The sequence below is a fragment of the Gordoniibacillus kamchatkensis genome, from assembly GCF_000829455.1.
Lineage (GTDB): Bacteria > Bacillota > Bacilli > Paenibacillales > NBRC-103111 > Gordoniibacillus > Gordoniibacillus kamchatkensis.
The window spans coordinates 1-57671 of the sequence record NZ_JXAK01000042.1; the positions used below are offsets into that span (position 1 = coordinate 1).

General features: G+C 58.3%; 50 protein-coding genes and 7 pseudogenes (1 of these 57 running past the window's edge). 40 read left to right on the forward strand and 17 right to left on the reverse strand.

Annotated features, from left to right (window positions below; translation table 11 throughout):
* Positions 1–227: 227 nt before the first annotated feature.
* Positions 228–419 (reverse strand): hypothetical protein, encoded by a 192-nt coding sequence (locus SD70_RS21585; RefSeq protein WP_041049631.1) that lies wholly within the window; start codon positions 417–419, stop codon positions 228–230.
* 238 nt (positions 420–657) lie between these two features.
* Between SD70_RS21585 and SD70_RS21590 the strand changes: the two are divergent.
* The 9 genes and pseudogenes from SD70_RS21590 to SD70_RS21630 all read left to right on the forward strand — a co-directional run bounded on the left by SD70_RS21590 (position 658) and on the right by SD70_RS21630 (position 11515).
* Positions 658–2102 (forward strand): annotated as a pseudogene (locus tag SD70_RS21590) (nicotinate phosphoribosyltransferase).
* Positions 2103–2269: 167 nt separating this feature from the next.
* Entirely contained in the window at positions 2270–3664 is a 1395-nt protein-coding gene (locus SD70_RS21595; protein WP_041049632.1) for an extracellular solute-binding protein, read from the forward strand.
* Positions 3665–3729: 65 nt separating this feature from the next.
* The gene (locus SD70_RS21600) at positions 3730–4656 is read left to right on the forward strand and encodes a carbohydrate ABC transporter permease (RefSeq protein WP_052487727.1); all 927 of its coding nucleotides are present in this window, start codon (positions 3730–3732) and stop codon (positions 4654–4656) included.
* 19 nt (positions 4657–4675) lie between these two features.
* On the forward strand, positions 4676–5638 hold the full coding sequence (locus SD70_RS21605; RefSeq protein WP_052487728.1) for a carbohydrate ABC transporter permease: 963 nt from the start codon (positions 4676–4678) through the stop codon (positions 5636–5638).
* 6 nt (positions 5639–5644) lie between these two features.
* Positions 5645–6640 carry an N-acetylglucosamine kinase gene (locus SD70_RS21610; RefSeq protein WP_041049634.1) on the forward strand — a complete coding sequence of 332 codons (996 nt, stop codon included), beginning with the start codon at positions 5645–5647 and terminating at the stop codon, positions 6638–6640.
* On the forward strand, positions 6640–7956 hold the full coding sequence (locus SD70_RS21615) for a 6-phospho-beta-glucosidase (RefSeq protein WP_041049636.1): 1317 nt from the start codon (positions 6640–6642) through the stop codon (positions 7954–7956). The genes SD70_RS21610 and SD70_RS21615 overlap by 1 nt, the downstream gene beginning before the upstream one ends.
* A 42-nt stretch (positions 7957–7998) precedes the next feature.
* On the forward strand, positions 7999–8979 hold the full coding sequence (locus SD70_RS21620; RefSeq protein ID WP_041049637.1) for an ROK family protein: 981 nt from the start codon (positions 7999–8001) through the stop codon (positions 8977–8979).
* Between the two features lies 1 nt (position 8980).
* Positions 8981–10198, forward strand: a complete 1218-nt coding sequence (locus tag SD70_RS21625; RefSeq protein ID WP_041049639.1) for a GNAT family N-acetyltransferase — start codon at positions 8981–8983, stop codon at positions 10196–10198.
* A gap of 15 nt (positions 10199–10213) precedes the next feature.
* Positions 10214–11515 (forward strand): family 4 glycosyl hydrolase, encoded by a 1302-nt coding sequence (locus tag SD70_RS21630; RefSeq protein ID WP_041049641.1) that lies wholly within the window; start codon positions 10214–10216, stop codon positions 11513–11515.
* Between the two features lie 11 nt (positions 11516–11526).
* On the opposite strand, the gene SD70_RS21635 is transcribed toward SD70_RS21630, so the two are convergent.
* Complete coding sequence (locus SD70_RS21635; RefSeq protein WP_082053550.1) at positions 11527–12252, reverse strand: GntR family transcriptional regulator; 726 nt, start codon at positions 12250–12252, stop codon at positions 11527–11529.
* Between the two features lie 140 nt (positions 12253–12392).
* Between SD70_RS21635 and SD70_RS21640 the strand changes: the two genes are divergently transcribed.
* From SD70_RS21640 to SD70_RS21670, 7 genes and pseudogenes are all read left to right on the forward strand, one after another.
* A complete protein-coding gene (locus tag SD70_RS21640; protein WP_082053551.1) occupies positions 12393–13595 on the forward strand; it encodes an MFS transporter in 1203 nt (400 codons plus the stop codon).
* 206 nt (positions 13596–13801) lie between these two features.
* A complete protein-coding gene (locus SD70_RS21645) occupies positions 13802–14212 on the forward strand; it encodes a hypothetical protein (RefSeq protein WP_156158127.1) in 411 nt (136 codons plus the stop codon).
* Positions 14213–14559: 347 nt separating this feature from the next.
* Entirely contained in the window at positions 14560–15960 is a 1401-nt protein-coding gene (locus tag SD70_RS21650; RefSeq protein WP_041049646.1) for an MFS transporter, read from the forward strand.
* A 235-nt stretch (positions 15961–16195) separates the two neighbouring features.
* Positions 16196–16989: pseudogene (gene thyA, locus SD70_RS21655) on the forward strand (thymidylate synthase).
* Entirely contained in the window at positions 16986–17483 is a 498-nt protein-coding gene (locus SD70_RS21660) for a dihydrofolate reductase (RefSeq protein WP_041049647.1), read from the forward strand. Before thyA ends, SD70_RS21660 begins: the two are co-directional and overlap by 4 nt.
* A 63-nt stretch (positions 17484–17546) precedes the next feature.
* Positions 17547–17813, forward strand: a complete 267-nt coding sequence (locus SD70_RS21665) for a YciI family protein (protein WP_041049648.1) — start codon at positions 17547–17549, stop codon at positions 17811–17813.
* 246 nt (positions 17814–18059) lie between these two features.
* Positions 18060–18605 (forward strand): NADPH-dependent FMN reductase, encoded by a 546-nt coding sequence (locus tag SD70_RS21670; protein ID WP_041049649.1) that lies wholly within the window; start codon positions 18060–18062, stop codon positions 18603–18605.
* Positions 18606–18788: 183 nt separating this feature from the next.
* Here SD70_RS21670 and SD70_RS21675 read toward each other — a convergent pair whose 3' ends face one another.
* From SD70_RS21675 to SD70_RS37110, 3 genes are all read right to left on the reverse strand, one after another.
* Positions 18789–19421: a YcnI family copper-binding membrane protein gene (locus SD70_RS21675; RefSeq protein WP_041049650.1), complete on the reverse strand. Its 633-nt coding sequence runs from the start codon at positions 19419–19421 to the stop codon at positions 18789–18791.
* Positions 19422–19537: 116 nt separating this feature from the next.
* Entirely contained in the window at positions 19538–20212 is a 675-nt protein-coding gene (locus SD70_RS21680; protein WP_041049652.1) for a response regulator, read from the reverse strand.
* Positions 20213–20243: 31 nt separating this feature from the next.
* Positions 20244–21149: a sensor histidine kinase gene (locus SD70_RS37110; RefSeq protein WP_052487729.1), complete on the reverse strand. Its 906-nt coding sequence runs from the start codon at positions 21147–21149 to the stop codon at positions 20244–20246.
* Between the two features lie 247 nt (positions 21150–21396).
* Here SD70_RS37110 and SD70_RS21690 point away from each other — a divergent pair, with 247 nt between their 5' ends.
* Positions 21397–22437 carry a HoxN/HupN/NixA family nickel/cobalt transporter gene (locus SD70_RS21690; RefSeq protein ID WP_231571385.1) on the forward strand — a complete coding sequence of 347 codons (1041 nt, stop codon included), beginning with the start codon at positions 21397–21399 and terminating at the stop codon, positions 22435–22437.
* Between the two features lie 82 nt (positions 22438–22519).
* Here the strand turns inward: SD70_RS21690 and SD70_RS21695 are convergent, their stop codons facing one another.
* Positions 22520–23392, reverse strand: coding sequence for a methyl-accepting chemotaxis protein (locus tag SD70_RS21695; RefSeq protein ID WP_156158128.1), 873 nt, complete (start codon positions 23390–23392; stop codon positions 22520–22522).
* A gap of 50 nt (positions 23393–23442) precedes the next feature.
* Entirely contained in the window at positions 23443–24219 is a 777-nt protein-coding gene (locus tag SD70_RS21700; RefSeq protein WP_041049654.1) for an MCP four helix bundle domain-containing protein, read from the reverse strand.
* A gap of 511 nt (positions 24220–24730) precedes the next feature.
* Between SD70_RS21700 and phnC the strand changes: the two genes are divergently transcribed.
* From phnC to SD70_RS21770, 14 genes and pseudogenes are all read left to right on the forward strand, one after another.
* Complete coding sequence (phnC, locus tag SD70_RS21705) at positions 24731–25504, forward strand: phosphonate ABC transporter ATP-binding protein (protein ID WP_041049655.1); 774 nt, start codon at positions 24731–24733, stop codon at positions 25502–25504.
* Positions 25501–26265 (forward strand): annotated as a pseudogene (gene phnE, locus SD70_RS35175) (phosphonate ABC transporter, permease protein PhnE); the annotation flags it as partial. The gene phnC and the pseudogene phnE (SD70_RS35175), both read left to right, overlap by 4 nt.
* A 54-nt stretch (positions 26266–26319) precedes the next feature.
* Positions 26320–27078 (forward strand): phosphonate ABC transporter, permease protein PhnE, encoded by a 759-nt coding sequence (gene phnE / locus SD70_RS21710; RefSeq protein WP_052487741.1) that lies wholly within the window; start codon positions 26320–26322, stop codon positions 27076–27078.
* Between the two features lie 108 nt (positions 27079–27186).
* Positions 27187–30498, forward strand: a complete 3312-nt coding sequence (locus SD70_RS33770; protein WP_052487730.1) for an ATP-binding protein — start codon at positions 27187–27189, stop codon at positions 30496–30498.
* Positions 30491–30811: a response regulator transcription factor gene (locus SD70_RS21720; RefSeq protein WP_052487731.1), complete on the forward strand. Its 321-nt coding sequence runs from the start codon at positions 30491–30493 to the stop codon at positions 30809–30811. The genes SD70_RS33770 and SD70_RS21720 overlap by 8 nt, the downstream gene beginning before the upstream one ends.
* Positions 30812–30824: 13 nt before the next feature.
* Positions 30825–31124, forward strand: a complete 300-nt coding sequence (locus SD70_RS21725; protein WP_156158129.1) for a response regulator transcription factor — start codon at positions 30825–30827, stop codon at positions 31122–31124.
* 203 nt (positions 31125–31327) lie between these two features.
* Positions 31328–31876: a SiaB family protein kinase gene (locus SD70_RS21730; RefSeq protein WP_041049656.1), complete on the forward strand. Its 549-nt coding sequence runs from the start codon at positions 31328–31330 to the stop codon at positions 31874–31876.
* A gap of 2 nt (positions 31877–31878) precedes the next feature.
* Positions 31879–32277 carry a DUF1987 domain-containing protein gene (locus SD70_RS21735; protein ID WP_197081108.1) on the forward strand — a complete coding sequence of 133 codons (399 nt, stop codon included), beginning with the start codon at positions 31879–31881 and terminating at the stop codon, positions 32275–32277.
* A 37-nt stretch (positions 32278–32314) separates the two neighbouring features.
* The gene (locus SD70_RS33775) at positions 32315–34192 is read left to right on the forward strand and encodes a cache domain-containing protein (RefSeq protein ID WP_052487733.1); all 1878 of its coding nucleotides are present in this window, start codon (positions 32315–32317) and stop codon (positions 34190–34192) included.
* A gap of 12 nt (positions 34193–34204) precedes the next feature.
* Complete coding sequence (locus SD70_RS37115; RefSeq protein ID WP_041049657.1) at positions 34205–34927, forward strand: hypothetical protein; 723 nt, start codon at positions 34205–34207, stop codon at positions 34925–34927.
* Entirely contained in the window at positions 34881–35810 is a 930-nt protein-coding gene (locus SD70_RS21750) for an ATP-binding protein (RefSeq protein WP_041049658.1), read from the forward strand. Before SD70_RS37115 ends, SD70_RS21750 begins: the two co-directional genes overlap by 47 nt.
* 2 nt (positions 35811–35812) lie before the next feature.
* Positions 35813–36436 (forward strand): response regulator transcription factor, encoded by a 624-nt coding sequence (locus SD70_RS33780; protein ID WP_052487734.1) that lies wholly within the window; start codon positions 35813–35815, stop codon positions 36434–36436.
* Between the two features lie 316 nt (positions 36437–36752).
* Positions 36753–37367, forward strand: a pseudogene (locus SD70_RS21760) (ABC transporter substrate-binding protein); the annotation flags it as partial.
* Positions 37368–37378: 11 nt separating this feature from the next.
* Positions 37379–38655 (forward strand): annotated as a pseudogene (locus SD70_RS21770) (dicarboxylate/amino acid:cation symporter).
* Between the two features lie 157 nt (positions 38656–38812).
* Here the strand turns inward: SD70_RS21770 and SD70_RS21775 are convergent.
* Positions 38813–39777, reverse strand: a pseudogene (locus tag SD70_RS21775) (phosphate/phosphite/phosphonate ABC transporter substrate-binding protein).
* 143 nt (positions 39778–39920) lie between these two features.
* On the opposite strand from SD70_RS21775, the gene SD70_RS21780 reads away from it, so the two are divergent.
* The 5 genes from SD70_RS21780 to SD70_RS21800 all read left to right on the forward strand — a co-directional run bounded on the left by SD70_RS21780 (position 39921) and on the right by SD70_RS21800 (position 44603).
* The gene (locus SD70_RS21780; RefSeq protein WP_041049662.1) at positions 39921–41510 is read left to right on the forward strand and encodes a bifunctional metallophosphatase/5'-nucleotidase; all 1590 of its coding nucleotides are present in this window, start codon (positions 39921–39923) and stop codon (positions 41508–41510) included.
* A 30-nt stretch (positions 41511–41540) separates the two neighbouring features.
* Entirely contained in the window at positions 41541–42335 is a 795-nt protein-coding gene (locus tag SD70_RS21785) for an alpha/beta hydrolase (protein WP_041049663.1), read from the forward strand.
* Positions 42336–42942: 607 nt separating this feature from the next.
* On the forward strand, positions 42943–43083 hold the full coding sequence (locus SD70_RS36250; RefSeq protein ID WP_156158130.1) for a hypothetical protein: 141 nt from the start codon (positions 42943–42945) through the stop codon (positions 43081–43083).
* Positions 43046–43342: a CD3324 family protein gene (locus tag SD70_RS21790; RefSeq protein WP_041049665.1), complete on the forward strand. Its 297-nt coding sequence runs from the start codon at positions 43046–43048 to the stop codon at positions 43340–43342. Before SD70_RS36250 ends, SD70_RS21790 begins: the two co-directional genes overlap by 38 nt.
* Before the next feature lie 820 nt (positions 43343–44162).
* A complete protein-coding gene (locus SD70_RS21800; protein WP_052487737.1) occupies positions 44163–44603 on the forward strand; it encodes a gamma-glutamylcyclotransferase family protein in 441 nt (146 codons plus the stop codon).
* Between the two features lie 56 nt (positions 44604–44659).
* On the opposite strand, the gene SD70_RS21805 is transcribed toward SD70_RS21800, so the two are convergent.
* Positions 44660–45553, reverse strand: a complete 894-nt coding sequence (locus SD70_RS21805) for a PhzF family phenazine biosynthesis protein (RefSeq protein ID WP_041049715.1) — start codon at positions 45551–45553, stop codon at positions 44660–44662.
* Between the two features lie 204 nt (positions 45554–45757).
* Here SD70_RS21805 and SD70_RS21810 point away from each other — a divergent pair, with 204 nt between their 5' ends.
* From SD70_RS21810 to SD70_RS33795, 3 genes are all read left to right on the forward strand, one after another.
* Positions 45758–46180, forward strand: a complete 423-nt coding sequence (locus tag SD70_RS21810; RefSeq protein ID WP_041049667.1) for a DUF2203 domain-containing protein — start codon at positions 45758–45760, stop codon at positions 46178–46180.
* A 70-nt stretch (positions 46181–46250) separates the two neighbouring features.
* Positions 46251–47096, forward strand: a complete 846-nt coding sequence (locus SD70_RS33790; RefSeq protein WP_052487738.1) for a copper resistance CopC family protein — start codon at positions 46251–46253, stop codon at positions 47094–47096.
* An 11-nt stretch (positions 47097–47107) separates the two neighbouring features.
* Positions 47108–47905 carry a copper resistance D family protein gene (locus SD70_RS33795; RefSeq protein WP_197081109.1) on the forward strand — a complete coding sequence of 266 codons (798 nt, stop codon included), beginning with the start codon at positions 47108–47110 and terminating at the stop codon, positions 47903–47905.
* Between the two features lie 65 nt (positions 47906–47970).
* Here the strand turns inward: SD70_RS33795 and SD70_RS21820 are convergent, their stop codons facing one another.
* The 8 genes and pseudogenes from SD70_RS21820 to SD70_RS21855 all read right to left on the reverse strand — a co-directional run bounded on the left by SD70_RS21820 (position 47971) and on the right by SD70_RS21855 (position 56535).
* Positions 47971–49170, reverse strand: coding sequence for a hypothetical protein (locus tag SD70_RS21820; RefSeq protein WP_156158131.1), 1200 nt, complete (start codon positions 49168–49170; stop codon positions 47971–47973).
* 5 nt (positions 49171–49175) lie between these two features.
* Positions 49176–49694, reverse strand: a complete 519-nt coding sequence (locus SD70_RS21825) for an RNA polymerase sigma factor (protein WP_041049671.1) — start codon at positions 49692–49694, stop codon at positions 49176–49178.
* Between the two features lie 166 nt (positions 49695–49860).
* A complete protein-coding gene (locus SD70_RS21830; RefSeq protein ID WP_041049672.1) occupies positions 49861–51060 on the reverse strand; it encodes an ROK family protein in 1200 nt (399 codons plus the stop codon).
* Positions 51061–51312: 252 nt separating this feature from the next.
* Positions 51313–51966 (reverse strand): hypothetical protein, encoded by a 654-nt coding sequence (locus SD70_RS38370; RefSeq protein ID WP_231571387.1) that lies wholly within the window; start codon positions 51964–51966, stop codon positions 51313–51315.
* 59 nt (positions 51967–52025) lie between these two features.
* A pseudogene (locus tag SD70_RS40470) lies at positions 52026–52403 on the reverse strand (NAD-dependent epimerase/dehydratase family protein); the annotation flags it as partial.
* 534 nt (positions 52404–52937) lie between these two features.
* Positions 52938–53861, reverse strand: a complete 924-nt coding sequence (locus tag SD70_RS21845; protein WP_041049717.1) for an aldo/keto reductase — start codon at positions 53859–53861, stop codon at positions 52938–52940.
* A gap of 117 nt (positions 53862–53978) precedes the next feature.
* A complete protein-coding gene (locus SD70_RS21850) occupies positions 53979–55757 on the reverse strand; it encodes a sensor histidine kinase (protein ID WP_041049719.1) in 1779 nt (592 codons plus the stop codon).
* A gap of 13 nt (positions 55758–55770) precedes the next feature.
* Positions 55771–56535 (reverse strand): response regulator transcription factor, encoded by a 765-nt coding sequence (locus tag SD70_RS21855; protein WP_041049676.1) that lies wholly within the window; start codon positions 56533–56535, stop codon positions 55771–55773.
* A gap of 274 nt (positions 56536–56809) precedes the next feature.
* Here SD70_RS21855 and SD70_RS21860 point away from each other — a divergent pair, with 274 nt between their 5' ends.
* Positions 56810–57671 carry the 5' portion of a mannonate dehydratase gene (locus SD70_RS21860; protein WP_231571392.1) on the forward strand. 134 nt of this gene lie beyond the right edge of the window, so 862 of the gene's 996 nt are visible here — the first part of the coding sequence; its start codon is at positions 56810–56812; its stop codon lies off the right edge, out of view.

Sequence of the window (57671 nt, forward strand, 5' to 3'; positions counted from 1 at the left end):
GTAACTGCGTGAACTAAGGAACCGCCGTATACCGAACGGTACGTACGGTGGTGTGGGAGGTCGGCTACTCAACTAATGGGTAGCCTCCTACCCGATTAGAGATGCGGTCATAGCTTCAGGGCAAGCTGCAGCGTCCAAGTAACAAAATGCCTAAATAACGGACGCATATCGAAAAAAAAAGGCCCCGCCTTCCGGAGCGGATAGCGGAGCACTAGTAACTATTGGAATCAGCGTGTATGTAGAAGGTCTTCCTCTACAACGCCGCATTTTTTAGCCAGTGTAGGCCAGCTGACCAGGAACAGCCGCTCCCATTTCTCTTCGGGCAGACGTCCGAGCCATTCGGCAATCTGGTCGAGCTCCATGGCGCGCAGCTTGCTCATGGCCTCCTGCTTGTCGGCTTTGTGCGTCGTTGCGATCATACGTGAACCACCTCAATCTAAATTTTTCAACGAAACATATATATGCGGCTGCCGTATATTTTGTCACTGTTTTTTTTTTCGCTTTGTCAAGACGGCGCAAGCCGTTTATCGACACGCCGGCTTGGGGAAAATTTGAAAGAAGCGCTTGACGGCGGCGGACGGTATGCGCACAATGACAATATCCGCGGAAGCCAAGCTGGAACCGGGCGAAAATAGCGGCATAGAGAGGAGCTGGCGTATGACGGACGGAGCCGGATTGACGCTGCATATGGATAAATATGAGCTGAACATGGTATATGCGCACTGGGTGAACGGGACGCAGAACGAGCGGACGGCGTTCGAGGTGTCGTTCCGCAAGCTGCCGTTCGGCGGCGGCTACGCCGTTGCGGCGGGGCTCGAGCGCATCGTGCGCTATTTGGAGACGCTGCGCTTCGGCGACGAAGAGATCGCCTTTTTGCGGACGCAGGAGGAGAACTACCCTGAGGCGTTTCTCGAGGAGCTGCGGCGGTTTCGCTTCGAGGGCGACGTTTACGCCGTCCCGGAAGGCACGCTGGTGTTCGCGAACGAGCCGCTGCTGCGGGTGGAAGGCCGAGTGTTCGAAGCTCAGCTTGTGGAGACGGCGGTGCTGAACTTTTTGAACTACCAGACGCTCATCGCCACGAAAGCGTCGCGCGTCAAGCTGGCGGCGGGCGACGACGCCGTGCTCGAATTCGGCTCGCGCCGCGCGCAGGAGGCCGATGCGGCACTCTGGGGAGCCAGGGCGGCTTACATCGCCGGCTTCGCCGCGACGTCGAATTTGCTGGCAGGCATGCGGTTCGGCATCCCGGCAAGCGGCACGCACGCCCATTCGTGGGTACAGGCGCACGAGACGGAGGCGGAAGCGTTCGACCTGTACGCTCGGGCGCTGCCCGATCAGGTGACGCTGCTCGTCGATACGTACGATACGCTGCGCAGCGGCGTGCCGAACGCGATCCGCACGGCAAAACGGCTCGAAGCGATGGGGAAGCGGCTGAACGCGATCCGGCTCGACAGCGGCGATTTGTCGTACTTGTCGCAGCAGGCGCGGCGCATGCTCGACGAGGCGGGACTGCACTACGTCCGCATCGTCGCTTCGAACGACCTTGACGAAAACCTGATCGCCGATTTGAAAGCGCAGGGCGCGCGGATCGACGTATGGGGCGTCGGCACGCAGCTCATTACCGCCTTCGACCAGCCGGCGCTGGGCGGCGTGTACAAGCTGGTCGCTTTGGAGCGGGACGGCGCATGGGAGCCGGTTATCAAAATATCCGGCAATCCGGAGAAAGTAACGAATCCCGGCATCAAAGACGTGTACCGCATCGTCAGCCGCGAGACCTGCAAGGCGGTCGCCGACTACGTCGCCTTGCAGGAAGAGGACGACGTGAAACGCGGGGAGCCGCTCAAGCTGTTCGATCCCGTGCACCCGTATTTGTCGCAGACGATCCGCGACTATGACGCGCTGCCGCTGCTGCAGCCGGTCATCCGCGCGGGCAGACGGTGTACGAGCTGCCGTCGCTCGAAGCGGTGCGGGCTTATCACCAGGAGCAGCTGCAGCTGTTCTGGCCGCAATATTTGCGCCGCTTGAATCCGGAGACGTACCCGGTCGATCTGAGCGAGAGAGCGTGGCAGCTCAAGATGGAGATGATCCGGCGGCATCGGCTATAAAGGCAAATGCCTCTGTCACGGCGGTTGCCGCGGCGACAGAGGCATTTTACCGAACGAATATGAAAACGCAATCGTCATTAACAATTGTACGTATTGACAATTTGTAGTGATCAATAATACAATTCAAGTGTAATGTTACTACATTTCAGGCAAGGCGGAGGGATTGTATGCAAAGGAAATTTGGAAAGCTTTTTGTAACCGCTTTATTGGCGAGTGTGACGCTGGCCGGTTGCAGTCCGGCTCCGCAAAAACCGTCGCAGTCTACGCCTGCCGCCGGCGGCGCGGACGCCAAGAAAAACGATGCCGGGGGCGGCAGCAAGACCGACACGTCGGGAGGCGGCGCGAACGCGCTGGCATGGGACAAAACGGACGATCCTTCGTTAAAGTCGCAAACGCTTACAGCTCTCGTCGTCGACAATGACGGCACCATCACCAAAATGATGAAAAGGTTCACCGAAGATACCGGCATCCCCCTCAACGTAGTCGCCGTCGACTACAACTCCCTTTATACGAAAATTACGACGGCTGCTCTTTCGAATTCCTCCGACATCGACCTTGTCGAGATGGACACGATTTGGGCCGGACAATTCCTCAGCGGCAACATCGTCGAAGATTTGACGAACGTCGTGCCGCAAGATTACCAGAAGCAGTTTACGCAATCGTCTCTCAGCTCGGTCATGTACGGCGGCAAGCTGGCGGCAATGCCTTACTTCTCGAGCACGAAGCACTTCTATTGGAACAAAGACCTGCTCAAGAAGGCCGGCTACGACGCCCCTCCCAAGACGTGGACCGAATTCCGCGAAGTGTCCAAGAAGCTTACGCATGACGGCGTGTACGCGTCCGGCTGGTCGTGGAAGCAGGCGGAAGGCCTTAACTGCGACTTCGTCGGCATGGTGTACTCGTTCGGCGGCCAATTTTTCGACCAGAACAAAAACTTCAACGCCAATTCTCCGGGCGCGGTGAAAGCGCTTCAGTACATGTCCGATCTGATCAACGTCGACAAGACGGTCGATCCCGCCAGCCTGCAATGGACCGAAGACGACGTGAAGAACGCCTTCGAGGCCGGGAAAATCGCCATGATGTCCAACTGGGAAGGGATGTACCCGGAGCTGAACGATCCGTCCAAGTCCAAAGTCGTCGGCAAGACCGACGTAGGCCTCTTGCCGGGCGAAGGCAACGTCGTTTCCGCTTCGGTTACGGGCTCGGAAGGCATCTCGATCATGAAAACGAGCAAGCACAAACAGGCGGCGCTCGCTTTCCTGAAATGGATGAGCTCGGCCAAATTCCAGAAGCCGAACTTCACGGAAAGAGGCACGTACCCGGTTCTCCAGTCGCTATACAACGACGCGGACGTGAAGAAAGCCGACGAAACGAACACGATCGACAAAATTTTGGCGCAGTTCCAGTACGGCCAAAACCGCCCGAACGGACCCGGCTACGTCGAGTGGGCCGATATTTTGTCAGCCAAAGTGTTTGAGGCGATCGCCGGCCACCAGGCGCCGCAAGCCGCTCTTGACGAGGCGCAGAAAAAGATCGAGGAAGCGATCAAGAAGGCGAAATAAAACGAGTCGAGCGGTTAGCTGGCCCTAACCGCTCTTTCTTTCACACGCGTACAAGGAGGAGGCTTATGGGTAAACCGAGCAAAGCCGGGATCGTATCCTCCCTGCGGCTGAACCCAAGAGGCAGAAAAGATTTGCTGCTTGCCGTCATTTTGCTGCTGCCGACGGTCTATATATTGGCGAAGACGTTCATTTATCCGATCGTCCAGTCGCTAATCTGGAGCTTCTATAAATACAACCTGATGGACGGCTCGGATATCGAGTTCGTCGGCCTGCGCAATTACACGCAAATGTTCGGGCTGCACGAATTTTGGATTTCGATGCGGAATACGGCCTTCTTCACCGTATTCACCGTCGGCTTCGAGCTGCTGCTCGGCTTTTTCAGCGCGCTCCTGCTGAACCAGATGTTTCGCGGCAGACTGTTTTTCCGGGCGATCATTATCGTGCCGTGGGCGATGCTGACGCTCGTCAACGGCCTGATGTGGAATTGGATCTACCAGCCAGGCTACGGAGCGATGACGGTTGTGCTCCACAAGCTGCACTTGCTGCCGGCCGGCAGCAATCCGGTATGGCTGTCGAGCTCGCAAGGCATTATGTTTTTCGCCTCGATCGCCGACATTTGGAAAATGACGCCGTACATGACGCTGCTCTTGCTCGCCGGCCTGCAATCGCTTCCGGCATCGCTGTACGAGGCGGCGGTCATCGACGGTGCGGGCTTCTGGAAAAAAATATGGCATATCACCGTGCCACAGCTGATGCCGGCGATCATCGTAGCGATCGTGCTGCGCATCCTCGGCGCGTTCCGGGTATATGACATTTTGACCGTGTTTACGGGCGATCCGACGACATCGGTGTCCTATTTGACTTACAACTACGCGTTCCGTTATTTCTATTTGGGACGCGCGTCGGCCATGGCCTGGATCTCAACGATTTTCATCCTGATCCTGATCGTCATTTACATTCGCATGCTGAAGAAAAATTCGGAGCTCGAATAAAAAGGGGGCGGCAACAACGATGGCTAATCTGCTCCAGACGAATGCGCCTGCATCTTCCGCGGGGCGCAAAGCGCGCATGACCTCGAAATGGTTCAAGGCGGCGAGCCATGAGCTCATTCCTCCTTTTTATTTGTGGCTCGGGCTCATTCTATTGACCTTGTTTACGCTCGCTCCCGTCACGTATTTGCTGCTCTCCTCGCTCAGTCCGGCGAGCGAGCTGCTGAGCGGGCGCTTGATCCCGGCGACGCTCACCTTGATGAATTACGTCAGGCTGTTCCAAGGGCCGTCTGGTGCCGAATATGTGCATGCGCTGCGCAACAGCGTGGCCGTATCGGTATGGACGACGGTGTTTACGATCGGGATCGGGATATTTGCCGCCTACGCGCTGGCCAAAATCAAGTTTCCGCTGCGGACCACGTCGCTGTTCGCGATACTGGCGATGCAGCTGCTTCCATCGATCAGCATTATCGTGCCGATGTATATCATGATGCGGGAAGGCATTTCGATTTCGATTCCGTTCACCGGCATCGTCCTGTATCAATCGCCGCCGCTGCTCGATACGATCGCTGGTCTCGTTGTCGCTTACACGACATTTTCGCTGCCGTTTGCGGTGTGGCTCATGGCCGGCTATTTCCAGACGATTTCCAGGGAGCTGGAGGAAGCGGCTTATGTGGACGGCTGCGGGCGGATCGGCACGATGTTCCGCATCATTATTCCGCTTTCGCTGCCCGGCATCGCCGCTACCGCCATCTTCACCTTGCTGTCGGCCTGGGACGAATTTATTTTCGCCAGCGCGTTCACGCAGACGTTTGCCGCGAAGACGCTGCCGGTCGCGATCCGGGAGTTTATCGGACGGCACAGCATCGATTGGGGGCTCATGAATGCGGGCGGCTTCGTCGCTTCGCTGCCGCCGGTCATTTTGTCGCTGTTGTTATACCGTTATATCGTAGGCGGATTGTCAGCAGGAGGAGTAAAGGAGTAAAACGGGATGGCGTACATCATGGGGATGGATGGCGGCGGAAGCAAGACGTTCGCCGTCATAACGGATGAGGAAGGCCGCTTGCTGGGGCGCGGCGTTGCGGGGCCGGGCAACTATCAAGTATCCGGCCTTGTCGCCGTCGTAGCCAATTACCGCGCGGCCGCCGCCATGGCGCTGCAGCAAGCGGGGCTTCGGGCGGACGACATCGACTTTGTCCAATACGGTCTGGCAGGGGCCGACCGGCAGAAGGACTTCGGCATTTTGCTGCCGGCGCTCGCGCAGTTGCCGTTCCGGCATTGGGACTTGGTGTGCGATACGATGGAGGGCCTTCGCGCGGGCAGTCCGGATAACGTCGGCGTCGTCCTCGTTTGCGGATCCGGGACGAACGCGGCCGGCCGCAACCGCCAAGGGAAAGCGGTGCAAACGGGCGGCTTCGGCGAATTGTTCGGCGACCGCACCGGCGGCGGACATTTGGCCAAAGAAGCGTTCAGCTGCGCCGTGCGCTCGTGGGAGCTGCGCGAGATGCCTACGGCGCTTACGGATAAAATTCCGCAATATTTAGGGTACGCCAGCATGGAGGAGACGGTGAACCGCTTCCTCGACAACGATATTTACGAAGTCCCGCGGGATTTGGCCATTGTGCTTCACGAAGCGGCGGCGGAAGGCGACGAACTGTCCATCCGCCTGCTGCGGGAAGCGGGTAGAGAGCTGGGGCTGGCTGCCGTCTCCGTCATTCGCCGTCTCGGCGGCACAGGAACCATCGACGGCTTCGGGGACGAAACGATTCCGGTCGTGCTGATCGGGAGCGTCGTCCAGGAAGGGCGCAGCCCGCACCTGCTCGGCGCTTTGAGCGATACGATCGCAGCGGCATGCGACCGCTTCGAGCTCGTCATTCCGCGGGTCGCCCCGGTATACGGCGCGGTCATGCTGGCTATGGATCGCCTGAAGCTGCCCGTTACCGAGCAAATGATGGGCCGGTTCATCGAATATGGAGGTTATCGCTGATGAGAAAAAACAGCTTGAAAGTAGCCGTAATCGGCGGGGGATCGTCCTATACGCCCGAGCTGATCGAAGGGTTTATTCGCCATCACGGGACTTTCCCGGTGCAGGACTTGTATCTTGCCGATATCGAAGGGGGGCGGCACAAGCTCGACATCGTCGGGGCGCTTGCCCGGCGGATGATCGAAAAGGCTGGTGTGCCGATCCGCCTGCATACGACGCTCGACCGGCGCGAAGCGATCGGCGGGGCGGATTTCGTTCTGACGCAAATGCGGGTCGGCTTCCTGGAGGCGCGCAGCCGCGACGAGAAAATTCCGCTGAAGTACGGCTTGATCGGACAGGAGACGACCGGTGCCGGCGGCTTCGCCAAAGCGCTGCGCACGATCCCGGTCATTTTGGACATATGCCGGGACATCGAGGAGCTTGCGCCGGAAGCGTTCCTGATCAACTTTACGAACCCGGCCGGCCTCGTGACCGAAGCGGTGCTGAAGCATTCCCGCGTCAAAACGATGGGGCTGTGCAATTTGCCGATCGGCACGCGGATGCAAATCGCCGGGCTGTGCGGCGTCGACGTGTCCGAGATCGATATCGAAATGGCGGGCATCAACCATTTGACCTGGACGACCCGCATCGCCGTGGGCGGCACGGACATTACGGCGGAAGTGCTGAACAAGGCGGCCGGAGCCAAAGGGCTGACGATGAAAAATATTCCCGATTTCGGCTGGGACCCGGAATTTTTGCAATCCGTCGGGGCGCTCCCGTGCTCGTATCACAAATATTATTACATGAAGGAAAAAATGCTGGAGGACATGCTCGGTATGTTTCGCGACAAAGGCACGACCCGCGCCGACGACGTCAAGCAGGTCGAGGCCGAGCTGTTCGAGCTGTACAAAGACCCCGATCTGGCGATCAAGCCGCCGCAGCTGGAAAAACGGGGAGGCGCTTATTACTCCGAAGCGGCGGTGAACCTGATCAAATCGATCTACACCAATACGAGGGACATTCAAACCGTGAACGTGCGGAACAACGGGATCCTTCCGTTTCTGCCGGACGATGCGTCGGTCGAGGTCAATTGCGTCATCGATGCCGCAGGCGCGCATCCGCTGCAAATCATGGCGCCGATTCCGGCGCAAATCCGCGGCCTGCTGCAAATCGTCAAAGCGTATGAGGAGCTGACGGTGAAAGCCGCAGTCGCAGGGGATTATTCGGCCGGCCTGCAGGCGCTCACCTTGCACCCGCTAGTCGGCAGCTCGCAAGTGGCGAAACAATTGCTGGACGACATATTGGCCTCCAACCGGGACTATTTGCCGCAGTTTCAATGACGGTTTCAGCGGACGATTAACGGCAGGGCGGGAGGCGAGCGAATGGGCAAGCGTGCGGGAAGCGTAGCGGCCGGCATCGATATCGGCGGAACGAAGACGATGCTGATGCTCGCGGATGAAGACGGAATCATTCTCGATAAGCAAAAAGTTCCGACGCCGCAAGCGCCGGCGCCGGAACTTTTTTTCGCCGGTCTGATGGCCCGCCTCGACGAACGTTTGGCTGCGGTCGGCACGGACCGGACGGCGCTGGCCGCCGTCGGCATCGGGCTGCCGGGAGTGATCGACGTTCGCGCCGGCATCGCCGACAATTGCACGGCGCTCGGCTGGGGCCGGGTCGACGTGCAAGCGGAGATGCGCAAGCATGCCGCTTGTCCGGTCGTTGTCGAGAACGACGTGAACTTGGCAGCCCTCGGCGAAGGATGGCTGGGGGCGGCGAAGCAGGCCAGCGACTATTATTTGCTGTGCATCGGCACGGGGATCGGCAGCGCCATCGTCGCCGGCGGCGTTCTGCTGCGCGGCAGCCGGTTCGCCGCCGGCGAAGTCGGCTACTGGGTGCTGGACGATACGTATCCCGACGAATTCAGCCAAGACTACTCTTCTTTCGGCCGGCTGGAAAGCATTGCATCGGGACCGGGCATTGCCGCCAGAGCCCGGCAGGCGTTGGCTTCGTTTGCCGGGAGGACGGTGCTGCGGGAACGGTGCGGGGGCGCGGCGGAACGGCTGACCGCCGGCGACGTGCTCCAGGCTGCGGCGGAAGGAGACGCTTTGGCTGCGGACATCGTCCGGCAGCCGCTGCGGCAGCTCGCGATGGCTGCGGCTAACGCCGCTTCTTTGCTCAATCCGGAATTGATTGTGATCGGGGGAGGGGTTGCGGATTCCTCCCCTCATCTGTGCAGCGAGCTGCAGCGCCTGGCGGAGCCGCTTTCGCCCAATCCGGTGCGGATCGTTCCGGCCGAGATGGGGAACGAAGCCGGCGCGGCCGGGGCCCTGTATGCGGCGCTGCGTTACAGAAAGGAGCGATAGCATGGAAACGATCGACATTCGGCCCGCCGCGACGCTGGGCGAATTGGAGCAAGCGTACGACCTTTGGGCTTCCGTATTTCCGGAAAACCGTTCATTTTTCCAGCTGCGGCTGGATCACGATTCCGCCTATCGTCTGGAGACGACCTGGATCGCTATGGTGGACGGCACGATTGCCAGCAGCGTGCAAATTTTTCCGTATGAGATGCGTTGGGGGACGGTAGCGCTCAAGGTGGGCGGCATCGGCAACGTGGCCACTTTGCCGGAGTATCGGAGCCGCGGACTGGCGCAGCGGCTGCTGCGCCGGCAGAGCGAGTATATGGCTTCGCAAGGGTACGATTTGTCGCTTTTGTTTACCGATAAGTATTCGTTCTACGAGCAGATTGGCTGGCGTTCGATCGCTGACTCGCTTTTGGCAACGGACGCCTCGTCCCTGAAGGGGGATGGGGTCGCAGCGCAGCAGGAAACATACCGGATTCGCCGCTACGAGGAAACGTCGGATTTGGCGCAGGTGAGCCGGATGTACGAGCAATTTGCCGACGGCATGACGGGGCCGATGCTGCGCACGTTGGATTATTGGCGGGGGCAGTCGGCGTGGCGGGCCGTTCCTCCGGAAAAGTTTCTGGTCGCGGAAAGCGGGGGCGAACTCGCCGCCTATTTGCGCTATAAGCTTACGAAAACAGGCGATTTGCACATCGCGGATTGCTGCTATTTGCCGGGCCGCGGAGAGGCGGCCGGCTTGCTCCTGCAGGCTGCGCTTCAGGCGGAGAGCGAAGCGGCGAAAGTCACGGCGCACTTGCCTGAAGGCCACTTCCTGCATGACGGCTTGCTGCGCAGGGGAGCGAGCGTCGAAACGGACATGAGTAAAATGTGGAAGCCGTTTCGTCTGGCGGATACGCTCGGCAAAATGGCGCCGGAGCTGGCGCGCCGCATCCGGAGCGCCGGTGCGGCGGGCGGCAGCCCGCAGCTGCCGGTGCAGCTGCTGCTTACCGTCGGGAATGAGGAGGCGGTCGTCTGCATCCGCGAAGACGGAGCCGAGGTGCTGCCTGCGGCGCAATCGGTCCGTTACAACGTCGCCATAACGTTAAGCGACAGCGAATGGGTGACGCTGCTGCTCAAAGGCTGCGATGCACTCAAGCGGCAGCTCCCCGCCGGCAGCGAATACGTTCGGGCGCTTTTTCCCCGCCAGACTTACGTGTTTTGGCCAGTCGACCATTTTTAAGCGGAGGGATACCAGGTGAAACCTGTAAAAATTGTCATTATCGGCGCAGGCAGCGTCAGCTTCGGCACAGGCGCGCTGCGCGATGCGGTCCAATGCCGGGACCTTAGAGGCTCCAAGCTCGTGCTGGTCGACATTCACCCCGGCAACCTGGAGCTGATTACGAAGCTGGCGAAGCGTATGAATGAGGAAGCGGGAGCGGGGCTCGTCATCGAGAGCACGACCGACCGGCTCGAGGCGCTGCCGGAAGCGGATTTCGTCATCACTTCGATAGCCGTAAGGCGCGATGAACTGTGGCAGAAAGATTGGCAAATTCCGCGCTCGTACGGCATCAAGCAAGTGCTCGGCGAGAACGGCGGCCCCGGCGGCTTGTCGCATGCACTGCGCAACATCCCGATCATTTTGGACGTATGCCGCGACATGGAGAAGCTGTGCCCGAATGCGTGGCTTATCAATTTCAGCAATCCGGAAAGCCGGATCATTATGGCCGTCAGCAAGTACACGAGCGTCAAAGCGGTCGGCTTGTGCCACGGCGTGCCGATGGGGCGCAACCGGGTCGCGCAAATGATCGGGCGAAAAGGGGCGGAGCTCGACGTCAAGGCGGCGGGGGTCAATCATCTCGTTTGGCTCATGGATGTGCGCGATGCGGCGACGGGGGAAGATTTGTATCCGCTCATCAGGCAGAAGGAGGCCGAGCTGCCTGCGGACGACGTCGGCTTGTACGGCCACGATCCGCTGTCGCGGGCGATGTTCCGGCACTTCGGCTATTGGCCGTGCCCGACCGACGACCATATCGGCGAATATTTGCCGTATGCCGGCGAAGTTGTCGGTTATGAGGGGTATGACTTCGAGGCCGCCGACCGGCACCGCGAAAAGACGTGGGTGCGCATCCGGCAGCTCGCCGCCGGGGAAGGGGAGCTCGGCGATTTACTGACGGAGCCTTCCGGCGAATGCGCTTTTCAGATTATCGCAGCCATTGCCGGCAATAAAAACGAATACGTCCTCGCCGTCAATATCCCGAACCGGGGATGCATTACCAACCTGGCAGCGGATGCGATCGTGGAAGTGCCTGCGCTCGTGAGCGGCTACGGCATTCAAGGGCTGACGATGGGCGAGCTGCCTGACGGAATTGCCGCGCTATGCTCGATGCAGGTCAACATCCAGCGTTTGTGCGTAGAGGCCGCCGTCCGCGGCGACCGAAACAGTGCGCTGCAAGCGCTGCTCGTCGATCCTGTCGTCGACAGCCTGGACGGGGCCGTTCGTATGCTGGATGAATTGCTAACTGTCCACAAACCGGTGCTGCCGCTGTTTCATAAATAACGATGTGACGTTTAGTAGGTGCGTTCGATCGTGAAATTTTGCAAATCGCCGCGGAATACCGCATAGTTGTATTCGACAAGAGTATTGTCCTGCAAATAGGTGAAGGTGCGCATTTGCATGCAAGGCGCACCTTCCTTGATGTTTAACAACCGGCTGGCGGTTTTGTCGGCAAGGATTGGCTTGAGCTGTTCTACCGTGCGGTGCACCTTCATGTTATATTTGAGCTCCAGCAGCTTGAACAAGGAGCCTTCGTTGTCGTTATATTCGTTGGCAAGCCCCGGAGCGAGGCTCCAGGGAATAAAGGACCGCTCGTACAGCAGCGGCTCGTTGTCGGCATAGCGGACCCGCAGCAAATGGGTGACGGGCGATTTCAACGGAATTTGCAAAATCTCGTCGAGCGGCGATTCGATCGGGATGACGCTCGATTCGATCAGCTTCGTCTTCGGCTCCTGTCCGGCATGCAGCACGACGTCGGCATAGCTGTGCGGCTGCGTGACCCAGTGCTGGACTTCCTTTCTTTTGACGAACGTGCCCCGGCCCTGGATTCTTTCCAGCATTCCCTCGAGCTCAAGCTCGTGCAGGGCGAGCCGAATCGTCGTCCGGCTTACTTTATATTGCGCGCACAGCTCGTTTTCGGTCGGGATTTTTTCGCCGATCGGATACGTTCCCGCTTGAATTTGCTTCAGCAAATTTTCTTTGATGATAAAATACATGGAGTTCTGCGATCTTTTTGTCACTACAAAGTTCCTCCTGTACAGGCTCCTCTGCAAACATTATATCATCGAATTTACATAGATAGAATAATAAATATTGAACTGATGCCGCGATAAATGTTACGTTAGTAATCGATCCGTGATGGCGGAATTTGTAATAACAAATGCAGGAGCGCGTCCTAGCCGCGGATGGGGAGGGCTTCTACAGTGAAAAGTATGAGTGCCTTTTATTTTTTGTACTACCTTGCTCTTTCTTCTTTTTTTCCCTACTTCAGCATGTATTTGAGCGACAAAGGCATGAGCCCGACGGCGCTTGGCTCATTTTATCGCTGTTCTCGTTCGTAGGCGTCGTCGCCCAGCCGGTGATGGGCATGCTGAACGACCGGCAGCGCGATCGGCGGAGCATGCTGCTCGTATGCGCCGTCGTGGCGCCGATCGTTGCGCTTGGGTATAACTTCGGCAGCGGCTATGCTGTTATCATCGTTTTGACCGTGCTGCTGTCGTGGTTCCAATCGTCGTCGGGGTCGCTGGCCGATGCTTTTGCGATCGAGATTGCGAATAAGGAAGGGTTTTCGTTCGGCAGCGTCCGGCTGTGGGGGGCGTTAAGCTTTTCGCTGGGGACGTTCGTTACCGGATTCGCGTACGAAAAGTTCGGTTACGACAAAAGCATGTACGCGTATTTCGCACTAAGCGTGTTCGTTGTCGTGACGATGCTGTTGTTCCCAAAGATGAAGCCCGGCGGCCACAAGTTTTCCCTGTTCCATCAGACGAAGCGGGTGCTGCTGCACCGGCGGTTTATGCTGTTCGTGGGCATCAGCTTCCTGCTCACGTTCGCTTCGGCCGTCAATTTTTATTTCCTTCCGATTTATTTCAAGGAAATGGCCTTCGACAAAAGCTGGATCGGCACCGCGTATACGATCGCCGCACTCATCGAGGTTCCGATGTTTTGGCTCTCGGCGCGGCTGAACCGGCGGATCGGCAGAACGTACATGCTGGCAGTCTCCGCGCTTGCCTTCGCGCTCAAATGCCTGGTGCTGGCCTTCAGCCATCACGTGTACATCGTACTGGCCGTACAGCTGCTCGACGGCATTTCGTACGCTTTCTTCGCCGGAGCGGCGGTGGAAACGGTCGATGCGCTTTCCGACGAAGCGGCGAAAGCGACGTTCCAGACCGTGTACGCTGCCGTTACATCCGGGCTCGGCGGCATTATCGGCACGGCTGCGGGGGGAGTGATCGTCGATCTGTTGGGAGCGGCTACGCTTTACTTATTCCTGTTCGTGCTGTGCCTGCTATCGGCGGTCGGGTTCGTTGCCGCAAGAGGAGAGTTCCGCAGTCCGGGCTCGCCGCATAGCGGCGTACCGTTATGACAGCCGGACACGTGCAAGTTCTATCGCTGTACTGCCGTGCAGTGAGGCTAAGGTATCGTCCTCTGGCCTGGGAGTGCGAAACTTTTTTTCGTATGGCGGGTATAATTGTATGAACGTTCACAAAATTTGCTAATAGAACCATGCTGCAATGCCGATATCATATATGTAACCGCTGCATTATTCGGACATTAGGGGATGAGGTACTTATGCTAAAGAGAATATGGAGAGCTTTGACCGATAAAGAGCAGCCTCATAAAGAGAAGGAACCGAAAGAATACCGCAAGCTCGAAATCGAAGCGACGATCAAGTGCTACGTATCCGACATCGACCGTCCGTTTCGCCTGCATATGAAAGTGCTGGACAAAGGGTCGTTTTTCACCAAAGATATTTTCATCAAGAACGCCGACGAGCGGGCCCGCTACGAGCTGTTCTACAACTATTCGACGCTTGGCATGGGCATGGAGGAGCTGGAGCGGTACGGCGCGACCGACGACGCCGAATACTGCTTCGCTACGCTGGAAGAGGCGAAGAAGGTGAAGGAAGCGACGGCGCAGTACATCCGCTTCCTCTCTCGCGAGCACCAGGAGTCGGTGAAGAGCAAGCAAAAAATATCGTAATCCGCGCGAATGAAGACGCCGCCCCGAGTGCCGGGGACGGCGTTTTTTTGTATGCGTCAGAGCCTGTATGAAATAATGATAAATTGCAGCCAACGAAAGCGAAACGAAGAGGTGAACAGCCGTCTGATCAAATAAAGGCCAAAAAGTATGCTGGCTATAAGGATGGCGGTCAGCATAGGTATGTGTTTACAGTTAATCTGAGCATCGTTTGGATGATCTGGTCGCCTCGGAACTTGTCTTTATAATCAAACTTTCTTTTGCTGTAAGCGGAACCAGCATGGTAAGATGTTGGCCGATAGAGAAAAAAAAGGAAGCCCTGTTAGGGGCTGAAGGAGGGAGAAAGCCGAATGCAATCCAATTCCGCATCCGCTGCACCGCTGGAGGGCGCCTTTAGCGAAACGCAGACCGTGTCGTTCGACTTGAAAAAAACGGTGCCCTGGATTTTGTTCGTTATTTTTTTCGGAGTGCTGAACGAGACGGTGTTCAACGTCTCTACGCCCAAAATTGCCGAACAATACGCGCTGCAGCCGTCGGGAGTGAGCTGGGTTGTGACCAGCTTCATCCTTACTTTCGGCATCGGCTCTGTCATTTACGGCAAGCTGTCCGACATGATCAGCTTGAAGAAGCTGATCACGATCGGAATGCTCATCTATAATGTCGCTTCGCTGCTCGGGTTCGCGCTGCAAGCGTCGTACCCGCTCGTCATTGCCGCCCGAGCGCTGCAAGGCGCCGGAGCAGCCGCCATTCCGGCGCTGATTATGGTCATCATCGTCCGCTATTTCCGCGTGGAGGACCGCGGCAAAGTGTTCGGCATGCTGAATTCGACCGCCGCCTTCAGCGTCGGCGTCGGGCCGGTCATCGGCGGCTTCATCTCGAGCCGGCTGCACTGGTCGCTCTTGTTCCTGCTGCCGCTGTTCACCCTCATCGCCATCGCCTTTTTCCGCCGGGTGCTGCCGGACGAAGCGCCGAAGCCGGGCAAAGTCGACATTCCCGGAGCGGTGCTGCTGGCGCTCGGGCTCGGCCTCCTCATTTTGTATTTGACCGATACCCGCCCGTATTATCTTATCGTCAGCCTGGCGCTGCTGCTCTGGTTCGGGCTGCACATCCGCCGCGCCGAAGAGCCTTTCATCGACCCTTCGCTGTTCGCCAAGCGCAAATTCATCCGCGGCGTTCTGGCCGGCTTTATTTTGTTCTGCACCGTGATGGGCATCATGTTCGTCATTCCGCTCATGCTGAACGGCGTGCACGGCCTGTCGACCGGAGCGATCGGCTGGATCTTGTTCCCGGGCGCCATCAGCGCCGTCGTCTTCGGCACAGTGGGAGGCACTCTCGCCGACCGCCGCGGCAACCCGTTCGTCGTCTATGTCGGGCTCGGCCTCCTGACCGCCAGCCTTGTGCTGATGTCGGCACTCGCGGGACAGACGCCTTGGCTCACGTCGGGAGCGCTGCTTCTTACGTACGTCGGCTTCTCGTTCATTCAGACCGCACTCGCCAACAGCGTATCGCAGACGCTCGCGCCGGAGGAAACCGGCGTCGGCATGGGCCTGTTCAATCTCGTCGGCTTTCTATCCGGCGCAGTCGGCACGGCGCTAGTCGGCAAAGTGCTTGACAAGAGGCTGCTCGACTTCTCGCTGCTGCCGACCGTGACGCTGCCGTCGGCGTTTCTGTACAGCAATTTGCCGCTTGTGTTCGCCGTCGTCATTTTGCTGGGCGGAGCGGTCTACACATCGGCGTATCGGCGCGGTTAAGTTCCTGCGGCCGCTTATCCCGGCGGGTCTCGTGCTTGTATTCACCTATATGCTGACGAACGACAAGCTCGGGATTGAAGCAAGAAGAGGCATAACGGCCGCCAAGCCAAAAATGGAGCCAAGGACACGCTAGGTCCTTGGCTCCATTTTATATGAGCGAATTGCCTGCGTTCGGCGCGTACTGTTATAATCGAACTATTCTCGACTAGATTCGGGCTGGGAGGAGCTGAAATCGATGCGCCAGTATTTGGAGTTGCTGCAGGACATTTTGGATAACGGCGTGCGCAAGGAAGACCGGACCGGGACGGGGACGCTGTCGGTGTTCGGGCGGCAGATGCGGTTTGATCTGAGCGCCGGGTTCCCGCTCGTGACGACGAAGAAGCTGCACCTTCGCTCGATTATTCACGAGCTGCTCTGGTTTTTGAGCGGGGACACGAACATTCGCTATTTGAAGGAAAACAAAGTGTCGATTTGGGACGAGTGGGCTGACGAGAACGGCGATCTGGGGCCCGTGTACGGCTCGCAGTGGCGCTCGTGGCCGGCCCCGGACGGCAGGAAGATCGACCAGATTGCCGGCGTTATCGACCAGATCAAGCGCAATCCCGATTCGCGCCGGCTGCTTGTGACCGCTTGGAATCCCGCCGAAGTGGACAAAATGGCGCTGCCGCCGTGCCACTTCGCGTTTCAGTTTTACGTCGCGGGCGGCAAGCTCTCTTGCATGCTGACGATGCGATCGGTAGACACGTTCCTCGGGCTGCCGTTCAACATCGCCAGCTACGCGCTGCTCACGCATATGGTGGCGCAGCAGTGCGATCTTGGCGTCGGCGACTTCATCTGGTCCGGCGGCGACACGCACATTTACTCCAACCATCTGGAGCAGGTGAAGCTGCAGCTTACGCGCGAGCCGCATCCGCTGCCGCAGCTGGTTATCAAGCGCAAGCCGGGGACGATTTTTGACTATAAGTACGAAGATTCGAGATCGTCGGCTACGAGCATCATCCGGCGATCAAGGGCGAGGTGGCCGTATGACGATTTCGTTGCTGCTGGCGATGGATCGCAATCGCGGCATCGGCGTTGACAACAAGCTGCCTTGGCGGCTGCCGGCCGACCTCGCCTACTTCAAGCGACTGACCACGGGGCATACGGTGCTCATGGGCAGGCGTACCTACGAGTCGATCGGCAAGCCGCTGCCGAACCGCCACAACGTTGTCGTGACGCGCGACCGCAGCTACCGTGCGGAAGGATGCGAAATCGTTCACGATCTGGAGGAAGCGTTGCGGCGGTACGAGGGCAAGGGCGGGGACGAGCTGTTCGTCATCGGCGGCGGGGAAATTTTTAACGCGGCGCTGCCGGTCGCGGATAAGCTGTACATTACGTACATCGATCACGAGTTTGCCGCCGACACGTTTTTTCCGGCCGTGGACGAGAACGCGTGGCAGCTTGTGTCGCGGGAGCCGGGCGTGAAGGACGAGCGCAATCCTTACGACTACGAGTTCCGGGTATACGAGCGCAGGATCGACTGACTTGATTTCGGCGTCGGGGCGGGCGCATAATGGACAGGTCGATGATGAATGGGAGGGAATGGAATGAAATATTTTGCAGTGTTTTTGCCGATGCTGGACGTAGAGAAGAGCCAGACGTATCGTCCGGAGCATTTGGAGTATTTGGAGGCCAGAGCCAAGGAGGGCAAAATTTTTGCCCGCGGCAAGTTCGCCGACGGCTGGGGCGGGATGGTCATTTATCGGGCGAACTCGCTGGCGGAAGTGCAGGAGATGGTCGACGAGGACCCCTACATCGTGCAAAAGGCGAGAACGTACGAAATCCACGAGTGGGACATGCTGCTCAGCGAATAAACGGAATGGAAAGGGCCGCTTCGGCGTTTGTCGAGGGGGTTCTTTTTTTGTTGCGGAAAGTTGACAAAAGAAACATAAGTTAATATACTTTTGTTAGCTAGTTCGATTGCGAGTTCCATGAGTGAAGGATGGGGCTCCGTCAGCGAAGCACAAGCTTCGGCAATTGCATAAGTCGCGCCTTTATTTCCATGGAACGCGCAATTCGATTCAGACACTCATTTTATTCCATTGGAGGGCATCATCAAGATGAAAATCGTTGCAATCGTAGGAAGCATCCGCAAAGATTCGCTTAACCGCAAACTCGCGGAACATGTGAAAAATCGTTATCAAGACAAGTTCGAAATGGAAATTTTGACGCTGAACGAGCTTCCGATGTACAACCAGGACATTGAGAACGATCCGCCGGAAGCGGTCAGAACGTTTAAAAACAAAGTAAAAGAAGCGGACGCGGTGCTCTGGGTAACGCCCGAATACAATGCGACGATTCCGGGCGTATTGGCAAATGCGATCGACTGGCTGTCTCGCGTGGACAAAGTCATGATCGGAAAGCCGTCGTGGATTATGGGCGCTTCGATGGGGCAGCTCGGCACGGTGAAGGCTCAGGCTGTTTTGCGCACGGTCCTGTTCGCGATGGGACTATCCTCTCCGCTTCTGCCGGGCAATGAAGTGTATGTCGGTGCCGCGCATGAAAAATTCGACGCTTCGGGCCGCCTGATCCACGAACCGACGATTACATTTTTGGACGGAGTCGTGGACAACTTTATCGCATGGTATCGCAAGTACCACGGCTAAGCCGCGGCAAGCGGTGAAATCAAATAAACGCAAAAAAGCCGTACTTTCCGCATAGCGCGGAAAAGTACGGCTTTTTTTGCTGTTGCCGAAGGGAAGGAAGCGGCTACGGTGCTGGTGCGGACCTTTGGCAAGCTGACTCGGCGTCAGCCGCAATCCGGAGGCGTTCCGAGCCGGTCCCCCACGTTACGCCCGCCGCCGGCGCAGCAGCGCCACGATAAGCGCCAGCGCGCCAAGAATGACGCCGACGATCGATAGCGCCAGCGGCAGCGTGGAGCCGGCCGTTCCGGCCGCGGCTGCAGCGGCGTTTTGCCCGGTGTCGTGACCGCCGTGCGCGTCGGCACCGGCCGGCTTGGCGGCTACTTTAGTGACGGACGCCGGTTTGTCCGAGCCTGCTGCGCCGACCCATTCTGCGACAGAGCCGTCCTTGTACGTCTGGTAAGCTTTCCATGTAATCGCGGTCGCCTTGTCGCTTACTTTCCCCTGCATGTTGAATTCGGCGAACTCCGTCGGCGAAAGCCCATCGCCCTGCGCCGTCCAGACGACGCTCGTAATGGCGCCCGTCGCGTCCTTGGTCGTCTGATACGTCCAGCCGGGCTTAGGCTCGAAGCGGCTGATCGTCACTTCGGCAGGGTTGAATCGAACCTCCACCTTGACGGTGCTGGAGTTTTGGCTTTCCGACGGCACCCGCACGGTAAATTTTTCGTACGAGCCCTGCGTCGTTTGCTGCGGATATACGACGACGTGGGCGCTGGCCACCCCGGCCCACAGCAGCAAGCCGCACAAACATAGCGCGGTTAACCATCCTGTTTTTCTCATCGACTTCAAGCTCCTTTTCCTGCAGGCGAAGCCGCACCGCAGGCGCGATGCTCCGCTCGATAGTTCCGTTACTCATCCTACCCGAAAATAGGTGCCGGCAACATGGCTCGGCCGGGCTATTTTGTCCCGGAATGTTGTCCGAACTGTGTCCAGCCTTGGCGGATGGCGTAAGCGGTCAGCTGCACGCGGTTGTGCAGCCCGAGCTTGTCGAGAATGTTCTTCATATGATTTTTGACCGTGTTCTCGGAAATAAAGAGGCGCTCGGCGATTTCGCGGTTGCCGAGCCCGGCGGCGACAAGCGCGGCGAGCTCCTGCTCGCGGGGAGTGAGCGGCGCCCGCGGGCTGTCCGTCTCCGCCGCCTCGCCGGTTGTTTTGAACCGCTGGAACAGCTTGTCCGCCAGCTGCCTCGGCACTTCGGCGTTGTCGTCGAGAAGGGCGAGCAAGTAGGCCGACCATTCGTCCGGGTTCATATTTTTCAGCAAGTAGCCTTGGGCCCCGTATTGGATCGCAGTGAACAGATCGGCTACGGCGTCGGATACCGTCAGCATCACGACCCGGACGTGCGGGTAGCGCTGTTTCACCAGACGGGTCGCCTCCAAGCCGTTCAGCTCCGGCATGTTCAGGTCCATCAGCACGACGTCGGGCTGCAGCTCGCCGCACAGGCGCACCGCTTCCGCACCGCCCTCCGCTTCGCCGACGACGGAGAAGGCCGGTTCGGCGTCCAGCACGGTGCGTACCGCGCGCCGCGCGAGCGGGTGGTCGTCGGCGATGAGAATGCGATACCTGTTCATCTGCGTTCCCCCTTCCGGCTTTTGCGCAGCGTCAGCTTCGTGCCCGCGCCGTCCGCTTGCAGCGGCGCCAGCTCGAACGAGGCGCCGAGCTCCTGCGCGCGCTTGCGCATGAGCTCCAGCCCATAGCGATCCTTTGCCGCCGCAACGGGTGCTGGGTTGCCGCCGGCACCGTCATCCGCTCCGGCCCCTTCGCCGTCTGCTCTGGCTTCGCTGCCCGCCCTGACACTTCCGTCCGTTCCGGCCTCTCCAACTTTCCCGGCGCCGCTGACGCCGGCGAGCCCGATCCCGTCGTCCGCAATTTCCAGCTGCCACGCCGCCGGCGCCGCGCGGCGTGCAGCGAGAGCCGGGCCGCCGACGCATGCGAATGCTTGCGAATGTTCGTGAACGCCTCTTGCACGACGGCGAACAGCTGCAGCTCTTCATCGCGCCGCAACGCTCCGTCCGCCACCGCGATGTCTGTCTTCGCTTCAATGCCGCTGAGCGCGCTCCAGTCGCGCACCCAGGCGGCAAGACGAGCTGCGAAGCCGATCGGCTCGTCAGGCGGCGTGCGCAAGTTAAAGATCGCCTGCCTGACGTGCTGATCGGCGTCGGCCACGGCGGCGCGGGCATCCTCCAGCTTGCCTTGCTTCAGCATCACTTGGGCGAAAAACAGCGTCTGCGCGATCGTATCGTGAAGCTCGCGGGCAAGCCGCTCCCGGTCTTCGTACACGGCGCGCTTCGCTTCTTCCTCGGCGAGCAGGCGGTTAATATACTCGATGCGGCGGAACACCCAAGCGGCGAACATATATGCCAGCAGCAAAGTGAGCAGCGTCATGTACAAGTTGCCGGTTTCCATGGACAAGTAATGCTCGAACCAATCGTGGCGGGCGTATTCGAAGCCGCCGATCAGCAGCGTCGGCAAGGCGACGGTAAGCAGCTTCAGCTGGCGCAAAGACATGGCGGTCACGCACCTCGGTCGTTTTTTTTCTGCGTCGGAAGCGGCGGCCGGGCCTATACCCGGCCGGCTCCGCTGCGGCAAGCGCGCTTGTCCGCAAGGACGGCGCAAGCCGCTTCCTCTCGGCCATTGTAGCATAAAACGCGGGTTCCGGTCTTCTCCCGAACCCCGCAAGTATGGTAAAGTAAAATAGTTGATTTTCCAGACATAACCGGACCGACCGGAACGGATCGGGGAGGGAGGAACCATTTTGTTCAAACAGCTGCTCGCTCGCCAAAAGCACTGGGCGGGCTATGCCGCCGTCGTGCTGCTTCTTCACATAGTCGGCCTCGGGCTTCTCATCCAGGTCGCCCGAACGCACCCAAGCTTGTGGGGGATCGGCGTTCTGGCCTATACGCTGGGGTTGCGGCACGCGTTCGACGTCGACCATATCGCCGCCATCGACAATACGGTACGAAAGCTCGTGCAGCAAGGAAAAAGCGGTCACGGCATCGGCTTCTATTTCTCGCTCGGACATTCGACTGTCGTGTTTTTGCTCGCCGTCGCCATGGCGCTGTCCGTCAAATGGGTGGAAAAGGAGCTGCCGCAATTCCAAAGCATCGGCGGCATCGTCGGCGCTTCGGTGTCGGGAACGTTCCTGCTCGTGATCGGCGTGCTCAATTTGCTCATCCTGTTCAATCTGATCAAGCTGTTTCTCGAATACCGCCGCGGCCGCCATCCGGCTGACGAGTTCGAGAAGCTGCTCGACTCGCGCGGCTTTTTCGCCCGTCTGATCAAGCCGCTGTACCGGTTCATCCAGCGCAGCTGGCACGTGTACCCGCTCGGCTTTTTGTTCGGGCTCGGCTTCGATACTGCCAGCGAGATCGCTGTGCTCGCCATCTCGGCCGGCGCGGCTAAAGATGCGATCCCGTTTGCCGGCATCGTTTCGTTTCCGATATTGTTCGCCGCCGGGATGAGCCTCATGGATACGGCCGACGGCATATTTATGACGACCGCGTACCGCTGGGCGTTCGCCACGCCGCTGCGCAAGCTTTACTACAACTTGACCGTAACTGCGCTTGCCGTCGTGGCCGCGCTGCTCATCGGACTGACCGAGCTGGCGCAAGTCGTTTCCGAGCAGTTCGGCATGGAAGGCCGCTTCTGGAGCTGGCTGCAAGACATCAGCTTCGATCTGCTCGGCTACATGCTGGTAGCCGCCTTTGTCCTGGCGTGGGCGATTTCCTACGGCGTATGGAAGTGGCTCCGCATCGAGGAGCGCAGCCATTCGCCGAAACCGAACGTGGAAGCTTGATAGAACTGCCGCAACGTGAAAAACGGGTCCGCTGCCGTGGCTGGCAGCGGACCCGTTTTTGCCCTCGCATCGTGCGTCTGCGCTACACACGAAACGACTGAACGACTTTATGCAGCTCGTCCGCCAGTCCGTTCAGCGCAGCGGAGGAGGCGCCGATCTGATCGAGCGCCGCGAGCGAATGTTGCGTGGCGGCGAATACTTGCTCCGCATGCTCCGAGCTGAGCTGCGCGATATGCAGCAGCTCCTGCGACGATGCCAGCACCTGCTGCGAGCCGGCCGACATTTGCTGGACGGTGGCGGACACCGACTCGATCTGGCCCATGACGGCCTCGATCTGTTCGCGGATGCCGGCGAATGCGGCCCCGGCTTCGTGCGCTGCCCGCGCGCCTTCGCTCGCCTTGCCGGCGTTGCTTGTCATATCCCGAACAAGACGCTGCGTGTCGTCCCGGATTTCGACGATGAGATCGGATACTTTCACGGCTGCGGCCGACGTTTGTTCGGCCAGCTTCTTCACTTCCGCCGCGACGACGCCGAATCCTTTGCCGTGCTCGCCGGCCCGCGCCGCCTCGATGGAAGCGTTCAAGGCGAGCAAATTGGTTTGCTGAGCGATAGTCGTAATGAGCTCGATGACGGAGTCGATCTCTTGCATTTTGTTTCCGAGCCGGGCGATGCCGGCAGCCGTCTCCTGCACGCCGGCCGACAGCCCTTCGATCGTTCCCACCGTGCGCGTAACGACAGCGACGCCGCTTTCCGCTTTGACCGCCGCTTCCGTCGATGCCGAGGACACCGCTTCGCTGCCGGAAGCGATTTGCTGAATGCCGGCCGTCATCTCTTCCATCGAACGCGTCGTCTCGTGAATGCTGCGCAGCTGTGTCCGGAATCCTTCCTGAATGCCTTGCATCGCTGCCGCCGTCGCCGATCCGGCGGTGCGGGCGTGCTCGGCTCCGCGGTTCATCGCCGAGGCGGAACCGGCCACGTGCTCGGACGACTGGCGAATTTCCCCGATCAGCCGCCGCAGGCGGCGACCATGTCGTTGACGGCGGCCCCCAGCTGGGATGCTTCGCCGCGCCCTTTGGCGGCAAGCGGTTCGACGAGCAAATCGCCTTCCGCCACGCGCCGCGCCGCATCGACCGCCTTGCGGATCGGGCCAACGATAAGCCGGGCCACGATGTAGCCGAGCGACAACGAGAGCAGCACGGCGGCGGCCGCGATCGCGATCAGGAACGAGACGGCCTGCTTCGCCGCCGCGCTGTTGTCGGCTTTCGTCTTCGCCGCCAGCGTGGTGTTCTGATCGGCCATGGCGCTCAAATCGTCGTTCAGCTGATTCAGAAACTTGCTGAACGTCCCGTACAGCGCAATGCCGTCCTGCTTGCGGCCATTCGTCAGCAAAAAGATGATTTTGGCCCGCTGTTCGTTGAATTTGTCCTTCTCCTCGCTCAGCTTCGTGAAGGCGCTTTCGGGGAGGAACGATTTCGCGTTCTCGAACAGCTGCTTGATCTGGACGTCGCGCTGCTCGATATCCCGCATCGTCGCTTCGTTCTGCGCCTTATCGTCCTGCACCATCAGCAGGGCGATGTCGGCCTCGATCGCGATGTTGTGCACGCGCAGCGCGTTCAGGTCGCGAATCGGCACGAGCCGCCCGTCGTACAAGCCGTCGACACGCTCGTTCGCAGCCGTTAAATACCGGTAGCCGGTGAAACCGACGGCTCCGATGCAAAGCGACATGAAGGCGACGAGAATGAGCAGCTTTTGTTTGATCGTAGCATGGTGCAAAATGGCCATAACGGAAATCCCCTTTACGATTGGAATATTTGACCAGCGATCAATAAATGCGTGCAAAACGGGCGGGAACAGGCTGTCTCCTTGCATGGGTCGTCCGATATAAGTAAAATGTGAAAAGCGCGCGCCATTGCCGGTTTTCCGGCAACTGCGGATGGGACCCGCCCGCCGGGGTGCGGGCGAACTGAACGGGATGCGGCGTGGTGCCAGCTTATGTATCGCGCGGCGCACTTCCTGTGAGCGGCCCGTTTGGTAGGGCCTGAGTATGTGCATCGAAAGTTGCATCTATGAAATGACCCTATTATACAGCATGGCGGTGCGGGGGCGGAAGAGGTTTCTCTGCATAATTTGCGTTGCGCGTGGGAGCCGAAGTAAGCGGTTTCAGGAAACGAAGTAAACAGGGCAATGTTAAATTTCGATGAACGGTTTTTCGTAAAGGATTATTGCCGATGCTTGTCGAATAGTTGTAAGGCGCTACCGCAAATTAATCTAAAGGGTGGAAAGTTGGTCCAGCATGATCCAGTTTCAGAACGTTTCCAAAGTGTATCCGAACGGTACGATCGGATTGAAAAACATCAATTTGACGATTAAGCCGGGCGAGTTCGTCGTCATCGTCGGCCTGTCGGGTGCGGGCAAATCGACGCTGCTCCGCTCCATCAACCGGCTGCACGAAATTACCGACGGCCACATCCTTATCGACGGCAAGTCGATTACTGCCGCGAAGGGCAAAGAGCTGCTGCGGATGCGTCGCGACATAGGCATGATTTTCCAAAGCTTCAATCTGGTCAAGCGCTCTTCCGTGCTCCGCAACGTATTGTCCGGCCGCGTCGGGTATCATTCCACTTTGCGCATGCTGCTCGGCATGTTTCCGCAGCACGACGTCGATCTCGCCCTTAAGGCGCTGGAACGGGTCAATATCCGGGAGAAAGCGTTCTCGCGCGCCGACGAATTGTCCGGCGGTCAGCAGCAGCGCGTATCGATTGCCCGGGCGCTTGCGCAAGAGGCGAAAATCATTCTCGCCGACGAGCCGGTCGCCTCGCTCGATCCGCTCACGACCCGCCAGGTCATGGACGACCTGAAGCGCATCAACCAGGAGCTAGGCATCACGACGATCGTGAACTTGCACTTTATCGACCTGGCCCGCGAATACGCCACCCGCATCATCGGCCTGCGCGCCGGCGAGCTCGTATATGACGGCCCTGTCGCCGAAGCGACGGACGAAGTGTTCGGCCAAATTTACGGCCGCGCGATCAAGCAGGACGAGCTGTTAGGAGGGGCAGGGCATTGAAATCGGCCACTGCGGCCGTACGGCCGCCCCGCACGAAGCTGTATGTCACCGTTCTGATCTTGCTCGCGTTCTTGATCGGAAGCGCCGTGCAGACGGATGCGACCGTTCCCGAGCTTATCCGGGGCATTCCGGAGATCGCCCGGTTTATCGCCGAGATGTTTCCGCCGGACTGGGCGTTTTTTCAAAAAATTTGGAAGCCGATGGCCGAGACGCTGCAAATGTCGATTCTCGGCACGCTTATCGGCGCGCTGTTTGCGTATCCGCTCGCGCTGCTTGCGGCCCGCAACGTAACGAAGACGCCGTGGCTGTCCGTACCGGCGCGGCTTATCATGAATTTGTGCCGCACGATTCCGGATTTGCTGTATGCGGCTCTGTTCGCCATCATCGTCGGCTTCGGGCCGACGGCCGGTACGCTGGCGCTCGTCTTTTTCACGTTCGGCATTTTGTCGAAGCTCGCTTACGAGTCGACGGAAGCGATCGACCCGGGTCCGCTCGAAGCGATGACGGCAGTCGGCGCGAACAAGCTGAAATGGATCCGCTTCGGCGTGCTGCCGCAAGTGGCGCCGACCTACTTGGCGCACCTGCTGTACACGTTCGAGATCAGCATCCGCGCTTCGTCGATACTCGGTCTCGTCGGCGCCGGCGGCATCGGCTTGCTGCTGAAAAACACGCTTGACCTGTTCCGCTACGATCAGGCGTGCAGCATCGTCATTTACACGCTCATCGTCGTCATTATCATCGAAACGGTCAGCACCCGTTTCCGTACTTATCTGCTAAAAGGCGGAAAAGGCCCGGCGTCGCCGGCGCGGAGCCGCATGTTTACTATTCTCGGCATTGCCGTAACGCTGGCGCTGCTCGTATGGTCGCTGCTCGGCCTCAAGCTGACCGGCTTTCAACCGACGTGGTGGCAGTTTACGAAAGCGATGTTCAAAGGTCTTTTCCATCCGGACTGGGGCTACGTCTACTTGCCGGAAGGAGAAGATTTGCTGCGCAACTTGCTGCTGACGCTGTCCATCTCGTATTTGGGCAATATCGTTTCGGCTATTGTATGTTTGCCGTTCGCCTTCTGGGCAGCGGCGAACATGAGCCGTTCGCGCCTCGTATCCGGGAGCGGAAAGCTGGCTTTGAGCCTGGTTCGCACGATCCCCGAGGTCATTATGGCGATCATCTTCATCAAAGCGGTCGGTCCCGGCCCGTACGCCGGGGTACTTGCGCTCGGCCTGCATTCGGTCGGGATGCTCGGCAAGCTGTATGCCGAGGCGATCGAGAACATGGACATGGGGCCGGTGGAGGCGATGACCGCCGTCGGCGCGAACCGCTGGAAAATACTCGCCTTCGCCGTCGTGCCGCAAGTCATTCCGGAGTTTCTCTCGTACGCGCTGTACCGCTTTGAGATCAACCTGCGTTCCGCCACGCTGCTCGGCATGATCGGTGCCGGCGGCATCGGCACGCCGCTTATTTTCGCCATCAACGGGCGTTCGTGGCCGCGCGTCGGCATCATACTGATCGGCATCGTCGTCACCGTCTCGCTGATCGACTACATCTCCGGCACTCTGCGCAAGAAGATCGTATAAGCGCAGCCGGTAAAAGGGCCTTCCCGCCAGCAACACCGTTGGCAGGGGGGCCTTGTTTGTACGTCTTGCGGGAATCCGCGACATTTCGCCAGGGGAGAAGGCATTCGTATGCTGGGGGATTTTGTTCGGAAATTCGGGATTTTGGCCGGGCTTATGCTGGCCGTAGGGGCGGTGTTCGTTTTATTCGGCTTCTCATTCGCGAACGCGGGTCCGAACCTTGATCTCAAATGGGACGCTTACAGCTGGGGGCAGTCGCAGCCTGACGAGTGGAAGCCTTTTGACAGCATTCATCTTGACAGGGCTGCGAACAAAACGGAGGAACAGGACCGGCACGACTTATGGCTGAAAGCGGAACTGCCGAAGGATGGCTTAGGCGATAGAACATATCTGTTCATTTACTGGTATTCGTTTGTCGACAAATTTCATGTGGACGTTTACGACGCCGAAAACAAGCTGATTTATGCTTCCGGCGACAGACGTATGCCCGTCGGCCTGAATGAATGGCACATGCTGCCGATCGGAACGGATTCCGCCGGGAAAACGTTATATTTTCACATGTCCGCAGCAAAACCGCTTACGCAACCGATCGAAGCGTTCGCCGGGCCGCCGCAGGATTTGATTGCGAACATGCTTCGGAAAGATTCGGTCCAAATCGTCTTCGGGATTCTCCACATTTTTTTAAGTGCGGCCGCCATTATGTTCTATTGGAAGCAACCGAACGAAAAGCTGTATTTGTATTTTTTCCTGTTTTCCAACAGCATGGCGGTTGATTTGCTCGTGTTCGGGGGAAGCTGGCAGCTGCTTGTGCCGCCTGGCCTTTTCCGCCTCGCCGGACTCATCGTTCATTTGATTTGGTATATGGGTTATGCGGGTTTTTTGTTATGCTTCGATGCCATATTCGGCTCCGGAAAGATCAAAGCCGTCCGGAGTATCGCGTATGCTTCGTTACTGTATGGAATCGCTGCCACCGTAGCGGGTCTGATCGCCGGCGATATGTGGCACGACCGGCTTTATTTGTTCTTTCACCGCTATCTTGTGTTTTTCATCATTGCCTCGATAACCTTGGCGCTGATCGTTGCGCTAAGAAAACGGCGGGATAAAGAAGCGAAGCTGTTTGTCTTCGGTTTCGCCGCCATTTTGACAACACAGGCTTACCATGAAATCTACCGGCAGTTGGCCCCTATGAACTTGCCGCAAACATCGCCCAAGCTGTACGGTGTTCTGAACATAGCCTGGGTCAACTTGGGGGCGATTTTGTTCGTGCTTTGCCTTGGCGCTATTTTGTCGGGACGATTTATGGAGGTTCACCGCAGATTAAAGCTTTACTCGGCGGAATTGGAAGAGAAAAATATGAAGCTGCAGCAAATGGACAAATTGAAGGACGAATTTCTCGCCAATACGTCGCATGAGCTGCGTACGCCGCTCAACGGCATTATTGGACTGACGGAATCGCTTATCGACGGAGCGGCCGGCGACATCGCGGCGCCGGTTGTTGCCAATTTGCGCATGGTGCTCGTCAGCGCCAAACGGCTGGCGAGCCTGCTCGGCGACATTCTTGATTTTTCCAGATTGAAGCATCGCGACATTCAAATACGCAAAGCGTCGGTGGACATTCACGTTTTGGCCGAAATGATCGTGACGTTATCCAGAGCGTTCGTTCGCGGCAAAAACATCGTGCTTGTAAACGCGATTGCGCCGCATACGTATGTAGAAGGAGACTCTGACCGAATCCAGCAAATTTTGCAAAACTTGATCGGGAACGCGGCGAAATTTACCCACAGCGGCTCCGTCGAAGTGTCGGCAAGCCGCTCCGAACGGTTCACGGGCATGCTTGAAATCAGCGTCGCCGATACCGGGATCGGCATTCCGGCGCATAAGCTGGAGAGCATCTTTGAACCGTTCGAGCAGGCGGACGGGGGGGTGGCGCGCGAATACGGCGGCACCGGACTCGGCCTGACGATTACGAGGCAGCTCGTCGAGCTGCACGGCGGGACGATTCGGGCCGAATCCGAGGCCGGCCATGGTTCGCGGTTTATATTCACGCTGCCGCTCGCTGCCGGGCAGCCGGCGGACAAGACGGAGGAGAAAAGACTGGCAAGAGTGAGCGTGCCGGAAGACGCGGCAGTCGAAGCCTCTGCAGCGAACGTTTTGCCCGCTGCGGCCGGAGTGGAGGATGACGGACTGGCGCCCGTCATTCTGATCGTCGACGACGATCCGATCAATTTGCAGGTGCTTGGCAATCATCTCAGGCTGCACAAGTATGCCGTAAAACAGGCGGAAAGCGGCAGCGAAGCGCTTGCCCTGATCGAGGCGGGGTTTAAGCCGGACATGATGGTGCTCGATGTGATGATGCCGAGGATGTCCGGCTACGAACTGTGCATGCGGCTGCGGGAATCGTATACGGCCGTCGAACTTCCGATCGTGCTGCTGACGGGGAAAAACCAGGTGAACGATCTGGTGGAAGGATTTAATGCCGGCGCTAACGACTATATCCTCAAGCCCGTGATCAAAGAGGAACTGTTGTCCCGTATCGGCCTGCATCTGAAGGTGGCCGAATGGCACGCGGTGCTGGAGCGAACGGTGCGGGAGCGTACGCTGGAACTGGCCGAAGCGAACGGCAGGCTGGAACGCGTGAATCTTGAACTGGAGCATGCTTACCGCGAATTGTCGGAAATGGAGCAGTCCCGCCGCATGCTGTTCACCAATATATCCCATGAGCTCGGCACTCCGTTAACGTCGATTCAAGGGTATATCAAAGGCATGCTGGACGGAATCGAGACGTTCCGGGATCGCAAATATATTCAGCGCATTTACGATAAAACGGTCTATTTGCACCGGATTATCAAAGACCTGTTCGAGCTTTCGAAGCTGGAGTCGAAGCAAATTCGCTTCGATTTTGGCTGGGAGGAGCTGCTGCCGTTCGTAAGGGCGCTTTACACTCGATACGCCTACGATGTGAAGGCCAAGGGACTCCGGTTCGTGTTTGTCGAGTCGGCTTCGGCATCCGGCGGTGCGGCAATGGTACGGATCGATCCGGTTCGAATCGAGCAGGTGGCCGCCAATTTCATTGTGAATGCGCTCAAATTCACGCCCGAAGGGGGAACGGTCCGGCTGGAAGTGAAGGTGGAACGGCGGTCCATGACGGAAGGACGGGCGACCGTCAGCGTCCGGGATACGGGGGTAGGTATGGACGAAGCAGATGCGCGTCACGTTTTCGATCGTTTTTACAGAGGAAAGGGAGCGTATCGGAGCAAGTCCGAAGGGGCCGGCTTAGGGCTTGCGATCAGCAAGGAAATTATCCGTCAGCATGACGGGGAGATTGGCGTGAGCAGCAAGCCGGGCGAGGGGAGCGAATTCTTCTTCACTTTGCCCGTTCAATTTATCGGCGATTCGCAATCGGGGGAGGATAGACATGAATGAGGCTGTAATTTTGCTCGTGGAAGATGAGGAAGATATCCGCGAAATGGTCGCTGTCTATTTGCAAAACGAAGGATATCGCGTTGCCGAAGCGGAATGCGGTCTGGCGGCGCTTGAGCTCGTGGAACGGGAGCAGCCCGACTTGATCGTGCTGGACGTGCTGCTTCCGGATATGAGCGGAATCGAAGTGTGCGAGGAAATTCGGAAACGGTTCGACATGCCGATTGTTTTTATGAGCTGCAAAGACGAATCGGGGGGACATTATTTCGGGGGCTCGAGGTGGGGAGGCGACGATTACGTTACGAAGCCGTTTTGATCCGCAGGTGCTGATGATGAGGGTGAAAGCGAGCTTGCGCCGGTCGCGGCGAATGGGCGGCCGTGCCGACAAGGGGAACACATGGAGCGTGCAATCCGAACTCGAACTCGGAACGCTAACGAGACGGGAAAAGGACATATTGGAAATGGTGGCGCGCGGCTCCTCGAACGAGGATATCGCACGGCAATTATCGCTGTCGGTAGGAACGGTCAAATGGTTCAACTCGCAAATTTTCGGCAAGCTGAACGTGAAAAACCGGGCGCAGGCGATCGCCAAACTGCATGAAATGCGGTTGTTTCAAAACAAGCTGTGAAGGCTTCGTTTGCAAAAACAGGGAGCAAACCTGATTTCGGTCAGGCAAGCTCCCTGTTTTTGTTGCGTCAGGCAACGTTTTTTTGGCGTTCCCCTAACTTTGGTCAGGTGTCCGCAGTCCTGCCATGGATTAAAATGAAATCGGGATTCGACAATAACAGATCATTAGGGCTACTCCAATTGATTTGAAGGAAGGGACGCAGATTGATCGATAACCATCTGCTGGAAGTTCAAGCGGCGCTTCGAAACAACGGCATTCTGATTAGCTTCTCCGGATGGCTCTCCCAGCAATTGATCGAGGAATACGGCCAAGCCATCAAAATGTATCTGGAGGCGGAAAACAGGCCGAAAAACGAAATTTATCATATTTTCTCGATTTTTATCGAACAGACGCAAAACATAAAAAATTACTGTTTGAGAAAGAGCGGTTCCCCCGCTTGCGACCGGATTGCCCAGTCCAGCATCGTGACGATTGGAAAAAACGCGAGTGGAAGCTATATTTGTTCCGGCAATTTGATCGAAAACGAAGATGCCGCCGGATTGATCGCCCGCATCGAATCCATCGTGAAGCTGGATAAAGACGAGCTGAGGCGGCTGTATAAAGAAAAGCTGAAGCTGGAGCTCCCGGATCATGCCGGCGGCGCCGGCCTCGGCTTCATCGATATGGCGCGGAAGGCGACGCAGCCGCTTGAATTTTCCGCCACGAAAGTCGACGAGCATCTTTCATTTTTTGCCTTAAAGGCGGTGGTCTAGCTATGAGGCGGATAGAGCCCATAAGCTTACAGAGTTCGCGCACGACGCCGGAGGTCCGGTTCGACCCGGAACGCGCCACGCTGAAGATTCGCGGCGAGTCCTATCCGGAGAACGCGTTCGAATTCTACGAACCGTTATTGCGATGGGCAGACGAATACTTGGCGCAGCTTTCCGCCGATTCGTTCGTCCGAACCGAGCTCGAGCTCCCTTATATCAACACGTCCAGCACGAAATGCTTCATGCTGCTGCTGGAGAAGTTGGAAGCGGCATATCAGAACGGCAAAACCATTGAGGTCTATTGGTACTATGACGAAGACAACGAAAGCGAGCTGGAATGCGCCGAAGAGTTGAAAGAAGACCTCACCCTTCCGTTTCACATCATTCCCAAGAGCGAGGGCTGAACGTTCGCCGGATCGTTGCCAGAAAGGTTTTATTGTCATGAAGTTTATCCTTCGTACGTTCAAATGGAATATTCGATCGGTAAAAAGCAGATTGATCTTATCCTATTCCATCATTTTGCTCATTCCGAGTTTGGCGATCGGCTGGAATTCCTACACGACGGCCAAAAACAAAGTGGACGACCAAATGAAGCAGGCCGCAGCTGCGGAGGTTGCGCTGCTCAATCAAACGATCGCGCAAATGATCGACGGAAAAATGAAGGATGTCGATTTGCTGTCGCAACAAGTATCGCTCGGCTCGATCGGTTCCATTCAGGGCGACGAAGATCCTAAAGTCAATGAAGCGATGGATACATTTAAACGGCTGCACCCGGAGCTGGAAAGCGTCATTGCCGGAACGGACCAGGGGGTGACCGTGCAATCGCCGAGAAGCTTGACGATCCCTGCCGATTACGATCCGAGGAATAAGCCTTGGTATACGCAAGCGATGGCGCATAAAGACAAGGTTATCGTAACGAATACGTACATATCGAACTTTTCCAATATGGCCATAGTGTCCATTGCCAAGGCGGTGAACGATGGACATGGCGTCATAGCGGCCAATCTCAACCTGAAAACGCTGGACGACATGGTTAAAGGAGTGAAAATCGGGGAGCGAGGGTACATTTATCTGCTTGACGCCAACCGCAAATATTTGATCCATCCGATAGCGAAAATAGGCGATACTTCGACGGCGCCGACGACGGATACGATGTTCAAATCCGAATCCGGCGAAATCGAATACGTCAATACGCTGGACGGAAAGCCGAAGAAAATGGTTTATGAAACGAATCCGTTAACAGGCTGGAAAATAGCGGGCACCTGGTATTCCGACGAAGTGAGGCAAGCCGCCGCTCCTATTTTCAGAAGAACGACGATGGTTATGGCGTTAGCCTTATTCGCCGGGGCCATTATCGTATTCGTCATCATCCGCTCCATTGCAATCCCGCTGCGCTCATTGACCGATACGTCGCGGGAAATCAGCGAAGGCGATTTGGAGCGGCGAGTGGAGGTCAAGGCGGGAGACGAATTGGGCCAGCTCGGACGATCCTTTAACGCGATGGTGGATTCGCTTCGTTCCGTTATGCTGGAGCTGGCGCGCCGCAACCGCGAGATGACGGACAGCATCGCCTATGCGAACCGTATCCAGCAATCGGTGCTTCCGTCCCCCGCCAGCCTGGAACAGGTGTTTGCCGAGCATTGGGTCGTGTGGAAGCCAAGGGATGTCGTCGGCGGGGACTTTTACTGGACGAGGCAGGTTGGCGAAGTCCGCTGGGTCGCCGTGGGCGATTGCACCGGACACGGCGTGCCGGGAGCGCTGATGACAATGCTTACGGTCGCGCTGCTTAACCGAATCGCCGATCAAGGGGGGAACGACGTTCCTTCGCAAGTTCTGCAAAAATTGAACGGTCTGCTCAAGCACATGCTTCGTCAAGAGCAACCGGAAGGTTTGTCCGACGACGGGCTCGATCTGGGACTTTGTTTCGCCCATGGAGCGGAAGTGACCTTCGCCGGAGCGGGCATGACGATCTACGTCGCGGATGCGGCCGGCGTGCGCATGGTGAAGGGAGACAAACACAAGATCGGCTACCGCAGCACGCCGCCGGATTGCGAATATACGAACCGTCTGCTGCGAGCGGATCCCGATGCTGCTTATTACATGGCTTCCGACGGAGTCACGGATCAGAACGGCGGGGACAAGAACGTTTCGTTGGGCAGAACGCGGCTCATGGCGTGGATCGATTCGTTCCGCATCTTATCTATGCCGGAGCAGAGAGGGGAGTTCGAACGGAAGCTTGCGGACTATATGGGCTCCGAGCCGCAACGCGACGATATCGCTATGCTTGCGTTCCGGGCGGCGCCAAAAAGGGCAAGTTAGGGGGGACTGACGGTGGATGGAATCGAACAAAATCAGGCGTCCGAGCTTCTCCTCAAGTACAAGGAGCTGTCCGCCCGGCACGAGAAGCTGATGCGGGAAATGACCAAGATCATGCGCATCAGCGACGCCCAAAGCCGGTCTCTGATCCGGGTCAAGACAGAGCTTAAAGCTCTGCTTGACAATGCCAGACAAGGGTTTCTGACGTTCGACAGCAGCTTGACGGTTCAGAAACAATACAGCGAGGAATGCAGAAGGTTATTCGGGCGCAAAATCGGCGGACTGCCGTTTATCGAGCTGATTTATCCCTTTGACATCGAACAGCAGGAATTGGCGGCGACGTTCCTGCGGCAAATTTTCGGGGAAGAGGACGAGTTTGTACGGGATAGTTGGATGGATTTGCTGCCTAACGAAATTTCGCTTCACGGCAAAATCGTGCAGTTGGAGTATAAGATGATCAGCCATCCGGGAGGAGATCCGTTCTGCATGGTGATCATGACCGACGTTACGCACGAGAAGGATCTCGAGACCGAGGTGGAGCGGGAGAGGCGCATACTCCGCATGGTGGTTAAAGCAGTGGCGTTCGGCAGCGATGTTGCCGAGGCCGTATCCGCCTACCGCAGCTTTGCGGCGTCGCCGATCGCCCGGGCGCCGGAGGGAGAAGGAAGGCAGCGAACCATTATTCGCGGAATTGTATCGCACCGTCCATACGCTGAAAGGAAACTTCGGGCAGCTTGACTTTGTCCATATCGTACCGCGGCTTCATGAGTTCGAAACGAAGCTGTCCGCTTGCAAGCGGGAGCTGCTGGAAGCGCCGCCGGAATCGCTTGCCGAGTTCGTCGCTTCGCACCGGTTGTCCGACTGGCTGGAGGAGGATTTGACGCTTCTGGAGCAAACATTGGGCGATGCGTTCCTTCGGACTTCCAACGTCTTGACGATCGAGGAGGAGAAGATAACCGGATTGGAACGCAAGATCGGCGAGCTGCTTCCTCCGCCGGCGGCCGACGAGCTTCTGGCCGAACTTCGGAAGCTCCGGTACCGCCCGTTCTCCGAGCTGCTCGCCAAATATTCCGATTGGGTGCGCAAAGCGGCTGCGAACCTCGGCAAGCCGATTTATCCGCTCGTCGTCGAACAAACCGAACCGATTCTCGTCGATCCCGAACGTTACCGGCCGTTTGTTCGTTCACTCGTTCACGTGTTCAACAATATGTTGGACCACGGTATTGAAGAAGCGGAAGAGCGGGCGCTGTCGGGCAAAGATCCGATCGGCCTCATCATCTGCGCGGTTTCGAGCGAACGGGATACCATCCGCTTGATCATAGCCAATGACGGAAAGGACATCGATGCCGGTCAAATCCGCGCCAGAGCCGTCGCCAAAGGCATTTACAGCGCGGAGACGGCGGCTAGGCTAACGGATGAAGAGCTGATGTCATGCATTTTTCTGGACGGGTTTTCGACCAAGGACGGGGAGACGGCATTGTCCGGCCGCGGCGTCGGGCTTGCCGCCGTGAAGCGGGAGACGGAACGGATCGGCGGCTCGGTCCGGGTCGAATCCGTCCGGGGAGCGGGAACGACGTTCGTCTTCCGGTTGCCTTTTCACGGAATGAAAGGGGGAGTCTGAATATGGGGCGGATCGTCATTGCCGACGATGCGGCGATCATGCGCAGCCAATTGAGCGCTATTTTTGAACGAAGAGGGGATACGGTGGTGGCGGAAGCGGAGAATGGCCAAGATGCTGTCGCCGCCTTCGAACGATATAAGCCGGATTTAATGACGATGGACATTAATATGCCCGTGTTAACGGGAATCGAGGCTGTCAGGAACATTAGAGAAAAGTTCCCGGTCGACAACATCGTTATGATCAGTACGGAGAACGAACGCAGCATGCTTATGCAGGCTTTCCGGAGCGGAGTCAAGTACTATATCCTGAAGCCGTTTGCAGAAGAAAAGGTGCTGAGCGTAGCCGAACAAATTTTGGGCAGCAATCCTGCCGCTGAACAAACAGGCGCAAGTCCGATGCCGCGCCCGGGGAGCAAAGCGAAACCTGTCCGGCAGCCCGTATGGGCACCAAAGGAAATGCCGAGCGAGCATACAACGTTCGTCAACGAATATTTGGTCGGGAAAACCGTAGGTGAAAATATATTCAATTCCGGAGGCAAGTTGTTGCTGAGAGAAGGCTATATAGTTACAGACGCCGTGGTCGATCTGCTGAAGAAGAACAACGTGCGTTATATCAAAATAAAGTGAACCTAGGCTAGGAGTGGAATCCCTTGAACTTGTTCAAACAACTCGGTATGCTGCTATGCCTTGCCGTGGCTTTATCCGCTTGCAGCCTGAACGCGGCAAGCCGGAGCAATATGCAAGGAGGCAGTCTCACTGCGGACAATCGGGTTAATCCCGGGTTCAAACCCCATTCCAACTCCGAAATCGGCAAACGCGTATTGAGCGATGCCGATTACAATTTGCTGCCGCAGGAGTTCAAACGCATTTACAAACGGGGAAAACTCGTTATCGCCATGTATAAAGGCGACCGGTATCCGTATTTTTTCCAGGACCCTCGGGAAATCCGGTTGGGAGCGACGTCGATTTGGCGTACGATATCGCCTCCAAGCTGGGCGTCGATGCAGAGTTTCTCCGCAGCGCGAACACGTTCGACGATGTGGCCGACCAGGTGGCCGCAGGACAGGCGGATTTGGCCGTTTCCAAGCTGAGCATCACGTTGCCCCGCGCGCAAAAAGTGCTGTTCTCGGATCCGTACCTTCTGCTGCATCAATCGCTGCTGGTCAATCGGCTGCAGTTTGCCGCGCTCAGTAAAAATCAAACCGACCCGCTGGACGTGATCAAACAGAAAAGCGTCAAAATCGGCGTCGTCAAAGGCACATCGTATGTAGGCTACGCGCATGAACTATCGGATAAGGCGGAGATCGTGGAGTATGACAATTTGTCCAAAATGATGGAAGGCGCCTATCGGGGCGAAGTTTTCGCGGCATTTTACGATGATGTGGAAATCAAATCCTATATCGACAACAATCCGGACAGAGCGATACGCCTGCAGGCGTTCGTGTTGAAAGACAGGGTGGATCCGATCGCCATTGCCGTCGCTCCGGACGATTCCCGCCTCCTGGCCTGGTTAAACCAGTTATTATTTATTAACAAAGCCAAATTAACGAACCAGTAAGGAGTCTGTCCATGAATAAACTGCTTTTCCTGAAAAACCCGTGGGTTGTGCTGCTCAGCATTGCACTCGGGGCGGCGATAGGTTTGTTCAACAAAGATCTGGCTCTTTTCATTGCTCCATTCAGCGATATTTACTTGTCCTTTCTCAAAATGTGCGTGCTGCCGATTATGGTCACGGCGGTTGTCTCCAGCATAGGAAAACTTTTGCTCGCGAAGGAATCGGGCATTTTTTTGAAGCGGATGGTCGTCGTTTTTTGCATCGGACTACTCGTCTCGTCGGCTTGATTGTCGGTCTGGCCGGCAGGCCGGGGGACGGGCTCGGCAAGGAAAAACAGAGCACGCTCGGCAAACTTCTCGTGGAAACCGAGAAACGATCCGACAGAACGGCAGAAGCCGACGGCTTCAATATGAAATCGTTTGTTTCCATGCTGATCCCGACCAACATTTTCGACGCTTTATATCATGAGAAAAACTTGCAGGTATTGTTTTTCTCGGTCGTATTCGGCATTGGCGTCGGCTTAATCCGATCGCCCGCCAGCGGTCACATTTTGGCGGCGGGGGAAACGATATTCAAAGCGTTCGAAAAAGCCATTTCCTGGTCCCTTTACGCTTTGCCGTTCGGTTTGATGAGCATCATGGCCGTCCAAATCGCTCAAACGGGCGTTACCGTCATGATCGCCATGGCCAAATTTATTATGCTTACTTACGCCGCCGCGATCATCCTGATTGCGATCAGTTCAGCGGCCATCTGGTATGCGACAGGGAAATCCGTCGTCAAGTCGTTTGCCGATCTTAAAGAACCGCTGCTTATCGCTTTCGGCACCCGCAGCAGCTACGCCGCAATGCCGTCCTTATTCCAGTCGCTGCGCGATGAATTTTCGCTTGAGCCGCAAGCGATTCACTTGATTGTGCCGCTGAATATCGTCATATGCCGATACAGCATGGTGCTCGTTTATACGCTGGGAACCGTGTTCGCAGCGCAATTGTACGGCGTTCCGTTCGGCATTTTCTCCTTCGTCCTGGCCTTGTTCGGGGCCGTCATCGCAGCGCTCGCCGGAGCCGGCTCTCCCGCCGTAGCGGCTTTGTCCATGATTTCGATCGTGCTTGGCATGTTCGGGCTTCCTTCGGGTACGGCCATTATTCTCATTCTGGCGATTATCACCATGATCGATCCGATTCTTACGGTGATCAACGTTCACCTTGCCTGCTCCTCCGCCTTGTTCATTACCAAACCGGCCGGTACGCCCAAAGATTCCGCTGATATGAGCGCTGTCGGCACAACGGTATAAGGTGCGCATCATCCCGATCATACCGATGACGAAAGCTTACGTTATGCATATTCAAGCTCCGCAATGCACCTTGGGCGGTTGAAAGCAACGCATACAAAAATACCGGACCGCCTCGAGCGAGAGCGGTCCGGTATTTTTTGCGACACCGTATGTGCGATTACTTCAAGCCCATCGACTTGTTGACTTCGCGGACGATATCGAATTTCTTGTCGTCGGAAACGACGTAGCCTTTGTGCGTGTATACGTCGGAAATGACCTTCAGGCCTTCCGGATCTTTGCCGATCGCGATGAACGCGTCCTGGATTTTCTTTTTCCAGGTCGGATCCATATCCGGACGGACGGCGATCGTGTCGTTCGGGATTTTGTCCGTGAACGCGAGGACGCGGGTGTCCTTCAGGGCGTTCGGATAATCTTTCAACATTTGCGCGCGGATGTCCTGGAATACGCCGATGGCGTCCACTTGGCCGTTCAGCAGGGCGATGACGGCTTTGTCGTGGCCTTGGAACTGCTGCGGCTGCACGTCCGTTTGCGGATCGATCCCGTTCTTTTTGAGCAGCGCGCCCGGGTAAATGTAACCGGCAGCGGACGTTACGCCTTGCCAGCGACTTTTTTGCCTTTCAGGTCGGCGATGCTCTTGATCGGGGAATCGGCTTTAACAACGATCATTGCTTTGTAGAAATCAACAAGGTCTTGCGTCGGTTGGCCCGTAGCGTCGTCTACACCGTTGCGCAGCGCCTGCAGCAGCAGGTCGGCCGCTTTGCGGCTGTCGTGAGCGACGACGTAGCTGGACGGCGGCAGGAAGCCGATGTCGACTTTCTTGGAAGCCATCGCTTCGATAACCGTGTTGTAATCGGTAGATACGGATACTTTGACCGGAATGCCGATGCGGTCGCCGAGCATTTTCTCGAGCGGCTTCGCTTTTGCTTCCAGCGTTTCGGCGTTTTGCGACGGAACGAACTGGACGGTTAGCGTTGTCGGCACGTATCCGGCGGATGCCGCTTGTTTGTTGTCTTGCGGCGCTGCTGCGTTACCCCCCGCGTTCGCGTCTTTCTTTCCGCAGCCGGCCAGAATGCCTGCAGCCAAAACGACGGAAAGGCTTACGGTTGCTACCTTTTTGAACATGTTTTGACCTCCGTATAATATTTGTTAACATGAAGCCAAGACAACTATATCATACATTGCCCCATATTTCAGTTAAAAAAATGTGAAGCATCCAAAATATTGTAGAGAGATGTAGTATGATAGGACGGGGGAGTGAAAGCGACATGTCGAAAAATCAGGACGAATGCGAAATTGTCATTGTGGAGACGAGCGATTTGCACGGCGCGCTGCTGCCGATCCGGTATGCGGACAACGGGCCGGCGGAGCTGGGACTCGCCAAAATCGCTACGCTCGTACGGGCCGAGCGGGCGCGGGGCGGCAACGTTATTTTCGTAGATAACGGAGATTTGATCCAGGGCACGCCGCTCGCTTATCATCATGCCCGGCTCGATCCGGAGCCGACCGATCCGATGGTGACGGCGCTTGGCGCGCTTGGCTGCGATGCGGCCGTCGTCGGCAACCATGAATTCAACTACGGCATGGGCGTGCTGCGCAAAGCGATGCGCGAGTCGCCGTTCCCGTGGCTGAGCGCCACGGTGGTCGATGCGGCGACGGGAGAGCCGGCGTTCGGCCGGCCGTATATCGTGAAGGAGACGGATGAAGGGGTAAAAGTAGGCATTCTCGGGCTGACGACGCCTTATATTCCGAATTGGGAGCAGCCGGAGCATATCGCGGGCCTTTCGTTCGTCGACGCGGTGGAAGCGGCCCGGCGCTGGGTGCCGGTGCTGCGCGAACGGGAAGGAGCCGATGTAGTCGTCATCTCGTACCACGGCGGCTTTGAACGCGATCTGGAGAGCGGGGAGCCGACCGAGCCGCTGACCGGTGAAAATCAAGGCTACCAGCTGTGCACGGAAGTGCCCGGCATCGATGTGCTGCTGACGGGCCATCAGCACAGGCAGATCGCCGGCGCCAGCGTCGGCGGCGTAACCGTCGTGCAGCCCGGCACCGCCGGCGCAGCGCTCGGCAAGGTGAGCCTGCGGCTCGTGCGCGAAGACGGCAAATGGCACATTGCCGAGAAGTCGTCGCAGCTCGTATCCGTAGAAGGGGCCGAGCCGGATCGCGAGCTGCTCGCTCTGGTCGAGCCTTACGAAGCGAAAACCCAGAAGTGGCTCGATACGCCGATGGGCCGGCTGCAGGGCGATATGCGGGTGACCGACCCGATGAAGGTGCGGCTCCGCGACAACGCCCTGATCGAGTTTATCAATCGCGTGCAAATGGAAGTTTCGGGTGCGGAGATCTCCAACACGGCGCTGTTCGACAACGTTTCGCCGGGATTCCCGCCGGACATTACGATGCGCCATATCGTCGCTAACTACATTTATCCGAACACGCTAAAGGTGATACGCATCACCGGGCAGGACATTCGCGATGCGCTGGAAAAGTCGGCGGAATATTTCGCTTTGGACGCGTCCGGGGAAATCGTCGTCAATCCGAGCTTCCTTGCGCCCAAGCCGCAGCATTATAATTACGATATGTGGGAAGGGATCGAGTACAAGCTTAACGTTTCCAGGCCGGCCGGGCAGCGGGTAGTGCAGCTGACGTTCCGCGGACAGCCGCTCGACCCGGCCGCCGAGTACGACGTAGTCATGAACAACTACCGCGCGGGCGGAGGCGGGAACTATTTTATGTTCCAAGGCAAGCAGGTCGTTCGCGACATTCCGACCGACGTGGCGGAGCTGATCGCCAATTACATTTTGGAAAAAGGTACGATAGAGGCGGCCGTCGACGGGAATTGGGAAGTCGTGACGGATTGAATTTGACGATTGCGGAGAGGCGGGATCGTGATGTGGCATGAGCTTTGGCAGCAAGCGGCGCCGCTTGCGGCGGGAACGACGGAAGAAGACTTGCCGGCGCTGGAGTGGTATCCGGCGGCAGGCGAAGGGCAGAAGGCAGCGGTCATCGTATGCCCTGGCGGCGGATACGGGAGAAGAGCGCCGCATGAAGGGGCTCCTATCGCCGAATGGCTCAATACGCTCGGCATTTCGGCGGCAGTGCTGCGCTACCGGGTCGCTCCCTACCGCCAGCCGGCGCCGCAGCTTGACGCGCTGCGGGCGGTGCGGTACGTGCGCCATCGGGCGGCGGCCTGGGGCGTCGATCCGGAGCGGATCGGCATACTCGGCTTTTCGGCCGGAGGCCACCTGGCGTCCAGCGTCAGCTATTTGGCCGATGACGGCGATCCGGCGGCGGCAGATCCCGTGGAGCGGATGAGCAGCCGCGTGCAGGCTTCGATTTTGTGCTACCCGGTCATTTCCATGAGCAGCGAATTCACTCACACCGGGTCCCGCGACAATTTGCTCGGGGATTCGCCGGAGGCCGGGGTTGGCGAGCGCTATTCGGGCGAAAAAATGGTGCACGAGCGGACGCCGCCGACATTCATGTGGCATACGGCCGACGACGCCGTCGTGCCGGTGGAAAACGTGCTCGAGCTGGCGACGGCGCTGCGCCGCCACGGCATTCCGCACGAGCTGCACGTATTCGAGAGCGGGCGGCACGGGCTTGGGCTGGCTGAGGATCACGAGGAAGCAAGGGCGTGGACCTTGCTGTGCGCGGCATGGCTGCACAAGCGCGGCTTTTGCTGAGCAGGCGGATGCGGCGTGAGGGACTATGCTGAAGGCGCGGTACTGGCATGCGTGGTTTCCGCACCTCGGCCCGGGGGTCGAAAATTGGAGCTGGCAAGCGGGAATGGCGTTTCCCGGCCCCGCTGTGGGCGGAGAAATCCGTTATAACGATTCTCGCCCTTGTTAGCCGTTTCCGGATCGGGCATGATAGTAGTGAGCCGGCTACGCTCTAAGGGAAGGAGAGTGATCGTTTTGATTACTGCACATGAGGTGGTCTTCGCGTAAGCGAGGACTCATGCAGGGAGGGGCCGCCCGGCCCCTTCATAAATTTTTGCCTTCAGGACTAGACAATGTGTTAACCGATGGTTTATAATGTCAATAATTACTCTAACGAAGCCAAGAAAGGAGACGGAGTTCCATGTCCAATGCACTTACGATTGTTGCCGCACATGTACAGATTGCCCAACCGCATAGCATCGCCCATGGAATATCCGCGACCTGATCTTCGTAGAGGTACATAACCGAACGAACAGGCACGATACCGGGTATCGTGTCTTTTTTGCGCTCATTTTCGGGGCTGCCTGATACGAATGAAGCGGATCATACTAAGTCAAAGGAGGGATGGGCGATGCAAATCGTCGTACGTACCGGCGCCGGCCGCAACGCAGCGGAACGCCAAAGCCAAAATCAACAACCAACTACTTTTTCCACCTTCAGGGAGGTTCATTTTGATGAGTTACAAAAACGGAAGGGATATTCTTCCCCCTAGTTTGTTAAAACAATTGCAAGATTACATTCAAGGCGAGATCGTTTATATACCGAAAAAAGAGCAAAAGCGCGCCGGCTGGGGCGAGAACAACGGCACCCGCCTCATCATCGAGCGCCGCAACAGGGAAATATACCGGATGTACACGTCGGGGACGACGATCGTCGAGCTCGTGCAGTCGTTCCATCTGTCGGAAGACAGCATCCGCAAAATCATTACGAAAATGCGGCTCCATATGGCCGCCGAAACGCAGCATGCGTAACGAACCAGGCTATCCCGAAAGTCATCGCCGATGACAACGGGAGAGCCTGTTTTCGTTGCGAACTGGTTAGCTTGTCCGGGGGCATGAGGCAGCGCAGGCTGGCGATGAGCAAATTAAGCCGGCGTGGATCCGGCGGGGAGAGGATTGGTTTGTTTAAAGAACAAATTCGCTATGCAGCGCCGCGCGGGGCGCTGTTAAGCGCCGATTTGACGGAAGGAAGGGGCAGGGACTGACTGTTCTCTACATAGCGACGAAAGTTCGCACGGTGCGACCTTCGAGGCGCTAAGGGTCGAATTTTCCATTTCAGTCCGAAATCAACGTCCATTAAGTCGCTATTCAGCGAACATGGACTTTATTGCACCATTCGGCTGTCTGTTCGGGACCGGGGGCTGGATTCGGGGCGCGTTTTCCGGGCTTCCGCCGATCCTTCCGACAAATCCGCCGCCGTCACGGATGCATCGTCAACAAAACCACTCCGCCAAAAGGAACGCGCAGGAGCCACGGGGCTTCACAGCCTGCAAGGGTCGACGTGGCTGCTGCATCCCGAGGAAGGAGCGCTTCGGACGGCATGGTGAGAGCGGGCTTGCTAATGCAGGTGCTATTTCAGCGTTTACGGCAGACGTGCAGCAGCCGCCAACATGCCGCTGCGGTTGCCTTTGGCGCGCTTATAGCGGCGTTCGCGGCACCAACCGCCGTCCCTGTCCCGCTAATCCGCACCAATATCCGCAAACGAGCCATTCTCGCGCCTTCCCATTGACAACGCGGCTTCGGCTCCGCATCATGGATGACATAACCCGTCTTTGCATCGGAGGTGTGCCGGATGCCCCACATTCCCCGCAAAACGCCGCCGCCCGGCATCCCCGTCTTTGTATACGGCACGCTGCTTCCCGGCGAGTGCAACCATCGTATCGTCGCGCCCCATCTTGCCGCTGCACCCAGTCCCGGCGCCGTGCGCGGGCGGCTGTACGATGCCGGCGAATATCCCGGGCTCGTTCCCGACGACAGCGCTACTCCGGTAGAAGGCGCATGGCTGTACGTCAGACGGGCAGGGCTTGCCGCTATGGACGAGCTGGAGGACTACTACGGCCCCGGCGGCGACAACGACTACGAGCGCATCCGCATCCGCGACGCGGACGGCGCGCGCGAAGGCTGGACGTACGTATGGCTCGACGGCAGAGGATACCCACTTATTGCCGGCGGGAGCTGGAGGAAGCACCGCGCCGGTATTGCCGCCGGGCAGCGTGCGCAGCCAGAGCCATAACGGCAAAATGGAGCGGATTCCCGCGAGGAAATCCGCTCCATTTTCAAACCAATTCGTTATAGCGGCCATTCGCCGTGCGCGACCGAGAACGCTTTGCCTCCGACTTCGACGCGCACGCCTTGCGGCGAGTCTTCCGCCCGCAAGTACAGCAGCGACGGGCGGCCGATGGCGTAGCCTTGCTCCATTTTGACGTCGATGCGGGAGGGGCCGAGGCAGCGGTAGCGGGCGAGGTAGCCGGCCAAATTGCCGGCGGCGCTGCCGGTAGCCGGATCTTCCGGAACGCCCAGCGAGTCGACGAATACCCGGGCGTGCAAATCGTGTCCCGGCTCCAGCGCTTCGGGAGCGAACACAAGCAGCGCGCGCGCCTCGAGCTTGCGTTCGAAAGCGGGCAGCAGCGCCCGGTTCGTGCGGCTGGCTTGCACGGCCGAGAGGGTTTTGAGCGGAACGATCAGCGAAGGCAGCCCGGTCGATACTTCCTGGATCGGGTACCGATCGTCGATGTCGGCCGCATCGAGGCCGAGCAGCTCCGCCACGTCAGCGGGCTCGAACGTCGCGCGGAAAGCGGGCGGCTGCTGCGTCATCCACATGAGCCCGCTGCCGTCCCGTTCCCAGCGCACCGGAATCGGGCCGACGCCCAGGTTGAGCGTCAGCTCCCCGACATCCTGCTGACGGCCGGCGATAATTTCCCGGCGGATGACGTGCGCTGTGCCGAGCGTCGGATGACCGGCGAACGGAATTTCGCTTTCGGGCGTGAAGATGCGCACGTCGTAGCCGCCATCCCGCGGTTCGTCCGCCAAAATAAACGTCGTTTCCGAGAAATTGAGCTCCTTGGCAATGCGCTGCATTTGCTCAGCCGTCAAATGCGCCGCATGGCGAAACACGCCCAGCTGGTTGCCGGCATAGCGGCGTTCGGCGAAAACGTCCACCAGGTAAAAAGGAATCGAAGTCATGATAGCCATCTCCTCTTTTTGCATTGTGCTATCGTGCAGTACGCAATGATGATACGTATTGTAATGCACCCGGGCGGCCGGGTCAAAGCCGGCCCAAAAACGGCATAGAACGAGATCCGGCTTTGGATTGGCCGCGTTTTTATAGTAAACTAACAACGGAATCATGCTTCGAATGCAGCAGCAGCCAGCAGAGGAGGGAGTACGTTGCCGGGTTCTTATTTCACCTTGGCCGAAGCAAGAGCGCTAGTGCCTTATGTGCAGCGGGATTTGGAGAAGCTGCAGGAGACGAAGCGGGAATTTGAGCGGCTGTATCTCGAGCTGCGGATGCGCAAGGAACAGCTTGCGTACGGACAAGCCTCCGGAGCGGAGGAGGGCGGCGATCCGTTTTTCGAGATGGAGTGCCGGCTTGAATTTTTGCAGCTGGAGGCGAAGAGCTCGATCCGGCAGTTTTTCGAGAAAGGGATACAAATTAAAGATATCGACATCGGGCTCGTCGATTTCCCTGCGCTGCTGAACGGCGAAGAAGTGCTGCTGTGCTGGAAAATGGGCGAGCCGACGATCGAATATTACCATAGCGCCGAAGCGGGCTTCGCCGGCCGCCGGAAAATTGAGGGCGAGGGCGAATGAGGACATCGCGCCCGTCCCATTCCCGGCCACCGCTCAGGCCGGAGAGGACCGGAATTATGCCGTTAATCGCTTGGGTGCGGCACTTTCGCGGCGGGTGGCGGCGAACGGCGTCGCTATTGCTATTGCTTGCTCTGCTTGCCGCCTTATCGCCATCCCGCGCGTCGCTCACGCTTCACTGGTGACGGCGGTGCCGGAGCCGAACGCGCGGCTCGCCGAGCCGCCGCCGGCGATCGCGCTCACGTTCAACGAGCGGCTGGACGACGGACTGTACTACATCAAGGTGTACGATTCCGCAGGGGGACAGGTGGCGACGAAGCCGGCCGTCATGTCGGCGGATCATACCGGCATCCGGCTGGAGCTCCCCGGACTGAAGCCCGGCGTTTATTTGATCTCTTATCACGTCATCTCGGCGGACGGCCATCCGGTAGGAGGCAGCTATCCGCTTGCTGTCGGTCCGGCAACCGGCGGAGGGGCTGCGGTGACGGCGCCTCCGGTTAGCGCGGGCGGGCACCAGCACGGACTGACGGGCGGCATCGGAGTCGCCGAAGTCGGGCGTTATTTGGCGCGTGGCATCTATTACATGACGCTGCTTGCCGCCGCCGGGTGGGTGTTATGGCTTGCCGCCGCCCGCCGCAGCGGCGCCGCCGATGACAAGGCTGCTGCCGCATGGCGGAGCTGGACGACGAACACGATACGGGTCTATGTCGTAGCGCTGCTGTTCCTCGTCGCGACGCATGTGCCCGACTATGTCGGAGAAGGCGGCTTTGACGATACGGTGAAGCTGTTTACGTCGACGGGGATCGGGCTGTACTGGATCGTTTCGCTTCTGCTCGCCATCGCCGGGCTGATGCTCGTCGGCCGGCGCAGATGGCTCGATACGGCGTGGGCTTTGCTGCTGCTTTTGGCCAAAGCTTGAGCGGCCACGCTGTGACGGCTTCAGCCCAGCCGCTCCCCGTTGTCGCCGACTTTGCGCACTTGCTGGCCGCCGCCGTCTGGGTCGGCGGCATGTGGGTGCTGCTCGCCAAGCTGCGCATTGACCGGAGCGGCTTCATGCCGCTGCTGCGCCGTTTTTCCGGCGTTGCCCTGCTGGCGGTAGCGGCTCTTGCCGTTACCGGGAGCATAACGGCCGTGCTCTATGTCCGCAACGTGACGTATCTCGTTTATACGGACTGGGGGTACGTGCTTTTTGCCAAAATCGCTCTCGTCCTGGCTGTCGTCATCGTCGCCGCCTTCCTCCGCCGCCGGCTCGGAACGGGCGAGCCGGGCAAGCTGAAGCGGCTGCTCGCACTGGACGTTTCGCTGATGGCGGCCATCTTGCTGGCCGTCGGCGTGCTCACGTATTTGCCGCCGCAGCCGGCCAACGAGCCGCTGTACTGGCACCAGATGGGGGACAAGCTGCACGTGACGGCGACGATTTCTCCCAACGCGCCCGGAGTGGACAATGCGTTCACGGTGTCCGTCTGGCTGCCGAAGGAAGCCGGCGATCCGAAGCAGGTTCGGGTTCAGCTCGTCAGCGCGGACCGTCCGGAGCTGGCGCCGATCGACGTTCCCGTCGTCCAGTTCGAGAAAACCGGCGAAGATCCGACCTACGGCCCGCTGCAAAAATTCAGCTATCGCGGGCAGGGCGCCTATTTGCCTTTCCCGGGCGAGTGGAAGCTGACGGTGACCGTGCGCGACGCGAACGACGACGAAACGCAGGCGGAACGGAAGTTCCGCATATATTAAGCAAAAAAATACCCCTCGCCGGCCAGCAGACGCTGTGCAGCGGGGGTGTTCGTTTTTGCGGTCAATCACGGCTTTTTCAAGTAATTGCGGCTTGCCTTTACCCAATCGTCCACGTATGACTCGGTAGCCCACTGGGCCATAACGAGCTTTTCGTTCTCGTTCAGGTTGATCGTCAGCTGCGGGGTCGCCCCGATTTGGCCGTTTCGCACTTCGTTGAAATAAATGCTGGACGGCGTGACGATCGCCATAAAATCTTTTTTCGGGGAGGAAAGGGCGTCGACGGCGTCCGGCTGAATGCGCTGAATGTCCGCCCACGTGCAGCACAGCTGGTCGTGCGAGATGACGGCGTCCGGCAGCGACAGCGGGATAGAATTCAGTACAAAACTTTCTTGATCGCCGTCAAGCGTAGTCGACGCGACAGCCGGCACCCACGTGCCCGGCTTGCGGACGATCGCCCACTCGTCGGCACGGTTCACGCCCGCGCCGAACAAATCTTGCAGTCCGACGTAACGGCGGGCTGCCGCATCGTCGGCCGGCATCGTCATTTCCCCGTTCACCTGCTGCAGCTCCTTGACCCATACCCGCGAAGTTTGCAGCGTGCGCTTTCCTTTCTGCACCGCTTCGGTCTGCTCCAGCGTCACGTATTTGTTGCCGGCGAACAGCAGCCGCTCCGAGTGGCGCACTTGCACGCTGCTGCGGGGAACGATCGCTTGCGCCGGTATTGGGCGATTCGCCGGGTGCGCGATAAGCGTCCGGTATACGTCGTCTCCCGCCGACTGCGAAACGGCGTCGATTTTCCAGAACGTTTGCCCGTAAGGGAGCAGTATTCCTTTGCCTTCGGCGGCGACGTCGAGCCGGCCGTCGAGAGGCGCGATGAAGAGCGTCCGGTACGAGCTGTCGGCGCTTTCCGGACCGGAGTTGCCGGCCTTGCGCTGGAAGTCGGTGCGGAGGCCGAGCAGCAGGCCGGAATGATAGGATGCCGGGCCTATTGCGATGCGCTCGGCGGGTGCCGTCAGTGCCGCTGCGGGGGCAGCGGCTTGCGCCTGCTTATGTTCCGGCTGCCCCTTAGGCCACTGGGCCAAGGCGGCGACGGCGCAGACGGCGATTGCTGCCGCCGCCGCTGCAAAAGGGAGACGCAGCCTGCGGCTGCGGGCTTTGCGTTCGATTCGTTCTTCGATGCGCTGCTGCAGTTCCGGGGTGAAACCGCGCCGGGGGTAAGGACCGCTTTGGAGGTCGCGCTCCGGATCGAATTCGGGCCGCTCCAAGGCCGTCATCCCCCTTTCGCTTCGATCGCCTTCAATCTCGCTTCGTGCAATCTCGACTTCGCCGCTTCTTCCGGGATGTCAAGCACATAAGCGATATCGGCGATCGAAAGACGGTTATGGGCGGACAAAATGAGCACTTCCCGGTATTTGGCGGGAAGCTCGATCAGTCTTTGCCAGGAGGCGTTCATTTCCGCGGCTTCGGGCGCGGTCTTGCCCGCACTGCCGCCCCGCACCGGCAGCAGCCGCAATAGAGCAGGCTTCTTGCAGGACGCGGCCGCGCTGCGCGCCAGCGAGAGCAGCCACGCTTTGACGGAAGCTTCACCGCGGTACAGCCGCAGCGCGCGGTATGCGCGCACGAACGTCTCCTGCGCGATCGCGTCCGCTTGCTCCGCACTGCGCGACAGCGCGAAAGCGAAATTCCATATATCGTTGCCGTACGCGTTCATCAAATCGCGCAGGACGGCTTTTTGGTCGACGGTACCGGCCACGTATTGCAAATATTCGAAATTGGCGCTCGAATCCACGTTCTTCACCTCTACATGTTAGACGCAGGAAGCGCCGCAAAAGTTTTGTCCGCAGCTATCCAATTGAAAATATTATCGCTTCCCGCGGCGAAGACGCGGGCCTGCCCGTTATGCGGTAAAACGGCGCGTTCGCCGCAAGGGGAATCGCGCCGTTTTACCGCATGGATTACTCGGTCATCGCCCCGATCACCATCGCCGCCGCTCCGGTGACGAGCGCTTCCTCTCCGAGCTCGCCCCGCGAGAACAGCACCTGGTAGCTCGGGTAATAATAGGTGTTCTGGATCGCGATGCGCGTGCACGTCTGGAAAAAGAGCGGGTCCGCCGAGATGAGCGGGCCGCCCAAAATCACTTTCTCCGGATGCAGGATGTTGAGCAAATTCGCCAGACCGATGCCGAAGTAGGTCGCCGCCTGCGTGAACAGCTCCACGGCAAGCGGATCGCGCCGGCCGAGCGCCTGCAGCAAGTGGTGGTACTGCACTTTGTCCGGCTCCGGTAACGTGCGCAGCAAGCTGTCGCGTCCGAGCTTCAGCTGGCTTTGGGCGCGCTGCTCCAGGGCGTGGATCGAGGCGTACGCCTCCAGCGAGCCGTAATTGCCGCCCGGATGGAGCTTGGGCCCGTCCGCCTGGACGATCATTTGCCCGATCGCTCCCTCCATATCGACGGCGCCGTACACGAGCTTGCCGCCGACCATCATCGACGAACGGAGGCCGACGCCGACGTGGATATAAAGCAGGTGCTGGTACTGCTGCCCGCGCGACGCCCAATGCTCGCCGAGCAGCGCAGCGTTCGCGCCGTTATCGAGCAGCACCGGGATGCCGAGCCGCTCCTCCAGCGCCGCGGCGATCGGCACGTTCTGCCAGCCTTGCGCGGGAAAATAGAGCGGTGCGACAATCGTTCCGGCGGAGCGGTCGAGCGGCCCGACAGCGCCGATGCCCATGCCGAGCGCCGCGCCGGGCGGCACGCCGCGCGCGGCGAGCATCGCTTCGGCTTGCGCCGCAACCTCGGCGATGAACACGTCCGGCGTCATCCGCTCGGTCATCGTCCAGCGGTGCGAGTCGAGCTTGTTCAAATGCATGTCGTACAGGACAAGCAGGGAGTACATGCGCGAGATGTCGAGCCCGAACAGCACGCCGTAGGCGGGATTCGTACGGTACAAAATCGGGCGCCGGCCGCCGGTCGATTCGCCGAAGCCGGCTTCCTCGAGCACGCCGAGCGCAGTCAGCTCCTCGAGCGTGCGCGTCAGCGTGCTGCCTGTCCAATCGCCGCTTTCAAGCAGCTCCTGCTTGGAAACGACGCTGCGCTTATGGACGAGCGCAAACACATCTTTTTGCTTGCGCCCGGGAATGCGGTCCTGCAGTCGAGTCATGGCGAAACCGGCCCCCTTTGTTTGAGGATAGCAATTTATATTTCTTATGGACATAACGATTGATCCGATGGGGAACCATTTCTGCCGCAATACATTCTTTCTCCCAAGTAACCCGGGTTTGGGAGGAGGCAGAACCCGCTATCAAAAGCCGGGGTTCGGCTTTATTTAAAATAACATAATTTCATTATACATGAATATCCAAGTTTTTTACTAGGGATTATTTCGGGCAGCATCGCCGCCGCCTTTGCCCGCTTATTTGCTGTCGCGCAAATATTGCCGTATTTGCCGGATTGCGAACACCCTCATGTCTGCGCCGTTCTCATAGGCTTGTACCCAATCGGCGACTTTGTCCAGCGCCGAAGCGACGTCCCAAGTCGGCCGCCAGCCGAGCTCGGTTCTCGCTTTGGCCGGGTCAAGCCGCAGCGAGACGTGTCCGAGCGGCTCTTCCGGGGCGTCCGCCGCGCCCGCGTCCACTATGCCGAAGCGTGCTGCCAGATGGCGGACGACGTCCGCCGCGGACCATATATCGCCGTCGTTCGGACCGAAGTTCCACGCGGAAGCGTAGCGCGGGCCGTGCCGGACCAGCCGCTCGGCCAGCAGCAAGCAGCCGCCGAGCGGCTCAAGCACGTGCTGCAGCGGAAATACCGCGTCCGGCTTGAGCAGCCGTACCTTGCGTCCGTGCCGCAGCGCAGCGATGACGCTCGCGACGAAAGAGCCCCCCGCCGGGTCGCCGCCGACGGCGGTGCCAACCCGCGCCGATGCCACCGCAACGCCGTGCTCCGCATGCCGGTCCGGGTGAAAAAACGAGCTGCGGTAAGCGGCGGCAACCAGCTCGGAGCATGCCATGCTGCTGGATTGCGGGTCGGCGCCGCCGAGAGGCTCCGCCTCGCGGTAAGCCACGGCCATCCTTTGTCGTCGTAGCATTCGCCGTTCGAGACGTGGACGACTGCTTTCACCGGCTGGCCGGCTGCAGCCGCAGCGCGAACCGCCTCGAACAGCCGCACCGTGCCCATCACGTGAACCTCGTACGTTTCCGCTGGAAGCGCTTGCCATTTCCGCGCATGCGGCTGGGCTGCCATATGAAACACGACGTCGGGCCGCGCAGCCAGCATCGCGGCGCTCAGAGCGCGCGCGTCGCGATTGTCGCAGTAATGGTTCGCGACCAGCTTTTCCAAGCCGCATAACGCGAAGAGCGACGGCGTCGTCTGCGGCGGCAGCGCGTATCCGGTCACGCGCGCGCCCATCGCTTCCAGCCAGAGACAAAGCCACGCCCCCTCGAACCCGGTATGTCCGGTGACGAATACGCGCCGCCCTTGCCAAAAAGCCGTATCGATCATGGCCATACGCGCCACGCCTTACGGCTCGGCATCTTCGGCAGCTGTCGCCCGCATCCGGCATCCGTCGATAACGGTGGTTCGCTCGTTGCAGCCATGAGCAAAACCTCCTTCCCCTCGCTCCATCAGAACGTATAAGCTGCGCCTATATTTGGGCCGATTCCGTGCGGGAAACGGGAGGCCGCCCGGAACGGACGGCCTCGGCCGTTTCTTCATGCCGAATCGGAAAAGCATCAACTTCCTCCGGTTGCTCCCTGCTTCAGCCTGCAAAGATGCAGCTTAGGCAAGGCATGCTTCGTGGAAAGGGCTCCGAATAACAGCTTTTCTTACGCGGTTCAAGCCCTAATGGCGCTTGTGACCTGCATTCCATGGACATCTTATGTGGCCTGCCGAATGCCGGAAACCGTATCATCGGTCTATTTTTGGTAAATTAGGCCTCGCATGCGGGAGCTTTGAGAGAGTGCGGCCGCACCGAAAAAGCCCGCGCAGCGCCCGGTCGGGGCGGCAGCGCAGGCTGTTCGGCAATGCTATGAATCTATGGCGTCACTGGTCTTTCCACGCTTGCGGATGGTTGTCGCTCAGCAGCTCGGCTGCGGCGGCGTTGGCCTCGACTTGGGCCGGGTTTTTGCAGCCGGGAATGACGGCGGTGACGGCCGGGTGCTTGAGGCACCATGCCAAGGCCCATTTGGCCATATCCATGCCGGCAGGCACTTCGTTTTCGCGAATGCGCGCCACTTCTTCCAGCTTGAGCCGGGTTTGCTCCTGATCGTGACGGTGCCGCACGTCGTTTTCCCCGAACTGCGCGCCGGGCTTGTACTTGCCGCTCAAATAGCCGCTCGCCAGCGGGACGCGCGCCAGCACGCCGAGATCCTGCTGCTCGCAGGACGGAAACACCCGCTCTTCCGGCTTCCGGTCAAGCCGGTTGTAGACGACTTGAATGACTTTCGCTCCGGCCTTGGTCGCGGCTGCGGTCTGATGCAGGTTGTCGTTACTGCCGATCGAGATGCCGAGGTGGCGGATCGTGCCGGCTTGCACTTCTTTATCGAGCATCGTCCACAGCTCGTCGTTGTCGAACGCTTCGTCTGTGCCGGAATGGAATTGATATACGTCGATGTAGTCGGTGCGCAGTGCGCGCAGCGAACCTTCCAGCTGCTTCTTGACGTCGGCCGCGGACCACAGCTGGTCGCGCTGGAAATTTTGCGTGAAATGGTGCCCGAACTTGGTCGCGACGACCCATTCACCGCGATTGCGGCGGCTTAAATAGTCGCCGATGAACGACTCCGACAAATGGTCGCCGTAGCATTCCGCCGTATCGATCAGATTGATGCCGAGCTCCTGCGCCCGATCGAGAATGGCGTCTGCCTCGGCCTGGGTGTACGTCTGCCCCCATTCGCCGCCGAACTGCCACGTCCCGACGCCGATGACCGACACTTTCAAATCGGTGCTGCCCAATCTCCGGTACTTCATGCGAATCACTCCTTCACCGTTCCCGCTGCGGGATATTTTGGCGATGTCCGTAATCATCGTACTCCTCGCCGGGGCGTGCTGTCAAAAGCTCGGCGCTGCAGGGAGGCCGGCGGCCGCTTAGCCGGAGATCGGGATGCGACCTCGCACAATCGTCCCCAGATGCAGCTTGCTTCGGACGGTGAGCCCATACTCCTCTCCGTAGCTGATGACGAGCCTCTTGTGAGTATTGGTAAGCCCGATATGGGCCGATTGCAGCGCATCCGTATCCTGCATTTGCTGCTTCAGCTGGCGGCGTATCTCGGCCAACCTCTGCCGGTCCATCCCTATTCCGTTGTCGATGACGGTTATGACGAGCTCGCCCCCCGCTTGGCGAATTTTGATTTTGATTTTGCCGGGGCCGTCCTTTTCTTTAATGCCGTGATACAGGCTGTTTTCGATGAGCGGCTGCAGCAGGAGCTTCGGAATGTTGTACTTCAGGACGTGATGGCTGTAGTCCCAGCTCACGTCGAACTTGTCCTTGTACTGCACCTTTTGAATATCGATGTAGCTTTGCGTAAACTTGATTTCTTTTTGTAAAATCGCGTTTTTCTCGTTCTCGTCAAGGGCGTAACGCAAAATTTTGGCCAAATTATCGATCATCTTGTTGGCCTCATTCGGTTTGCCCGTCAGACTGACGACTTTCCAGGACAGCGTCTCCAGTGTGTTGAACAGGAAGTGAGGGTTCAATTGGGCCTGGAGCGCCTGCAGCTCCATGACGCGGGCCCGGTGTTTACGCTCGGAAAGCATGACGCCGAGATAGTGCTGCTCGATGAACTTCGTAATGATGCTGTGCGTAATGTAGCTGTACACGTCCTTGACCTGCTCCGGCGGCGCCGGCAGCGGCTTGCCCTGCTGCGCCAGCTGCAGGATGCTGACGATATTGCGTATATCTCTGCGGCTTTTGCGGTTCAGCATGAACGTAATCGTCGTTCCGATCAGCAGCGATACGACAATAACGGCGAGCGTGATCGCGGTCAGCTTGTTCGGCGCGCTGTAGAGCGTTTGAAACGGGACCGTGGAGAAAAACGTCCAGCCGTACTTGTCGGAAACTTCCTTGAAGATGTATATGTTTTCCTTGCCGGTACGATAGACGGAAGCGTCGGGCAGACGGGCGAGCGAGGCGATATCGGCTTCGCTCACATCGCCTGCTTTGCCGTTTCTCGCCAGTATTTGCCCGTCCTTGTTCGTAATAAACAGCCCTTGATCCTTCAGCGTCGTGAGCGTATCGAACAAATTTCGGATATAGTTCGGATCGATGTTCAGGACGATGACGCCGTCTTCCTGCGGGGACAAGCTCAGCTTCCGGTAAATCGTGATCAGATCGGTGGCGGCGCTCGAAAACTTGCTTTTTTTCACGCTGCGAAATTCCGTCCAAATGAGGTCCCGGGCGTCGTGGGTAACGTAGCTTCGGTACCAGTCGCTGTCGTAATAGGAGCCGATCTTCTCGAAGCCTCCCGACGACGAGGTGATGAACTGCTTCTTGTCGTTGTCCAAATAGATATAGATCGAATCGATAAAAGGCCTTGCGATGGCGGGAGCGTCGATGTAATTTTTGATCGTGGCGAGTGCGGCGTAATCTTCCAGCTCGAACTTCGGCTTTTGCAGCAGCGCCTTCAGGCGGACGAATTCGACGGCGTTGGTCATGAAATATACGTTCAGCGACTCCAGCTCGTTGAGTACAAGCTCGATGTTCGATTTCGTCTGTTTCAGAATGTTCAAGCTCTCGGATTGCACGTTCGACTTCACGTACTGCTGAATGATAACGTTGGATAACGTGCCCAGCAGCACGATCGGGATCAAGGTCGGGAGCAGGAAGGTGAGCAAATTTTTAAGCAGAAAGCGGCGGTTCGTTCGCATCGGCAAGGCGCACCTACTCCGGTCTCGTATAGCGCTTCGGGCTTATGCCGTAAAATTTTTTGAAGCTGCGGGTAAAATTTTTGGCGTTGCTGTAGCCGGTCAGCTCGCTGACTTCGTAAATTTTGTAGCTGAGGCTTTCCAGCATGGAGGCGGCCCGCTGCATTTTGATGCGGTTGACGTAATCGGAGAAGTTCTCCCGGGTTCGCTGCTTGAAATATTTGCTTAAATAAAACGGATTCATATGGACCAGCTTCGCGGCTTCCTCCAACGTCGCTTTGTTGTAATGCTCCTCTACGTACGCCTTGACCCGGGATATGACTTTGTCGTGGTCGTCCGCCGCGGTCTCCTTGCCCGGCACCGAAGCCGTCTGCCCGGAGGCGTGCGGCCGAACGGCGCCCCGCTCCTGATCCAATTCCAATTTGATTTGCTGAAAAACGCTCGACAGCTCGTCGTACTGCGTCGGTTTGACGATATAGTTTTTGACGCCGTATACGATCGCCTGCTTGGCGTATTCGAAATCTTTGAAACCGCTTAAAAAAACGATCTTGACGGGGGAGCTTTGCGCATGCAAATGCTTCGCGACTTCGATGCCCGTCATGACCGGCATCCGGATGTCGCACAGCAGCACATCGACCGGCCCGGCCGCCAGCAGCTGCAAAGCCTGTTTGCCGTTCTCGGCCAGTCCGGCGATTTCAAACCCGATGTCCTTCCAAGGGAAATAGCTGCTGAGCCCGTTGCGAATTTCAAATACGTCGTCCGCGATCAATAGCCGATACATGGCGCCGCACCCCCGAAGCTTCGTCTTTGTACATCTAATCTTATCATCGGCCCAGTTTGCGTACAACGAAGAAATGCCGGGATGCGGCCGCTTTGGCGAAAGCGCTTATATGATGATTCGATTTCGCAAGTAATGATACCTTTTGCCTGAAGCGTCGGCAATTGAACAAGAGAAGATACGTAATGTTAAACCGCATTCCTTTTAACCCCCGCCGGTTTTCATTATAGTTGGTAACGACAGAAGCCTTTTGGGAAAGGATGTGAGGCCGCCAGTGATGCGAATTGCCGTTACGACGATGAGTACCGATATGCCGGAACCGTTTTTGAAGCAGCTTGTGCAGCTCGGTGCCGATTGCCTCGATTATGGCAACGGCGCCTGCTTCGACGGCGTCAGCGAGCAGGGCTATCCGGATTTGGACGAGCTGCTGCGCCATAAGCGCAAAATTCGCTCGTTCGGGCTCGATATCAACCGCGTCACTCTGCCCGATATGACAAGCGCCTTCATGAGCGGAGCGCCCGGCTCGGAGCGTGAGCTGGAAAACGCCGTCAATGCCATGAAGGTGTTCGGGGAGGCCGGAATTCCGATAGTGAGGCAGCGGTTTGCCGGCGACACGTTCGACGGCTTGATGCATTCTTACACGGCGAAGCTGCGGGGCGGGTATACGGTCAGAGGGGAGAGCGCGGCATGGCCGAAGCAGGACCGGCCCGTTCCTGGCTTCGACGAGCTGCAGGCATGGTGGGGGCGGTTTTGCGCCGTCTACGAACGGCTTGTGCCGATCGCCGAGGAGTACGGAACGAAGCTGGCGATGCATCCTTCCGACGTTCCGCTGCCGGAGACGCCGTTCGGAGGCCTCGGCTTTCACCGTGTGATCGACGCCTTCCCGAGCAAGCAGGTCGGCTACGTGTACTGCATCGGGACGCGGGCGGAAGCAGGGGGGACGCCACTCGTCCTGGACGAAATCAACCATTACGGACGAAAGGGCCGCATTCATACGGTCCACATCCGCAACGTCAGAGGCAGCTTGCCGACCGCAGGCGCCTTTGAAGAGGCGCTGCTGGACGACGGGGACATGAATATGTTCCGGATGGTGCTGGAGCTGAAAAAGGTCGGCTTTGACGGCTGCCTCAATCCCGACC

What these genes read in the sequence shown, in the direction of transcription:
- SD70_RS21585 (WP_041049631.1), bottom strand. Translation starts at nt 419, where the DNA reads ATGATCGCAACGACGCACAAAGCCGACAAGCAGGAGGCCATGAGCAAG.
- SD70_RS21595 (WP_041049632.1), top strand. Translation starts at nt 2,270, where the DNA reads ATGCAAAGGAAATTTGGAAAGCTTTTTGTAACCGCTTTATTGGCGAGT.
- SD70_RS21600 (WP_052487727.1), top strand. Translation starts at nt 3,730, where the DNA reads ATGGGTAAACCGAGCAAAGCCGGGATCGTATCCTCCCTGCGGCTGAAC.
- SD70_RS21605 (WP_052487728.1), top strand. Translation starts at nt 4,676, where the DNA reads ATGGCTAATCTGCTCCAGACGAATGCGCCTGCATCTTCCGCGGGGCGC.
- SD70_RS21610 (WP_041049634.1), top strand. Translation starts at nt 5,645, where the DNA reads ATGGCGTACATCATGGGGATGGATGGCGGCGGAAGCAAGACGTTCGCC.
- SD70_RS21615 (WP_041049636.1), top strand. Translation starts at nt 6,640, where the DNA reads ATGAGAAAAAACAGCTTGAAAGTAGCCGTAATCGGCGGGGGATCGTCC.
- SD70_RS21620 (WP_041049637.1), top strand. Translation starts at nt 7,999, where the DNA reads ATGGGCAAGCGTGCGGGAAGCGTAGCGGCCGGCATCGATATCGGCGGA.
- SD70_RS21625 (WP_041049639.1), top strand. Translation starts at nt 8,981, where the DNA reads ATGGAAACGATCGACATTCGGCCCGCCGCGACGCTGGGCGAATTGGAG.
- SD70_RS21640 (WP_082053551.1), top strand. Translation starts at nt 12,393, where the DNA reads ATGCAGGAGCGCGTCCTAGCCGCGGATGGGGAGGGCTTCTACAGTGAA.
- SD70_RS21645 (WP_156158127.1), top strand. Translation starts at nt 13,802, where the DNA reads ATGCTAAAGAGAATATGGAGAGCTTTGACCGATAAAGAGCAGCCTCAT.
- SD70_RS21650 (WP_041049646.1), top strand. Translation starts at nt 14,560, where the DNA reads ATGCAATCCAATTCCGCATCCGCTGCACCGCTGGAGGGCGCCTTTAGC.
- SD70_RS21660 (WP_041049647.1), top strand. Translation starts at nt 16,986, where the DNA reads ATGACGATTTCGTTGCTGCTGGCGATGGATCGCAATCGCGGCATCGGC.
- SD70_RS21665 (WP_041049648.1), top strand. Translation starts at nt 17,547, where the DNA reads ATGAAATATTTTGCAGTGTTTTTGCCGATGCTGGACGTAGAGAAGAGC.
- SD70_RS21670 (WP_041049649.1), top strand. Translation starts at nt 18,060, where the DNA reads ATGAAAATCGTTGCAATCGTAGGAAGCATCCGCAAAGATTCGCTTAAC.
- SD70_RS21675 (WP_041049650.1), bottom strand. Translation starts at nt 19,421, where the DNA reads ATGAGAAAAACAGGATGGTTAACCGCGCTATGTTTGTGCGGCTTGCTG.
- SD70_RS21680 (WP_041049652.1), bottom strand. Translation starts at nt 20,212, where the DNA reads ATGAACAGGTATCGCATTCTCATCGCCGACGACCACCCGCTCGCGCGG.
- SD70_RS37110 (WP_052487729.1), bottom strand. Translation starts at nt 21,149, where the DNA reads ATGTCTTTGCGCCAGCTGAAGCTGCTTACCGTCGCCTTGCCGACGCTG.
- SD70_RS21695 (WP_156158128.1), bottom strand. Translation starts at nt 23,392, where the DNA reads ATGAACCGCGGAGCCGAGCACGCCCGCACCGCCGGATCGGCGACGGCG.
- SD70_RS21700 (WP_041049654.1), bottom strand. Translation starts at nt 24,219, where the DNA reads ATGGCCATTTTGCACCATGCTACGATCAAACAAAAGCTGCTCATTCTC.
- phnC (WP_041049655.1), top strand. Translation starts at nt 24,731, where the DNA reads ATGATCCAGTTTCAGAACGTTTCCAAAGTGTATCCGAACGGTACGATC.
- phnE (WP_052487741.1), top strand. Translation starts at nt 26,320, where the DNA reads ATGTTTACTATTCTCGGCATTGCCGTAACGCTGGCGCTGCTCGTATGG.
- SD70_RS33770 (WP_052487730.1), top strand. Translation starts at nt 27,187, where the DNA reads ATGCTGGGGGATTTTGTTCGGAAATTCGGGATTTTGGCCGGGCTTATG.
- SD70_RS21720 (WP_052487731.1), top strand. Translation starts at nt 30,491, where the DNA reads ATGAATGAGGCTGTAATTTTGCTCGTGGAAGATGAGGAAGATATCCGC.
- SD70_RS21725 (WP_156158129.1), top strand. Translation starts at nt 30,825, where the DNA reads ATGATGAGGGTGAAAGCGAGCTTGCGCCGGTCGCGGCGAATGGGCGGC.
- SD70_RS21735 (WP_197081108.1), top strand. Translation starts at nt 31,879, where the DNA reads ATGAGGCGGATAGAGCCCATAAGCTTACAGAGTTCGCGCACGACGCCG.
- SD70_RS33775 (WP_052487733.1), top strand. Translation starts at nt 32,315, where the DNA reads ATGAAGTTTATCCTTCGTACGTTCAAATGGAATATTCGATCGGTAAAA.
- SD70_RS33780 (WP_052487734.1), top strand. Translation starts at nt 35,813, where the DNA reads ATGGGGCGGATCGTCATTGCCGACGATGCGGCGATCATGCGCAGCCAA.
- SD70_RS21780 (WP_041049662.1), top strand. Translation starts at nt 39,921, where the DNA reads ATGTCGAAAAATCAGGACGAATGCGAAATTGTCATTGTGGAGACGAGC.
- SD70_RS21785 (WP_041049663.1), top strand. Translation starts at nt 41,541, where the DNA reads ATGTGGCATGAGCTTTGGCAGCAAGCGGCGCCGCTTGCGGCGGGAACG.
- SD70_RS36250 (WP_156158130.1), top strand. Translation starts at nt 42,943, where the DNA reads ATGCAAATCGTCGTACGTACCGGCGCCGGCCGCAACGCAGCGGAACGC.
- SD70_RS21790 (WP_041049665.1), top strand. Translation starts at nt 43,046, where the DNA reads ATGAGTTACAAAAACGGAAGGGATATTCTTCCCCCTAGTTTGTTAAAA.
- SD70_RS21800 (WP_052487737.1), top strand. Translation starts at nt 44,163, where the DNA reads ATGCCCCACATTCCCCGCAAAACGCCGCCGCCCGGCATCCCCGTCTTT.
- SD70_RS21805 (WP_041049715.1), bottom strand. Translation starts at nt 45,553, where the DNA reads ATGACTTCGATTCCTTTTTACCTGGTGGACGTTTTCGCCGAACGCCGC.
- SD70_RS21830 (WP_041049672.1), bottom strand. Translation starts at nt 51,060, where the DNA reads ATGACTCGACTGCAGGACCGCATTCCCGGGCGCAAGCAAAAAGATGTG.
- SD70_RS38370 (WP_231571387.1), bottom strand. Translation starts at nt 51,966, where the DNA reads ATGGCCGTGGCTTACCGCGAGGCGGAGCCTCTCGGCGGCGCCGACCCG.
- SD70_RS21845 (WP_041049717.1), bottom strand. Translation starts at nt 53,861, where the DNA reads ATGAAGTACCGGAGATTGGGCAGCACCGATTTGAAAGTGTCGGTCATC.
- SD70_RS21850 (WP_041049719.1), bottom strand. Translation starts at nt 55,757, where the DNA reads ATGCGAACGAACCGCCGCTTTCTGCTTAAAAATTTGCTCACCTTCCTG.
- SD70_RS21855 (WP_041049676.1), bottom strand. Translation starts at nt 56,535, where the DNA reads ATGTATCGGCTATTGATCGCGGACGACGTATTTGAAATTCGCAACGGG.